Annotated in this window: 40 protein-coding genes and 2 tRNA genes; 16 read left to right on the plus strand and 26 right to left on the minus strand. The window is 43.2% G+C overall.

Features of this window, described 5'->3' with window-relative positions:
• From B2863_RS06175 to B2863_RS06240, 14 genes are all read right to left on the minus strand, one after another.
• Positions 1-1,796, minus strand: a 1,796-nt coding sequence (locus B2863_RS06175) for a Calx-beta domain-containing protein (RefSeq protein ID WP_296208280.1), incomplete at its 3' end; no start/stop codon positions are given.
• 771 nt (positions 1,797-2,567) lie between these two features.
• On the minus strand, positions 2,568-2,981 hold the full coding sequence (locus B2863_RS06180; RefSeq protein WP_296208282.1) for a PaaI family thioesterase: 414 nt from the start codon (positions 2,979-2,981) through the stop codon (positions 2,568-2,570).
• Between the two features lie 148 nt (positions 2,982-3,129).
• Complete coding sequence (locus B2863_RS06185) at positions 3,130-3,672, minus strand: DUF3124 domain-containing protein (RefSeq protein WP_296208285.1); 543 nt, start codon at positions 3,670-3,672, stop codon at positions 3,130-3,132.
• Between the two features lie 44 nt (positions 3,673-3,716).
• Positions 3,717-4,418, minus strand: a complete 702-nt coding sequence (locus tag B2863_RS06190) for a potassium channel family protein (RefSeq protein ID WP_057761091.1) — start codon at positions 4,416-4,418, stop codon at positions 3,717-3,719.
• Between the two features lie 68 nt (positions 4,419-4,486).
• Positions 4,487-6,247, minus strand: a complete 1,761-nt coding sequence (locus B2863_RS06195) for a TrkH family potassium uptake protein (protein ID WP_296208288.1) — start codon at positions 6,245-6,247, stop codon at positions 4,487-4,489.
• A 213-nt stretch (positions 6,248-6,460) separates the two neighbouring features.
• A complete protein-coding gene (locus B2863_RS06200) occupies positions 6,461-7,399 on the minus strand; it encodes a DMT family transporter (RefSeq protein ID WP_296208291.1) in 939 nt (312 codons plus the stop codon).
• A 78-nt stretch (positions 7,400-7,477) separates the two neighbouring features.
• A complete protein-coding gene (locus B2863_RS06205) occupies positions 7,478-8,632 on the minus strand; it encodes a flavin monoamine oxidase family protein (protein WP_296208295.1) in 1,155 nt (384 codons plus the stop codon).
• A gap of 131 nt (positions 8,633-8,763) precedes the next feature.
• The gene (locus tag B2863_RS06210; RefSeq protein ID WP_057761099.1) at positions 8,764-9,186 is read right to left on the minus strand and encodes a hypothetical protein; all 423 of its coding nucleotides are present in this window, start codon (positions 9,184-9,186) and stop codon (positions 8,764-8,766) included.
• A 261-nt stretch (positions 9,187-9,447) separates the two neighbouring features.
• Positions 9,448-9,936 (minus strand): M48 family metallopeptidase, encoded by a 489-nt coding sequence (locus B2863_RS06215; RefSeq protein WP_296208300.1) that lies wholly within the window; start codon positions 9,934-9,936, stop codon positions 9,448-9,450.
• A 221-nt stretch (positions 9,937-10,157) separates the two neighbouring features.
• Positions 10,158-12,203, minus strand: coding sequence for a choline BCCT transporter BetT (gene betT / locus B2863_RS06220; RefSeq protein WP_296208303.1), 2,046 nt, complete (start codon positions 12,201-12,203; stop codon positions 10,158-10,160).
• Positions 12,204-12,495: 292 nt separating this feature from the next.
• Entirely contained in the window at positions 12,496-14,196 is a 1,701-nt protein-coding gene (gene betA / locus B2863_RS06225) for a choline dehydrogenase (RefSeq protein ID WP_296208305.1), read from the minus strand.
• Positions 14,197-14,314: 118 nt separating this feature from the next.
• Complete coding sequence (gene betB / locus B2863_RS06230) at positions 14,315-15,817, minus strand: betaine-aldehyde dehydrogenase (RefSeq protein WP_296208309.1); 1,503 nt, start codon at positions 15,815-15,817, stop codon at positions 14,315-14,317.
• 133 nt (positions 15,818-15,950) lie between these two features.
• Entirely contained in the window at positions 15,951-16,520 is a 570-nt protein-coding gene (locus tag B2863_RS06235; protein ID WP_296208311.1) for a TetR/AcrR family transcriptional regulator, read from the minus strand.
• Position 16,521: 1 nt separating this feature from the next.
• Entirely contained in the window at positions 16,522-16,866 is a 345-nt protein-coding gene (locus tag B2863_RS06240; protein ID WP_057761111.1) for a DMT family transporter, read from the minus strand.
• A gap of 487 nt (positions 16,867-17,353) precedes the next feature.
• Between B2863_RS06240 and B2863_RS06245 the strand changes: the two genes are divergently transcribed.
• The 3 genes from B2863_RS06245 (at position 17,354) to B2863_RS06255 (ending at position 19,003) form a co-directional block, all read left to right on the plus strand.
• Positions 17,354-17,429: transfer RNA gene (locus tag B2863_RS06245), tRNA-Asn, on the plus strand.
• A 190-nt stretch (positions 17,430-17,619) separates the two neighbouring features.
• Entirely contained in the window at positions 17,620-17,949 is a 330-nt protein-coding gene (locus B2863_RS06250) for a hypothetical protein (protein ID WP_057761113.1), read from the plus strand.
• 322 nt (positions 17,950-18,271) lie between these two features.
• Positions 18,272-19,003, plus strand: a complete 732-nt coding sequence (locus B2863_RS06255) for a hypothetical protein (RefSeq protein ID WP_296208313.1) — start codon at positions 18,272-18,274, stop codon at positions 19,001-19,003.
• A 104-nt stretch (positions 19,004-19,107) separates the two neighbouring features.
• Here B2863_RS06255 and B2863_RS06260 read toward each other — a convergent pair.
• The 3 genes from B2863_RS06260 to B2863_RS06270 form a co-directional block, all read right to left on the minus strand.
• Positions 19,108-19,198: transfer RNA gene (locus tag B2863_RS06260), tRNA-Ser, on the minus strand.
• 92 nt (positions 19,199-19,290) lie between these two features.
• The gene (locus B2863_RS06265; RefSeq protein WP_296208590.1) at positions 19,291-20,439 is read right to left on the minus strand and encodes a type I glyceraldehyde-3-phosphate dehydrogenase; all 1,149 of its coding nucleotides are present in this window, start codon (positions 20,437-20,439) and stop codon (positions 19,291-19,293) included.
• A 159-nt stretch (positions 20,440-20,598) separates the two neighbouring features.
• Positions 20,599-22,536, minus strand: coding sequence for an AAA family ATPase (locus tag B2863_RS06270; RefSeq protein ID WP_296208315.1), 1,938 nt, complete (start codon positions 22,534-22,536; stop codon positions 20,599-20,601).
• Between the two features lie 326 nt (positions 22,537-22,862).
• Here B2863_RS06270 and B2863_RS06275 point away from each other — a divergent pair, with 326 nt between their 5' ends.
• The 8 genes from B2863_RS06275 to B2863_RS06310 all read left to right on the plus strand — a co-directional run bounded on the left by B2863_RS06275 (position 22,863) and on the right by B2863_RS06310 (position 33,095).
• Positions 22,863-24,389, plus strand: a complete 1,527-nt coding sequence (locus tag B2863_RS06275) for an aldehyde dehydrogenase family protein (protein ID WP_114700459.1) — start codon at positions 22,863-22,865, stop codon at positions 24,387-24,389.
• Positions 24,390-24,545: 156 nt separating this feature from the next.
• Positions 24,546-24,872 (plus strand): DUF779 domain-containing protein, encoded by a 327-nt coding sequence (locus B2863_RS06280; protein ID WP_296208320.1) that lies wholly within the window; start codon positions 24,546-24,548, stop codon positions 24,870-24,872.
• Positions 24,873-25,062: 190 nt separating this feature from the next.
• Positions 25,063-26,691, plus strand: a complete 1,629-nt coding sequence (locus B2863_RS06285; protein ID WP_201548898.1) for a GMC family oxidoreductase — start codon at positions 25,063-25,065, stop codon at positions 26,689-26,691.
• Between the two features lie 459 nt (positions 26,692-27,150).
• Positions 27,151-28,791: an ABC transporter substrate-binding protein gene (locus tag B2863_RS06290; protein WP_201608115.1), complete on the plus strand. Its 1,641-nt coding sequence runs from the start codon at positions 27,151-27,153 to the stop codon at positions 28,789-28,791.
• Positions 28,792-28,986: 195 nt separating this feature from the next.
• On the plus strand, positions 28,987-30,003 hold the full coding sequence (locus B2863_RS06295; protein WP_296208334.1) for an ABC transporter permease: 1,017 nt from the start codon (positions 28,987-28,989) through the stop codon (positions 30,001-30,003).
• Positions 30,004-30,143: 140 nt separating this feature from the next.
• Positions 30,144-31,058: an ABC transporter permease gene (locus tag B2863_RS06300; protein ID WP_057761128.1), complete on the plus strand. Its 915-nt coding sequence runs from the start codon at positions 30,144-30,146 to the stop codon at positions 31,056-31,058.
• A gap of 1 nt (position 31,059) precedes the next feature.
• Positions 31,060-32,127, plus strand: coding sequence for an ABC transporter ATP-binding protein (locus B2863_RS06305; RefSeq protein WP_296208336.1), 1,068 nt, complete (start codon positions 31,060-31,062; stop codon positions 32,125-32,127).
• Entirely contained in the window at positions 32,124-33,095 is a 972-nt protein-coding gene (locus tag B2863_RS06310) for a peptide ABC transporter ATP-binding protein (RefSeq protein WP_296208340.1), read from the plus strand. Before B2863_RS06305 ends, B2863_RS06310 begins: the two co-directional genes overlap by 4 nt.
• A gap of 42 nt (positions 33,096-33,137) precedes the next feature.
• Here B2863_RS06310 and B2863_RS06315 read toward each other — a convergent pair whose 3' ends face one another.
• The 4 genes from B2863_RS06315 to serS all read right to left on the minus strand — a co-directional run bounded on the left by B2863_RS06315 (position 33,138) and on the right by serS (position 38,624).
• Complete coding sequence (locus B2863_RS06315) at positions 33,138-34,169, minus strand: NERD domain-containing protein (protein ID WP_296208343.1); 1,032 nt, start codon at positions 34,167-34,169, stop codon at positions 33,138-33,140.
• A gap of 60 nt (positions 34,170-34,229) precedes the next feature.
• Positions 34,230-34,772, minus strand: a complete 543-nt coding sequence (locus B2863_RS06320) for a hypothetical protein (RefSeq protein WP_296208345.1) — start codon at positions 34,770-34,772, stop codon at positions 34,230-34,232.
• Positions 34,773-35,044: 272 nt separating this feature from the next.
• Positions 35,045-37,042: a transketolase gene (tkt, locus tag B2863_RS06325; RefSeq protein ID WP_296208347.1), complete on the minus strand. Its 1,998-nt coding sequence runs from the start codon at positions 37,040-37,042 to the stop codon at positions 35,045-35,047.
• A 295-nt stretch (positions 37,043-37,337) separates the two neighbouring features.
• A complete protein-coding gene (gene serS / locus B2863_RS06330; RefSeq protein ID WP_296208350.1) occupies positions 37,338-38,624 on the minus strand; it encodes a serine--tRNA ligase in 1,287 nt (428 codons plus the stop codon).
• Positions 38,625-39,122: 498 nt separating this feature from the next.
• On the opposite strand from serS, the gene B2863_RS06335 reads away from it, so the two are divergent.
• Both B2863_RS06335 and B2863_RS06340 read left to right on the plus strand, forming a co-directional pair.
• Entirely contained in the window at positions 39,123-39,782 is a 660-nt protein-coding gene (locus B2863_RS06335; protein ID WP_296208352.1) for a YcxB family protein, read from the plus strand.
• Positions 39,783-40,048: 266 nt separating this feature from the next.
• Positions 40,049-40,534, plus strand: a complete 486-nt coding sequence (locus B2863_RS06340) for a Dps family protein (protein ID WP_296208355.1) — start codon at positions 40,049-40,051, stop codon at positions 40,532-40,534.
• 122 nt (positions 40,535-40,656) lie between these two features.
• On the opposite strand, the gene B2863_RS06345 is transcribed toward B2863_RS06340, so the two are convergent.
• The 3 genes from B2863_RS06345 to B2863_RS06355 all read right to left on the minus strand — a co-directional run bounded on the left by B2863_RS06345 (position 40,657) and on the right by B2863_RS06355 (position 43,687).
• On the minus strand, positions 40,657-41,361 hold the full coding sequence (locus tag B2863_RS06345; protein WP_296208358.1) for a DUF2057 family protein: 705 nt from the start codon (positions 41,359-41,361) through the stop codon (positions 40,657-40,659).
• An 87-nt stretch (positions 41,362-41,448) separates the two neighbouring features.
• Entirely contained in the window at positions 41,449-42,252 is an 804-nt protein-coding gene (hda, locus tag B2863_RS06350; protein ID WP_102093670.1) for a DnaA regulatory inactivator Hda, read from the minus strand.
• 328 nt (positions 42,253-42,580) lie between these two features.
• Positions 42,581-43,687, minus strand: a complete 1,107-nt coding sequence (locus B2863_RS06355; protein ID WP_160022555.1) for an AI-2E family transporter — start codon at positions 43,685-43,687, stop codon at positions 42,581-42,583.
• A gap of 519 nt (positions 43,688-44,206) precedes the next feature.
• On the opposite strand from B2863_RS06355, the gene purM reads away from it, so the two are divergent.
• Together purM and purN are read left to right on the plus strand one after the other, a co-directional pair.
• Positions 44,207-45,268 carry a phosphoribosylformylglycinamidine cyclo-ligase gene (gene purM, locus B2863_RS06360; protein ID WP_296208362.1) on the plus strand — a complete coding sequence of 354 codons (1,062 nt, stop codon included), beginning with the start codon at positions 44,207-44,209 and terminating at the stop codon, positions 45,266-45,268.
• Positions 45,268-45,960, plus strand: a complete 693-nt coding sequence (purN, locus tag B2863_RS06365) for a phosphoribosylglycinamide formyltransferase (protein WP_296208365.1) — start codon at positions 45,268-45,270, stop codon at positions 45,958-45,960. Before purM ends, purN begins: the two co-directional genes overlap by 1 nt.
• Before the next feature lie 171 nt (positions 45,961-46,131).
• Here purN and B2863_RS06370 read toward each other — a convergent pair whose 3' ends face one another.
• Both B2863_RS06370 and B2863_RS06375 read right to left on the minus strand, forming a co-directional pair.
• Entirely contained in the window at positions 46,132-47,505 is a 1,374-nt protein-coding gene (locus tag B2863_RS06370; RefSeq protein WP_296208367.1) for an NAD-dependent succinate-semialdehyde dehydrogenase, read from the minus strand.
• 403 nt (positions 47,506-47,908) lie between these two features.
• Positions 47,909-48,898 (minus strand): LysR family transcriptional regulator, encoded by a 990-nt coding sequence (locus B2863_RS06375; RefSeq protein ID WP_057761159.1) that lies wholly within the window; start codon positions 48,896-48,898, stop codon positions 47,909-47,911.
• Positions 48,899-49,616: 718 nt separating this feature from the next.
• On the opposite strand from B2863_RS06375, the gene B2863_RS06380 reads away from it, so the two are divergent.
• On the plus strand, positions 49,617-51,148 hold a 1,532-nt coding region (locus B2863_RS06380), incomplete at its 3' end, for an isocitrate lyase (RefSeq protein WP_296208370.1).

Raw genomic sequence — 51,148 nt, forward strand, 5'->3', positions numbered from 1 at the left:
GGCTTATCGCCATCGACTTCATCAGTAACATCATCTGGGTTATTCGGGTTGTTGGTGTTGACGCGTTGGTCTTCATCTAGAATCGCACCAGTGGCAGTGCTGGTACCAACCGTGGCGGCCGTTGGGCTGCTTGTCGGTATGGCAATATTAAGAACCAAGTCTTCTGAGCGCTCATACACCACATCATCAATCACAGTGACCGTAATCGCAGGTGCACTCGTGCTGCCTGCCGGTATGTTGACCGTAGCACCATTTGTCAGGAAGGCTTGGATGTCAGTCAGTTTGTCTAGCGTCACCACCACCCCTGCGGCATTGGTATAGCTGATGCTAGCAATGTCCGCGGCTTCGACGGTGTTGTTACCACCTAAGCTCACGTTAACAGTAGTATCAAGGTTGCTTAAGTTGGTCTGGGTCACGCTAAAGATGAGGCTGTTGTCTACCCCTTCAATCGCTTGCGCGTCGGTCGCCGTAATACTGACCACGGGGATATCATTCCCTACTGTTGGGTCAGCAGGATTAACCGGTGTGGTGCCATCAGTGGTTCCATTGTCATAAATAGTCGTGGTGACACTGTCATTATCCGCACTAATGTTAGCTGTACCAGCAGTGGTACCAGTGATAGTGACCGTAAAGTCCTCGGCACCTTCGTAAATACTTTCATCTACCATTGGTAAGCTGAAATCAACAGAAGTCTGCCCTGCAGGAATCGTGACAGTCTTTATAGTTGGTGCAACGTAGTCATCGCTACCTTCTGTACTGCCATCGCTAATAATATAGCTGATAGTCGTATCGACTGCGCTTGGATTGCTTAAGCTCACAGTATACGTTGCGCTATTAACACTACCATCAGCAGCTGTTTCGCTTAGGTTTACTGTACCTTTGATGCTTACAATTGGCGTGTCATCACCCACTGTTGGGTCATTAGGGTCAACTGGTGTCGTTCCGTCAATGGTGCCATCATCATAAACAGTTGTAGTAACAACGTTTTTAACAGAGTCGATAGTGGCCTTACCCGCACTGACGCTGGTTATAGCAACCATAAAGCTTTGAGCGCCTTCGTAGACGTTATCATTTACAATTGGTATGCTAAAATTAACAGAGGTTTGTCCTGCTGGAATCGTGATGGTTTGCGTCATTGGTGCCGTATAGTCACCGCCATCGGCAGAACCAGGCGTAATGGTGACTGTCACACTGGTATCAACATCACTGGCCTTATCTAGAGTAACGCTATATAACGCAGTGTTTGCGTCATTCGTTGCCGTAGCTTCACTTAAACTTTTAACACCACTGAGACTGACGATGGGCGCAGGTTCAGGACGATCATCACTACCACTGCCACTGATACCCGCAATCAAACCTGCCAATCCAAGTCCTGCAGCAACAGGTACCCACCAAGGTATTGCCGCCGCCACATATTCTTCACCGCCTAACGCCTGTCCTTCTACATCACCGACTTCCAGTTGGGTCACATAATCGTAGGTTTCACCCGTATCTGGAATGTAGTAGTAATAGTCGCCATCTTCTGCAATACCGACTAAGGCACTGTCTGCGCTGTCATAAAAACCTTCTATAATTAAGTCACTGTCTTTGCCGTTTTCTTCAAATGAGACGTGCAGATCATTTTTGATGCGTTTGGTAATAATATGATTGGGCGCTCGACCGATCACCATATCATGGAACTCGTAATTGACTTTCTCCATAGCTTGGATGATGGTTGGTTTTCCATCTTTAGTGACAACTGCCACTTCGGCTACGGTTTGAGTCGCATTATTGGTCTTAACCATGATAGTGTTCATATTCTTACCTTTTATTTCTTATCGTCTATTTTTCAATTTGAATAGTATAGATTTAGATATGTTTGTATTAGGCAGGTTTACATGCCAAAAAGCGATGTATGTATGGAGTATCTTTTAAGAGAAGAGAGATTAAAACCGCATAGTGCTCATTTATTAATATTATGGTCGTATTTGATTTGCTACTACAACTTGTCGTTCAAATTGCTGGCCTACTTTTTTACTTCATTGATTTAATGCCGTAATAACATTTAATGGTGTTTTTTCAAAAAGCTGAAATGTATTTTTTTATAATTTACTGTCAGTATCAGCAAAATTCTTCGATGATTTAGCCATTCTATAAAAGGCTATTTACATATTGATGGCTTTCGTTTCTGGCATTGCCATACTAGCTTGCTAAATAACACTCATCTAAATTAACTATGATGTTATATATACTTCATGCTACCTGTTTTTGAGCATGGACACTAGTAAGACGGAACCATATTATCAACCGTTCATCTATTTTTTCCTAAAGTATTCTCAAATTATTGATCTTATTAGTTAATATCCATATTCAAGAAATACTTATATGCTATATTTTTCGTATTGAGCTAGTATCTTGTTTCATAAAGCCATAAAACAATTAAATCTAATAGCGACAATACGGCAGCCCCCTATCACAAACAACATGCTCATTATTGACTGCCCTTTGAATTTTCAGCTATATAAAAAAGTATCTATGACATATAGATAGTATTAGCAACGTTTTTACTCAACGACGTTATACAATATCTAGGGGTTTTTAGGCGGCACCGAATACGTGCCAACTACGTGAGCCACAATGTCATCAGAGCCTTCTGAATAAAGAGAGACTTCGCCCACTATCAACGTGCGGCCTACTTTCATCAAGGTACATTCGGCGATAATGCGAGCATTTGCTGATGGCTTGCGCAAAAAGTTGATGGTCAAACTCGTCGTCACCGTTAATGGAACGATACCAATTCTTCCGAGTATCGCCACATAGATAGCGACATCAGCGACGGCCATCATGACAGGTCCCGAAACTGTGCCACCGGGACGCAGCTCATTTATACCGATCTCGTGCGATAAAGTCGCGCCATTTTCGTTGACCGTCTCGACGACGCATTTGGTTTGGGGAAACTCCAATGCCATAAAGGCACTGATTTCTTCTTTGGTTGCAGACATAACTCTTCCTTGAATTGAACTGTCCATGTTGATTCGTTTAATACATTTATACGAGCATCGCTAGATAGCAAAGTAAAAGTAGAAACTACTTCCGTCTATGCTACAGTGCTCTTTTCATACTCTAAACTATGTACCGACTATACATATATCAATGTATCACGGGCGTGCCTTCTGTACTAAAGGCAAATCCTTTATTGCTAAAGTTACCGATCATGACTGCTTCTATCACTGGTTTGACGGTTTCATCTACACCTTCGACTTCGATGATAAAGTTAGCGCCAGATCCACCTTTATCCTCTTCTTTTTCGACGATATAGTTGAGCGTGGCCATCGCTGGTAGCTCGATAGGCTTATCTAGATATGATTTGACCAATGCCCCATCCGTATCATAATAATCAATTTTATTGATATACAGTGACTTTTTGAGCGTGGTATTACGTACACTCAGCGTGGCCGATAGCAGCACTTTGCGAGCGTCTCTATCGGTATAGATATCAGAGTAAATCGGCACATAAAAGGTTTGCTTGTAACCAAACTGACTGTGATCCACGTCTGAGGTAATCGCCAACTCTTTAATCGGGTCTTTTTGATGCTCAGACAAAAGAACGTTCGGGTCTTGCGCTGATTGATCACAACCTGACAGTAGTGTCATTATGGCGATCAGTAGGACAGAGATACTTCGCTTATTCATAATCATTTCCCTATACCTTCTGGTATTACTGCAATGGCAAGCTGCTATTTTATTTTCACACCCACACTACGTAAGAACTGATTGATGTGTTTGTTGGCACCATAAATCACTAATACATCGCGCTCTTGCAATACTTGCTCAGGCGTTGCCAAACCTTGAATGCTAGGCTTGCTCTGCGTACGGCCAAAGCTGTCTTCATAATACTCATAGCGCAACGTACTAAGCAATCGGATATTGAACTTTTGCTCTAACTGTAAGTCGTCGACAGTCTTACCAATCAGCACATTTGGAATCTTAATCTCTACCATACTGAAATTATCGCTCAATTCAAACGAATCGACGAAATAGCGTAGTGACAGACGCTTGGCCCAGCGATTGGCCGCCTCTTTTTCAGGATGAATCAAATCATCCACGCCGATGGCTTGTAGAACTTTTTCGTGTAGCGGATTGATACTACGGCTGATTAAACGTTTGGCTTTTAACGTCTTGAACAGCGCCGTTGCCATGACATTGGCCCCTTGATCTTCGCCAATCGCCACGATGACAATATCGGTATCAACAATTGGTAATCCGCTAACCGTATACTCGTCCGTGGCATCCATACACAGCGTATGAGAAATCACTTCTTTGTAAGCTTCAACCCGTTGCATACTACTATCAATAGCAATCACTTCATGCCCTTGACTGGTCAATGCCGAGCCCAATGATGCACCAAAATTCCCTAGTCCTACGATGATGTACTTCATAACTTAAACAACCTTTTTTAGTACTTTTTTGCTATTTATTAAGAACGACTCAGTCTGTTTACGACGGATTAGTTAATCGTAATCTCTTCAGTAGGATAGCGATAATTACGTTGACGCATATTTTTTAGCATTGCAATAAATATCGTCAGCATACTGACGCGGCCAACGAACATAATGACCGAAACCACTATTTTACTAAAATCTGATAAGTCTGCTGTCAGGTTTAAACTTAAGCCCACCGTGCTATACGCTGAGAAGCACTCAAACACCACTTTAATCAAATCAAGCTCTGGCTGATCATAGCTGATGAGCGTCACGCCCGTACCGATGACCAGTAGTGACAACCACATAATAGAAAATGCGCGGCGAACTGAAATCTCAGCAATCTCTCGTTTAAATACCTCTATCTTGGTCTGCCCACGAGCTAGGCTTAATGTATTCAATAGCGCAATCGCAAAGGTGCTGGTCTTGATACCCCCACCTGTCGAGTTTGGTGACGCACCAATCCACATCAGAAATATCGTCAGCATCACCGTTGGAAACGTAAGCTCATCCATGTCAATCACATTAAACCCTGCCGTACGCGGGGTAGCCGCAGTAAAGAACCCTGTTACCAGCTTACCAAGGAAACTGGTATGGTCGGCGAGCACATTATTGTATTCAAATATCATCACGCCAATCAGACCGACCAGCAATAATGCGCCTGTGGTAATCAAAGTAATACGGCTATTAATATTAAGTAACCAAGGCTGATAAATATAGCGTTGGTCATGGCGATTCATCAGCCGCTGAGCACGATAACGTAAATACCTAAGCACATTGACCACGATGGTAAAACCCATACCACCGAAGATAAATGTCATCGCCAGAATCAGCTGTAGCGAATAATTAAAACGTAGCGAATCATCGTACAAGCCAGCACTAAAGGTAGAGAACCCAGCATTACAAAAAGCAGAAATCGCATGAAAGACCGAAAAAAATAGCTGCTCAGACCAATCCATATTGGGTATGTCATAAATACTGATATAAATCAGCGCAGCCGCTACCGCCTCGACAGCAAATGTGACGTACAAGATAGACTTGAGTGTCGACACCACATCACCCATACCGCGCATATAAGACATCTCGCTGATACTTGCTTGCGTCTCATAGCTGACACCGCCCTTAAAGAAATAACTAAAATAGGTCACAAAGGTCAAAATACCCAAACCGCCAATTTGTATCAGCCCCATAATAATAACTTGGCCAAAAGTCGTAAAATAAGTGGCAGTATCCACTACGATAAGCCCTGTCACGCAGACCGCGCTAGTCGCAGTAAAAAGCGCATCAACAAAAGACAACGGCTGCGTTGTCGCATTGGGCATCATCAATAGCAAGGCACCAACCAGCACCACGACTAAAAAGCTTAGAATAAAAAACTGGGCAGGATGTAGAAAGGTACGATTGAGATTGAAATTATGATCGGAGAGTTCGCGGACGAAGGTGACAAACACCGCTATCTTTATCGCGACAAAGCCATCAACGGCAGCAGATAGGCCCGAACGTACTAAGTCCGTAAAATGCGCGGTCAATAAAATGATAATGGCAATGCTAGTCAGCGCGTCAAAGATGGCGACTTTATTAAGCGTTAATGGCTTTTTGGTATAGATATAACGACCAGCGGTCACCATAAAACTAAGGAAGATAATGACCAAATAGAAAATATGGAATACTTGCTGGAGCCACGTTGGTAGTGTAAAACCACTATCTAATAAGGCAATCGCTACCCCGATGACACTAATGAGAATCGTAAAATTGTTTAATAATCGATAACGCGTGGCTGCATTCATAGCCTGAGTCCATGACAACAATAACCACGATACTTATACTCCTTTTTTGTCGTATCCACAAAAAGTGATTTAAGTTAATCGTAACCAATTATTGAGTCATAGTAGCTATTGATAAGCTAGATACTGATAACCAGAGCGAGATAAGAAATGCTCATTAGGAAGTAACGGTTTTAATAACTCTATAGTTTGGCACTATTACATAATGCGCAATTATTAAGCCTCTTCTTTTACTCTTGCTATTTTTACGCCGCCCCATGTCACCAATGCCACGCCAATCGCAATTAAAGTAGCGCCTAAAAATAAACCTTCTGGAGGACTTTCCCCTTGCAAAAAAATAGCGACGGGTACGCCGACAATGGCCCCTACCGCACCTAACAAACTCAGTAACACAGGACCACCTGTCTTTTGCAATAGAAATAATAGTAAAAACTGTCCAGCAAATACGCATGCTTGTATAGCTATCATGCTTAGCGGTAGCCAATTCTCTAAAGGTACAGCAATAGAGAAATCTGACATCATACTAAACAAACCTAGCAGCAGCGCTGCCGCAATCAACATACCTGGAGCGAGTGCGCCAGAAGACGCATTATCAGGCCAGCGTAATGTCCGATATATGTTACCAATAGCAAGTAGCACTGGACCACAAAGCGCAATTAGAATCCAAAACACACTGGAATCTGGCGCAGAGAATTTATGCACGGCTAATGCTCCTGCCCCGATGAGTGCCGCGATGACCCCAAGCGCACGGACAATATAAAATTGCTCTATACGTAGTATCAGTGCACCAAGATAAGTTAGCAATGGCGGTAATGAGAGGATTAAGGCGACGAAACCTGCGCCCACATGAGGAATAGCAGAAAATAATAATAAGTTGGCGGCCGCGACGCTGACAAGCGCCGCGACAAAGTAATACTCTAAGCTACGAGCATTAAGAGGAGGGAGTTCTTTTCTGATGAGCGCTATCACAAATAAAATAACAGCAGCGCCAGTAATCGACCAAAACAAAAACCCTAATGGGGTCAGACCGACATCTATAGCGTACTTTGCCACATTGGTCGAGATACCAGTGAGTGCCCCACCTGCCAGCAGACAAATGAAGGGCACCAGCCAAGTAGTTTTGCGAGAAGTTTTTTGTGTGAGCGAGTCATTCATCGACTATCCTATTGGATGACGAATTTTCTTAGTCATGTTGGATGGCTTTTATAATAGCTTACAACAGCACCCTAATAGCTACTGGCGCAAAATATCAGCAGGTAAGCTTTGTACAGCAACGGTTGCTGCATCAATTGCCCCAGCGACATAACCAGGAAACTGCGCTGACCACTCACTACCACAACCTATTAGACAGTCTTGCCACACGCCTGTTTTTGGCTTGGACGGCGGTGCTACTGCATGCTGACCGTTACCGCTAGCATCAGCAGGCATCGCTGTTAATGGATCTTGTGCCCAGTCTTTGAGATATTCAGCTTTTGGAGTACTTGCCTGCGCACCAAATAGCCGCACTAACTGGGCACGGCAATGTTCTTTTAGCACCGTATCAGAAACGCTCTGACGTACTTGAGCAGGAACACCAAAGAAGCCAAACAATGCCCCATCGTTCTCTAATGTCGAGGCATCATGTATCTCAGTAAGCGGCCCTGTCGCACTGCGCGCGGAACCCGAGAGACCAGTATTACGCCAAAATGGTGACTCATAAACAGCGACGTATTTGGCATGGGGCGCCATCCAAGTGGCTGTCTCGCGCCACTGTTCACTTAAGTCTTGCGGTAGCGCTGGCTGAAATGCTATCCGACCTTCTACCAATCGAGGCGGTAACGCAAGTAGCACATGCTGCGCTCGGAACGCCGTCACATATCCGGTCACATGCCCAGAGCTATCTTCACTCTGTACTTCGATATGTTGAGGCGTCCTGTTTAATTGCCTTATGGTTTGACCAGTCATAATACAACTAGCATCTAAGCGAGCATATAGCGCCTCGATCAAAGCAGCCATACCACCTACTAGACGCATAGAAGGCGCTGCGCTTTTGTAACCTTGCATACGCACAGGTAGCCGATTGGCAGCGCGCTCAACCATCATATCGCCTTCTTCGAACTGCGTAAAACGTGATAAATCTAACGACTCAATAAGTGTGCTTAACTGCGTTTGATAATCCGGCCAGAACCATGACGGCCCTAAATCAAATGCTGCGCTTGATTCTGCTTGATCGATATCAGTACTGTTATTAGTAGCTTGCACATCTGAATATTTAGCAACTGCAATACGACCACCCAAGGTATCACGCGCCTCTAGGAGTCTATACGCTATACCCTTTTGCTCTAATAAGAAGGCAGCATATAATCCACTTAATCCACCACCAACGATTACCACAGGTATGTCTTGCATATCGGATTACCCTATTTATAATCGGTTCAATATAACTTGGATACAAGGAAGCCGAGTGAAAGTATTACAAGTAGTAAGCTAGGCGAGACTGATACCGTACTTAATTTGTAGAGGATTGACTATAATCAAAACTACTCTGCCAACAACTTAGTCAGCATCTCATCAATCTCAACCTTAAACTCTTTGTCTTCAATTTTATTGGCTGTGACTTTAGCATTTTGTAGGCTTTGGATAGCGGCTTCTTTTTCGCCTGTCTCAAGCTGTAGCACCGCCATAGAAAAAGCAATCGATGACATATGATCTTTTGAGTTAATGGCAGTAGCCTTGGCCAGTGCTTTGTCATAAATCACCAGTGCTGCGTCCAAATCTTCTGTGAAGTCAGCGAGCGTTTCCCATTGTTCTGGGTGGTCTTTGTCAGTGCCTTCATTATCGGTACAAATGGCGTTTAGTTCAGCATACAGCGAATCAAATTTTTCCTGATTGCCTCTGCGATCCGCTTCTAATAATTCTTCGGCTAAGGTGTAAATGGCTTTATATATTTTGGTATTGATCATTGTTTACAACCTTTTATGGACTATATCGTATGTGGTTAGGATTATAACGTAATTCTGGCGGCTCAGATGATTGCTACAGAGAAGAACACGATGTTTATATGGCTGTTATTAAGATTACTATGAACCTTATTAAGGTTGCTATTCATACTATAGTCGATTCAATTTAAAAGTAGTACAAGGCAACCGAGTGCAAGTTATATATTAGTATGCTTAGCGAGGATGACGATGTAGCGGATTTATATAGACTTGACTATATTAGGGCTACAACTCGCGCCAGTGCAACCACAGTCGCGTATCCAACTCAAATTGATGATACTCAGGCTCCATATGGCAGCATAACTGATAAAAAGCTTTGTTATGCTCATGCTCTTTGAAATGGGCAAGCTCATGCACCACTATCATGCGCAAAAACTCTGGCGGCGCGTCTTTAAATAGACTGGCTACCGTGATGCTATTGTGCGATTTGAGCTTACTGCCCTGTACGCGCGATTGCGTCGTATGGATACCTAGGGCATGTTTTAAAACTTTCAATTTACTGCTATAGCTGACATTTGATAGCTGACCAATCTTACGCATGGATTGGTTTTTTATCTCATTTATATACTGATAGAGCGCTTTGTCGCTTTGGATTTGATGCTGAGTCGGGTACTTTTTTTCCAGATACTCGCCCAACCTACCATCAGTTATAAGCTGAGCAGCTTGAGTTTGAATCTGTTCTGAGTAATGCGCTATGTACTTTAATTTGGTCACAAATGTATCCTTTGCTAATACGTTGCAGCGTATCAGTCGATCAATTTAATCTTAATGAATTTTACCTTATATTTGCGGTACTTGTTTTGCACTTGTTTGAGATATGCCCTCAATTCAAACGATAGTTATTTATAAATGGTTATTCATAAAAAAAACCCATAAGCTGCGTTCAACTTATGGGGACATTTTCACTAATAGTTTTACTTAAAAAGTGTGCCTGATTAACGCTCTAAATGCAGATACTGCAAATGACGCTCGTACTGATTTAAGATATCAACCAATACCTGCTCTTTTGAGTAGCCAACCAAGTCATACTCTTGCGAGCCTTCGCTCAAGAACACTTCCGCACGGTAGTAGTACTCTGCGTGCTTAGTAGATGTGCTCAATGTAAAGTTAGGACGATGCGCTTTAATCAGATTGACTTCATAAATAAAGTCATCTTCATCGCCGTGACCGACACGCAGTTTTAGACCGTCTACCTGACCACTGTCTTGATCCATGCCTGCATCGATACCTTCGCCGATACTAGCAAGGTTTTTGGTATCTAACGAGGTTTTGAGACCACCTGCTTTAAACTCTTTTTCGACCTCAGACATCGCTGGCATCACGACCGTATGCAAGAATTTTTCAACCTGTGCATGTCCTGGGAAGCTTACAATACGTTGCAAGCGCGCTTTCCAGCTCTTCCCGCTATCCAACACATTTGCTGTGCCGATTGTACTGGCTTTACGCTTGTTGCCTTCTTCTTTTAGCGACTTCCACATAGACATCATATAAAGCACAAGAATAATAGAGAATGGCAATCCTGCAATGACAGAGACAGACTGTAGTGAAGAAAAACCACCTGCAAATAGCAGTCCTAACGTAATAAGACCAGTCGCTGCTGCCCAAAACAGACGTAACCAAACAGGAGCATCGGTATCATTGGTCATACCTCTTGAGCTCAAGTTCGCCAATACTAACGCGCCTGAGTCAGCAGAAGTCACAAAGAAAATAAGACCAATAACCACACCAGCAAATGACAATACTTCACTGTAAGGGAAGTATTCAAACAGTGCAAACATGCCCATTGCCGCATCATTGACCGCGATTTCGCCAAGCTCTGTTGCGCCATTGGCAACCAAGTCTATCGCTGAATTACCAAAGATAGAGAACCATGCAAAAATAAACCCAAGCGGAATAAACATCACGCCAAATACAAACTCGCGCAACGTACGGCCACGGCTAATACGTGCAATAAATAGACCTACAAATGGTGCCCAAGCAACCCACCATGCCCAGAAAAATATCGTCCACCAAGATTTCCACTCGGCACCAGCAGCACCGTCATAAGCATAAACGTCAAAGGTTTTATAAATGATGGTTTGGAAATATTGACCGATATTTTGAGTAAAGGTATTTAATAGATACACCGTATTGCCCATTACCAATATGGCAAGCAACAACAGTATTGACGACAACATGTTGAATTCAGATAGACGACGAACGCCTTTTTCGACACCTGTCATCGCAGAGATAGCAGCAGCCGCAACCACACCTACAATGATGAGCGCCTGAACCGTTTTGCTAGATTCTATACCGAACACATGGGTCAAGCCAGCATTGGCCTGCAATACCCCAATACCCAAACTGGTCGCAATACCCATCAACGTACAGACGACGCCGAAAGTATCAATACCATCGCCTAGCCAGCCTTTAATTAAACGTTCACCAAATATCGGTGTCAGCGGCGAGCGTAGCGCGAGTGGCATATTTTTGCGATAAGCAAAGTAAGCCAGCGCCATACCGATCAGCGCATAAATACCCCAACCATGCAGACCCCAGTGCAAGAAGGTCTGAGCAAGTGCTTCGCGCATGGCCTCAGCACTAGCAGGCTCTAAGCCTGTATGCGGGGTCAAATAATGCATCAAAGGCTCAGAGGCACCAAAGAACAACAGGTCAATACCGATACCCGCTGAGAACAGCATGGCCGCCCACGCTAAAAACGGAAATTGCGCTTTTTCGTGGTCTTGGCCAAGCTTTATATCACCGTACTTAGAAAAACCAACAAACAACGCGAAGATACTATAAGCGGCAACCACCAACATATAATACCAGCCAAACTTGTCTGATACCCAAGTCATGCTCGCGCTCAACAAGGCCTCACTATAATCTGGAAAAGCGATGGTCCAGATTATCAATAAAATAGAAATAATAGCTGAGCCCATAAACACGGTTTTGTTTAGGGTCAGAGGTTTCGTCACATCTTGTGATGGCGAACTGTACATAAAAGACCTCAATAGGTAAATTAAACAGGGTCCGATATTGCTTTGTCCGGCATCGTCTAATAGTAGACTGATGATCTATAACCGTATAACGTGGAACCAACCGCATGACGGACAAAGCAGTACCAATAAATAAAAAGCTAATAAAATTATAAACAAATTCAACCTGAACGGTATTCATTATTCTAATACGTTAGCGCTGATAGAAAAGGCCTCTACTTGGAAAGGCCCTTTTGTTAAAATTTTCTCTTATCGTTATTTATTCAGTATCCTGTATGCAGGCTTATATCGTAGCCTACACTGTCGAGAGATAATCACGCATTGGCTCTGAGCGCAGCGGTGCACCATTGGCCACATAATAATCTGCCGTTGAACGTGGCAACTGTACGCCTCTCATCTTGTCGACGATTTTTTCGGCGAGCATAATAGTCGTAGCATTGAGATTACCACTAATAATGTTTGGCATGATAGACGCATCGACGACTCGCAAGCCATCAATACCATGTACCAGACCTTCGCCATTCACTACCGAATCATTATCTTCACCCATCGCACAGGTACAAGATGGATGATAAGCCGTCTCACTATGATTGCGCACGTACTCATCTAATTGGGCGTCGGTGACCAGATCATCGGTCGGTGCAATCGCGCGACCACGATAAGGGTCCAGTGCTGGCTGATGCATGATCTCACGCGTGATACGCATTGCAGCACGGAACTCTTGCCAGTCTTGATCATGCGACATATAGTTAAACAAGATACTTGGATGTGCTTTCGGATCACGTGATTTTAGCTTAACGCGGCCACGGCTTGGTGAGCGCAGTGAGCCGACGTGTGCTTGGAAGCTATGCGATTTAACAGCACTGCGGCCATCATAGCGTACAGCTAGTGGCAAGAAATGGTACTGAATATTTGGATGGGTAAACTTCTCATCCGTACGGATGAAGCCGCCACCTTCAAATTGGTTAGACGCACCAAGACCTGTGCCATTGAATAACCATTCTGCACCAATCGCAGGCTTATTCCACCATTTATTGGCAGGCGCGATTGACACTGGCAGTTTGCATTCATACTGCATATATAGCTCTAGATGGTCTTGTAAATTATTACCGACACCTGGCAGATCCAATATTTCAGTCACGCCAGCATCTTTTAGCCATTGACCAGGACCGATACCTGAACGTTGCAGTAGTTGCGGTGAGGCAATCGCACCAGATGAGATAATCACTTCGCGAGCGGCATGGAAATTTTTGGACTGGCCTTCGTGCTCGACTTTGACACCGACAGCGCGCTTGCCGTCGAATAAAATCACGTCAGTCAATGCACCCGTCAAAATCGTAATATTGCTACGTGGTTTGGCACGGTCAAGATAGCCGCGAGCCGTTGATGCACGGCGACCATTAGGTGTCACGAATCGATCCATCGGACCAAAACCTTCTTGCTGATAGCCGTTTAGATCTTCGGTACGTGGATAACCCGCTTGTACGCCCGCTTCAATCATAGCTTGGAACAGTGGATTGACTCCTGGCTTTGAGGTGGTCATTTCAACAGGACCGCCCACGCCGTGATAGTCATTTTCGCCAGCATCACAGTTTTCTAGCTTTTTAAAATAAGGCAGGCAATCAGAATACGTCCAGTCTGACAGGCCTTTTATCTTAGACCAATCATCAAAATCTAGCGCATTACCACGGATGTAGCACATACCGTTAATCAGTGATGAGCCACCTAGCCCTTTGCCGCGACCGCAGTCCATGACGCGATTATTCATGTATGGCTCAGGATCTGTCTTATAACCCCAGTTATAAGTCGTCCCTTGTAGCGGCATTGCAAGCGCAGCTGGCATTTGGGTACGGAAGTCAAAACGATAATCGGGACGACCTGCTTCTAATAGCAGTACTCTAATACTGGCATCTTCGGTCAGACGTGTAGCCAGCACATTTCCTGCTGAGCCTGCTCCGACAATAATATAGTCATACTCAGGTGTGGTTGATGTCATAACATACTCCATAATATTGAAAAAACATAAATCGTTTAGGGTCAGTAAGGTGTCCTGAAAAGGCTAAATTAAAGCTAATAAGCAACCTTACTGGCTTCGTTTTTCTCAATAAGATTGATTAAAAGACAGATTCAAACGCACCCAACTCTACTTGGATAGATTTGGTCTGAGTATAGTGTTCGAGCGCTTCGATTCCGTTTTCGCGGCCGATACCAGAATGCTTGTAGCCGCCTACTGGCATTTGTGCTGCCGACTCGCCCCACGTATTCAACCAGCAGATGCCAGCTTCGATCTGAGCGATGACTCGATGTGCGCGTTTTAGATCTGCAGTCACAACCCCAGCTGCCAAGCCGTAATCGGTATCATTGGCACGGCGAATAACTTCTTCTTCGGTCTCGTAAGTCAATATCGACATCACTGGGCCAAAGATTTCTTCGCGTACAATAGTCATATCATCCGTGCAATCAGTGAATACTGTCGGTGCGACAAAAGCGCCGTTTGCAAGATCGTTTGTTGTAACGCGCTCGCCACCTGTTAGCAGACGTGCGCCGCCTTTCTTACCTTGCTCGATATAGCCAAGCACTTTTTCCATATGCGGGAAGCTAACCAGTGGACCCATATTGATGTTCTCATCCATCGGATCGCCTAGCTTAATACGCTCAACACGGGTTAAGATGGCTTGCTCGAACTTCGATTGTAGCGCTTTCGGGACAAATACGCGTGTGCCATTGGTACATACCTGACCAGTACTATAGAAATTGGCCATCATAGCGATGTCAGCAGCAGTATCGATATCTGCGTCATCAAATATGATCAATGGCGATTTACCACCAAGCTCTAAAGTTACGTCTTTTAGAGATGAACTTGCCGCGCTCGACATGACTTTTTTACCAGTTGGTACGCCACCTGTGAACGATACTTTTGCAATATCTGGGTGTTCAGTTAGCGCTTGACCCACTTCATAGTTACCTTGTACGACGTTAAACACACCATCTGGCAATCCAGCTTCTGTAAATATTTCTGCCAGTTTCAATGCCGTCAACGGTGTCACTTCTGATGGCTTAAAAATCATCGCATTACCAGCAGCTAGTGCAGGCGCCGCTTTCCACATCGCGATTTGAATAGGATAATTCCATGCGCCAATACCTGCGACCACGCCTAGTGGCTCACGGCGAGTGTATACAAAACTAGTATCACGTAATGGAATCTGACGACCCTCAATCATCGGTGCCAGCCCTGCATAGTATTCAACGACATCAGCACCAGTGACGATATCGACGTACTTCGTCTCAGAGTAGGCTTTACCTGTGTCTTTGGTCTCAAGTAGTGCCAACACATCATTGCGATCGCGCAATATCTCAACAGCCTTTGATAAAATGCGACCACGCTCGACCGCTGTCATCGCCGCCCAAACTTTTTGACCTTTATGTGCAGCTTTTACGGCCTCGTCAATCTGCTCATTGCTGGTTTGCTGAATCGTTGCCAAGACTTCACCAGTGGCTGGATTGATATCTTCAAAAGTCGTCAGCGACTCATCTACCGCTAGATAGCGCCCGTTGATATAGGCTGTTTGTACTTGGTCTAAATCGATAATATCTGTCAAATTGTTAATATCAGTCATAAATTCTCCTTAGGACGATTGGCAAAAGTAGCTATATAAAAGTACTCAGGCCGAATAGTGTCGTCGTTAGTTAAGTTGCGAAATTTAGTCTTTAAATAGTAAAATAAAAATTATTTTATAAATCAGTGTCGTCTTATAAATCAAAGTCTTGTTGCGTCATTTTTATCAGGCGATCACGTAATGATTGTTTGTCTGCGATATCGATACCTGAAAAGTCTGAGAGCCAAATACCGTCAGCGACAAGGCGAACCATACATAATGTTTCAGTATTATCCGTTGCCGCATGTTTTTTGAGTTGCTCATTTGCCCATTTAGCCCACAACTCACGCAGCTCACTATCACCTAGCATCAGCACATATAAGGTTGCTTGATTATCGTATTCTTCCTGCCCTTGCTCGCCAAGGCTGATAGTGGCATCTATATAAGCGCGGGTAAATGAACCATACTTAACAGGATCGTCAGCCATTGCTGTGTTTACTTCTGCCTCAAACTTAGCCATTGCATCATTGAAGACTTCTAGCACGAGTGCGTTTTTGGTAGAAAAATGATGCATCACACCACCCTTTGTCACCCCAACCGCGTCAGCGACTGCCTGAAACGTCACTTTAGATAGACCTTGCTCCAACGTGATACGTGCTGCCTGATCTAACAACGCACGACGAATAACTTCTGGCTGTTTTTTACGCTTATAAGCATTTTCCATATCAATGCACCACAGAATTAGACAATAAGTTCATCACAACAACACCGCCGACGATCATCGCGATGCCAACCACTGCTGCTGTATCAAGATTTTGCTTGAATAGCACCACACCAGCGAGTGATGTCAGCACAATCCCAAGCCCGCCCCACAGTGCGTACGCAATGCCTAGCGGTATGGTCTTGAGCGTCTGAGCCAACAGATAAAATGAAACCGCATAGAGCGCGCCCATCATTAAAGTTGGCACCAAACGGGTGAACTGTTCTGACTTTACCAAAAAAGTCGTACCCACCACTTCGCATATAATGGCAATAGTCAGATAACCGTAAGCAATCGTAGTAGGACTCATCTTTAGAACACCCGCTTTTGTTCAACGCATGCTATGAAAAAACATAGCAAAGAAACCACATGGTCGGTATTTTATAGAATACTGCTGCCAATGTGAAGGGTTGTCTTGCAACTTTATTGTGTCAAACGGTGTCGCACCACCTTTATATTCAAAAACACAAAGCACCAAGTCCAGTTTTACTTTGCCGAGTTGATATCTATTTCGATACTTTTATCGTTCATCCTATATGCCATATAAAAGTTTCTGAAAATAATTTTTATTTTTAAAGCACATTTATCGTCATTTTCTATTGAGTCCTGCCATGAAATAGCCTATCTGATAAGGGATTGGCATTAATTTTCAATAATTGCGATAATATTTATAATTAAACGCATAATAAGGTTGACAGCCTGTAGTGACTTGGCTAAAATGTGCCCCACATAACGCAAACAAGCTAATTAACTGCTTTAATATAAAGCGTCAATAACTTGCTGTTATGACCAACTATTCTCCAATAGCTCAGTTGGTAGAGCAACGGACTGTTAATCCGTGTGTCCCTGGTTCGAGCCCAGGTTGGAGAGCCATATACTAAAAACCTTCATCATAATTTGATGGAGGTTTTTTTATTGTTGCGTCTTTTATATTTACTTCTAATAATATTAGCACGGCTGTGGTGTTCTTTTAGACATTTTTGTTGTATGGTAAGATTAGTTTTGATTGGGTTCGTTTTTGTTTGAGTGCTTCGCTCTTACTCACTAAAAGTAATGGTTTATTATGATACCTGTACGTATAAAAAATAAGTTTTCTGATCATCCGCAAAAAATCATGCGCCCGATTAGTATTCGTTTGTCTGAAGAAATGATTGGCCTACTAGAAACGACGTCATCAGACTTGGGCTTTAAGCGCATTCAAGGGCTTATTCGTCTTTATATTCGTCAGGGCTTGGATCGTGACCATCAGGATTATACGCTTGCCCATGATGAAGTATTTATCGAAACGCTACGTAAACGCGGCGTTAGCCAGCATATTATCGATGAAGCGATTGTAGTGACGCATAACAACAACATCACTCATCCGCTATCTGAGTTGCAAGACAACGATTAAACAATTAATAATATCGTTGCTAATTAATAGTAACGCTGCTAAATAGTATGAAAATAAAAGAGACCAAGTTTGCTAACGCGAGCTTGGTCTTTTTTGTGGCTGTTATAAAAGTTAAAGCATTATTGATATTTTTCTAACTCTCTTCTTGTTACGTCCTATTTCCATCTTATTCATAGTACGTATTTTTTAAGTACCCTGCGATATTTGCGGCTTTAGTTAGCCATAACTAAACACAACAGATGTTTAAACAAGGTATATTAAGAATATAGTCGCGACTATTTATAAGGTTTCAACATAATAAAGATCTGCAAGGAGGGGTACGATGACGGGCTTACATCAGCGTTTCAACAAAACTTTGTTTTCAACCATGACGGTAGCAATGCTAGTGATTGCGACTGGCTGCTCATCACCGCAGACTGATCCAAGTAAAACAACCATACCGACAGATTCTGACCAATGGCAAAAAAAGTTAGGGCAAACTTTTGAGCAGTTGTCTGAGGCCGATCAACAAGTACTCAGCCGCTATATGCTGCGCATGAAATTGAGCGATGCTTATGAATCAGGAGCCATGCCGCGTACCACTATCAAGCAAGCGCTAATACAACAGCGTGAATACGAGCGGCTGCATCCAAACAACCCAACGGGCAAGAAAAGTCCTATTGTCAAAGGTCAGGCGGCGAATGCTACCGCACAGATGTATCCTGTCGCCCTGCTCCCTGTGAAAACCAGTGATAGCGATAGCTTAAATCAAGTCAAAATGCAGTTTATGCTATCCAATCATGGCAAAGGCGCGATAAAAAGTTTTAAAGGGACGCTAACCATGAAAGATGCCAATCTTACAAAGGGCAAAAACTTTAATGTGCCTTTGACAACGTTTGACCCACCTATCGCACCAGAGCAGTCTGGCAAGATCATTATTGAAAGCAGCATTGAGGATATCAATGTCATGCGCGCTATCAAAAATGCTAGTGGCATCACTATCGAGATTAATAAAGGTACGCTTACCTTAGTAGATGATCAGACAATCGAATTTGAAAATTCGTTAGTGAAGTAGCTGTATAACCTACTATTGAGGATTTTATAGAAGGGACTAATGAATACTTTTATCAATACCATAAAAAAAGCCCCAATCATTGCTGATTGGGGCTTTTTCGAATTTGGCGGAGACGGAGAGATTCGAACTCTCGAAGGGCTATTAACCCTTGTCGGTTTTCAAGACCGGTGCATTCAACCGCTCTGCCACGTCTCCATTGGTGCATCATTATATAGATATCATTTTATAATGCAAGCCCCTAAACTAAAAAAATTCAATTAATTTTCGAATACTTGTAAATTGGTGCATTATCGCTTGCTTGAGGCCAGATGTAAGCACATATCGAGCAGCCTATTGGCATAGCCCCATTCGTTGTCATACCATGCAAAAACCTTATATTGACCACCCACTTGCATAAGCTGCTGACCATCAATGATAAGCGACTCAGTCTGATGAATAAAATCACTAGATACCAATGGCTCATCGGTATAAGCCATAATGTCATGCAAATGTGCCTGACTGGCAGATTTAAGTACCTCTCGCACTGTCTCGACATCGACATCTGGCGTATCAAATACGAAAGTGACATCAATCGCAGCCACGTCGATAGTGGGCACTCGTATCGAATGCCCATTTATCTTGCCGACCATGGCTGGTAGCACTCGTTCTGTCGCAGCGATACTACTGGATGTCGTTGGGATAATGTTATAGCCAGAAGCTCGCGCCCGTCTTGGATCTCGATGTGCTTGATCAAGCACTGTTTGATCGGCAGTGACTGCATGAATCTCGGTCATCATGGCTGACTGCACACCAAACGCCTTATCTAGCGTATCAATCAACGGTACCAATGCCTGCGTGGTACAAGACACACTAGAAATAATCGGTAGCTCAAGCGTGAGCGCATCGGTATTCACGCCCATCACGATACAGGCATCCACATCGTCAAATGGCGCGGCACCGATAATTACTTGCTGCGCGCCAGCATCGATATGTAGCGTCGCTTGCTCATACGAGCGAAAATGCCCAGTACACTCTAAAACCACATCGACACCCAGCGCCTGCCAAGGTAAATTTTTAGGATCAGGCTCTGATAGCATATTGATGCAGTAAGTCAGATTGTTTTTGGTCAGACAGAGCTCAGTCTTGCTCATATCACCTGACTCACTCTCTACAATCTCAGCATTGACCCCTAGTCGACTGAGGCGGCCATGTGTGCTGTCAAACTTCAATAAATGCAGCAAGATATCCGCTGGCGCTAAGTCATTAATTGCCACTACATGAATCGCACGGCCCAACACTTCAAAGCGCTCTAGCAAAGCACGAAGTACATTGCGCCCTATTCGACCAAAGCCATTGATAGCGACTCTCAGTGGCTGTGTGTGCTCACCAGTAGTACGGAACGTCGCCGCTATCGGGTCAGAGGTCAATTGATAAGTAGCGCTCGAAAAATCAGGCATAACATTGGACATAAAGGGTATCGCTATAAATGGGTGTAAAAACTGAGCGTTATCACGTTGAGTGCGCTTTTGATTGCTGAATACTAAGAAATAGCAAAAATAAAGCCTATAAAACTAGAGATAACAAAGTTATAGGCAATAAAATTATAAGCAGCAAAACTATGGTGTGATAAAAATCAATGCGAGGCGAATGGTATTGTAGTCAATGCTTTGCTTGAGATGATCATATATCGGACGCAATTTGATGCTACCGTCATCATTGAAATCATTTGGACTATTAGCGACTTTAATAGCGACATAGGCGTTGCCAACGGCTGTCATTACCTCATCATCTGGACGCAGATGATCGCAGGCAAGGCTTGGATCTTGTGATTTTAGGTCAGCAATATGACGCATGATAGTCGACTGTGACAACTGACGCGCTTGTGATATCTCCGCAATGGTCAAACTCTCTTCTAACAACACTCTGGTCGCAAGTAAAGTACTGTCTGATTTGTCAGAGACCTGATTGCCTAACTTCTGTTTTTTATCGATTTTCGCTTGCTGTTGTTCGCGGCGTTTCTTTTGTAGGGTGGCGTAAGCATCGATTACCGACTTGCTCAATGTCCCACCTGACTTCAGCACGAATTTTTCATGTGCCTGCTGCATACTTTCTTCATCTAGCATCGCATAATTAGCATCCGCTTCTTCAGACAGTACCAAAAACCGCTTATCTGCGCCGCGAGCCAATGGATCGAGTTGCAAGCTCATATCGTTCATACCCAGCAGCTGTAGGCCAGATAGCGACTTGAGGCGTGACAATGCTACATAGCCTTGTCCTAACTCAAAAGTACGCGATAAATCGATTTCAGCCGCATCGAGGGTCATGCCCTGCGATTTATGAATGGTAATCGCCCATGCCAGACAGAGCGGCACTTGTAAGTAACTTGCTAGCACATCACCCGTTTCATCTTCGATAATCCATTCTTCAGGCTCAGCGATAACTTCTCGTCCTGAATTAAGTCGCACGACAGGCATTTTCTGGGTCGTTGGTTTCTTTGACTTTGGTTTTTCTTTGTCTTTCTTAGCAGCGAGCTTTTTACCTTTTGTCGTTTTTTCGCCAGCAGCATCCTCATCAACGTCATCGTTGCTATCGTCTTCGATTAACGCGTCACTACTGTCTTTATCGTCTATTTTGACAGCAGCAAACCCAATCAACTCGCCCATCGTCCCGTTAGAGACACCAAGCTCAGCGTTGTTTTTGATAAACATCACCTTTGCACCGACTTTTAAAATCAGCTCGTCTTGGGTACGTACGGTCTTTTTTAGCGTCTCAACCAGCTTACTATCGCCTGTTGCCGTCGCCTCAAAACGCATCATCTCGCCATCTAGAGACGCCAGTTCTTTGTCATTGATTTTATTGACATTGAGGTTATGGGTATACAGACGCGTACGCTTGATATCGACACTTTGGTCATACGTCGCTTCTAAAGCGGCAATCGCCTCAAAGGTCACTTCCTGACGACGAATTTGGTTAAGAATATCGTCTAAATCGAGTCCGCCATTGGCTGCATCGCTCACTTGACGATGCTGCTCAGACAAGTAGCAAATATGGAACTTGGCATCGAGCCACGCTTCGGACATAAAGGCGAATTTTTCACGATTCGTCTCGCCTTTACTACCAATCGGCGGTAACTGAAAAAAGTCTCCTGCGACTACCACCTGAATACCACCAAACGCTTTGTCATTTTTGCGAATATGCTTGAGCACTTGGCTGACCAAGTTAAGCTGTTTGGCATGTAGCATTGATATCTCATCGATAACCAATACCGCTGTATCTTTCAATCTGTCTGCTAAGAACTGCTTGCGTGACAAGGTAGACAAATCTCGATCAGTCAGCTCATCTTTGATACCGATACCTGACCAACTATGAATCGTCGTGCCGTTCATGTGCGTGGCAGCAATACCCGTACTGGCTGTCACCGCAACAGGGACGCGGCGGGCGCGTAAATAATCGATATATTGATTGAGAGTATAAGTCTTACCTGAACCTGCTGAGCCGGTCAAAAAGACGTTTTGACCTGTTTTTAGGATATCAAGAGCAGAAGATTGACGCATAGATCCAAACCAACCAGTATTATGAAGAAGAAATAGTACAAAAATAAAGCCGCCATGATTAACTCAATAACCATAGCAAGCCAAAGTAGATGTTCACAATTATAACAGCTGCATACCGTTTGCGAACCATTTTAACCGACTCATATCACATAACTTAAAGTTATACGATACAAAATATATCATTATAAAAAGTCATTATCGTTCTGCTAAAAAGCTCAGTACGATAGGATGATAACTTGGTTAGGAAGACCAAGAATATATTTTTAAATGGTCATACGTAAGTGACCATATTTTAAATAACCATAATACACAACAAGGAGTGGTTAATGTTATACGCTTATCCCAATACTGAAAACAGTCCCGTCCAATTCCGCGAAAAATACGATAACTTTATTAATGGTGAGTGGACCCCTCCTGTCGATGGCGAGTACTTTGACAACCCAAGTCCTATCGATGGTAAAACCATTTGCCAAGTCGCCCGTTCAAAAGAAGCAGATATCGAAAAAGCCCTAGATGCTGCGCATGCTGCCAAAGACGCTTGGGGTAAAACTAGTGTCGCTGAACGTGCCAATTTATTATTAAAAATCGCAGATAGCATGGAAGCCAATCTAGAAGCGATCGCTATTGCTGAATGCTACGAAAACGGCAAGCCTGTACGCGAGACCTTGATGGCAGATATTCCACTAGCCATCGATCAATTCCGTTATTTCGCCAGCGCCATCCGCGCACAAGAAGGCGGTATCAGCCAAATTGATGAAGACACTGTTGCTTATCATTTCCATGAACCGCTTGGCGTTGTCGGGCAGATTATCCCATGGAACTTCCCTATTCTAATGGCAGTATGGAAAATCGCCCCGGCTCTAGCCGCTGGTAACTGTATCGTCATGAAGCCTGCTGAGCAAACGCCTGCCTCTATACTATATATGTTAGAAGCGATCGGTATTGCTGACATCTTACCTAAAGGCGTGTTAAACATCGTCAACGGCTTTGGTGTCGAAGCTGGTAAACCACTTGCCTCAAACCCACGTATCAACAAAGTTGCCTTCACTGGTGAGACCACAACAGGTCGCCTCATCATGCAGTACGCCAGCGAAAACATCATTCCAGTGACGCTAGAGCTTGGCGGCAAAAGCCCAAATATCTTCTTTGCCGATGTCATGGACGAAGACGATGATTTCTTGGACAAAGCGGTCGAAGGCTTAGTCATGTTTGCCTTAAACCAAGGTGAAGTCTGTACTTGTCCATCACGTGCGCTCGTACACGAAAGCATCTATGACGAATTTATCAAACGCTGTATCGCTCGTGTCGAAGCGATCAAAATGGGCAATCCACTAGATACTGAGACTATGATTGGCGCGCAAGCCAGCTCAGATCAGTTAGAGAAGATTTTATCTTATCTTGATATCGGTAAAAAAGAAGGGGCGAAAGTCCTAGTCGGTGGCGATCAAGCCAAACACGATGGCGACCTAGCAGATGGCTATTATGTTAAGCCAACTATCTTTGAAGGTACCAACGATATGCGCGTGTTCCAAGAAGAAATCTTTGGACCTGTACTCGCTGTCACCACCTTTAAAGACGACGAAGAAGCCATGCAAATTGCCAACGACACCCTATATGGTCTAGGCGCTGGCGTTTGGACACGTAGCGTACATAAGGCCTATCGTTTCGGACGTGGTATTCAAGCGGGCCGCGTATGGACCAACTGCTATCATCTATATCCATCACATGCGGCATTCGGTGGCTATAAACAATCAGGTATCGGCCGCGAAAACCATCTGATGATGCTCGATCATTATCAGCAAACTAAAAACATGCTGGTTTCGTACAGCCCTAAAAAAATGGGTTTCTTTTAATCTAATCTGTGAATGCATGACAGTACTTAGAAAACAAATGCAATCTGTCGCAAGATAGGTTGCATTTTCACTTTAAGAAGTCGTAAAAAGCCATGTCTTGAATAATAGCTGTTCAGAATAATATGTTTTTCGACACTGATAGCATAGGAGTTGAGTATGAAAATTACAGCAACAGAGTCTTGTAAAGCGTTAATTGAGCTATTGAAATCCAAGCACGGTGAGCTAATGTTTCATCAATCAGGTGGCTGCTGTGATGGTAGCTCGCCCATGTGCTATCCATTAGGAGAGTTCAAAGTAGGTGGTCAGGATGTACTGGTTGGTGAGCTTGCTGGCTGTCCATTTTATATGGGCAAAGCACAGTACAATTTATGGCAGCATACCGATCTCACCATTGATGTCGTCAATGGTCGCGGTGCGAGTTTTTCGTTAGAAATACCTGAAGGCAAACGCTTTATCGTACGCTCAGAAATCTGTTCGATATAAGCTTGTTCAGTGCAAAATTAAGTAGCATTAATTTTATATAACATACCGAATATAACAGTCTTCGCTTGTCCTAAGATATTGACGCAAATAGATACCGCAGAGTCATTTTTATTTTATTATTTCAGCAGAATAATAGTTACTGTAAAGCGTACCCTATTTTAATTAGCATGGATGCTATAAGGAATATGAAATGGAATTTGACACAACATTTGACTATGTCATCGTCGGTGGTGGATCAGCAGGTTGCGTGCTCGCTAGCCGTCTCACTGAAAACCCAGATATCAGTGTCTGTTTATTAGAGTACGGCGGTGATGGCAAAGATCTAGCAGTACGCGTGCCTGCTGGACTGATTCTGATGGTTCCTGGTAAACCGCTTAAATTGAACAATTGGTGCTTTCATACTACTCCGCAAGAGCACCTTAACAACCGTAAAGGTTTTCAGCCGCGTGGACAATGTCTGGGCGGCTCATCAGCTATCAATGCCATGATCTATACGCGCGGTAGTAAGCTAGATTATGAGCGCTGGGTAGAGCAAGGCTGTACTGGCTGGGGATTTGACGATGTATTACCCTACTTTATCAAAGCTGAAAACAACGTTCGTGGTAGCGATGATCTACATGGTGATAGCGGGCCGCTGCATGTTAGCGACCTACTCAGTCCACGAGACATCTCTAAGGCATTCGTAGAAGCTGCGATTGCCAATGGCTTAGATCATAACACCGACTTTAATAGCGAAAAGCAAGACGGTACAGGGTTGTATCAAGTCACTCATTTCCATGGTGAAAAACAAGGCCAACGCTGCTCTGCCGCGGCTGCCTATCTGCATCCTGTCCAAAACCGCTCCAACCTGACGGTTATCACTCATGCGCAGGCTAACCGCGTCATTATCGAAGACAATCAAGCGACAGGCGTCGTCTACGAAAAAGACGGTGTCGAACATACTGTCACGGCGCGTCATGAAGTCCTGTTATCAGGTGGTGCGTTTGGTTCACCCAAAGTTCTGATGCTCTCAGGTATTGGTCCTGCAGAGCATTTGCAGTCTCATGGTATCGATGTGGTGGTAGATGCACCTGAAGTCGGTGGTAATTTGCAGGATCATTTAGACGTCGTCTTTGATTATGAGGTCAATACTACTGATGTCATCGGTATTGGCATGGCATCGATTTCGACATTAACCAAAAGTATTCGGCAGTGGAGAAAAGACGGTACAGGGCTGCTGTCTACCAACTATGCAGAGGCAGGTGCGTTCTTTAGCGTCGGTGACGATCCAAAGGAGTGGCCAAATACCCAGCTGCACTTTGTCATCTCGCGCGTGATAGAGCATGGCCGTGATCTCAGACGCGGCTTCGCTGTCTCTTGTCACAGTTGCTACTTACGGCCTGAAAGTCGAGGTACTGTTAGGTTGGACTCAGCCGACCCTTCTGATGCTGTCTTGATCGATCCAAACTATCTGTCGCATCCAAAAGACGTAGAGTATATGGTAGCTGGTGCCGAGCGTACTCGAGCCATCATGCAAGAGTCCGCACTCGCTAAATACATTACTGAAGACTACCCTGCCCCTTACCTCGAAAAAGACGGCATGCTCGGCTATATCCGTAATAAGTCAGATACCATCTATCACCCAGTAGGCACTTGCCGCATGGGCTCAGATGACAGTTCTGTGGTTGATTTGGAATTGAAGGTACGAGGTGTGAGCGGACTACGAGTCATCGATGCATCAGTGATGCCAACGCTTATTAGCGCCAATACCAATGCGCCAACTATCATGATTGCCGAAAAAATAGCCGATCTCATTAAAGCGAATCATAGCCCTGTTTAATGCTGCATTGGACAAACGGCTTATAGTTGGCTACTTCAAAGAGACATAACTTTATTATTTCTAACTGTTAACAATGAGTAAAATTGTAACTAGTTAGCGATTTAAAAGCGTGTCTCTTTGCTACTTAGAATAAATAAACATAAAGCCGTAGAATCTAGTATTTAATATCTTATTGGTGCTAAATACGGTAAAACCGTGCACTTTTTATCAAAATTAGTCTATTTATCGCTTGCATTACCACAGATTAAGAGAGTATATTCGAACGACTTACTTATATTTTTAGTTTCTATCTATATAATTTAAAGTTATAACAACATTTAATATGTTTTATTTTGTATATATAAAATACTGCATAGATAGATACTTTAGAGGTCACTAAACGCTTTCTCATCGTATTCATGCTCGAGTACGAACATATGGATACATGAGTACCTACCTACCATTACATAGGATGTAATAATGCAAAAATCACTCTTCAAACTTACGATGTTGGCGACGTTTGTCTTAGGTATCAGCGCCTGTAGTGGAGACAACAAAACCACCAACGATTCTGCTGCTAGCTCAGATGCCAAAGCCGCCAAAACATTGCTATATTGCTCAGAAGGTAGCCCTGCTGGATTCGATCCAGCGCAATATACTTCAGGTACGGATTTTGATGCGAGTGCCTTCCCTATTTATAATGGCTTGGTAGAATTCAAAAGAGCGGAAACTGAGATTCAACCAGGACTTGCGGAGAGTTGGGATATTAGCGAAGACGGCAAGACTTATACCTTTAATCTACGCAAAGGGGTTAAGTTCGGTACAACTGACTACTTTACTCCGACTCGCGATTTCAACGCGGATGACATTGTCTTTACGCTAGAACGTATCACTGACCCAGACTTTGAATTTAATAAAGCTTATCCTGCTGAATTCCCATATTCAGTCGGCATGGGACTACCTGATATTATCTCTAATATCGAAAAGGTTGACGACTATACGGTAAAAATTACCCTTAGCGAAACCAATGCGCCGTTCCTACAGAACCTAGCGATGCCTTTTGCTTATATTGGTTCTGCTGAGTACGCAGATCAATTGCTAGCCTCTGGCAATGCTGCTGATATCAATACTAAGCCAGTCGGTACTGGACCTTTCGTCTTTACCTCATATCAAAAAGACGCGCAAATTCGTTATACCAAAAACCCAGACTATTGGAATAAAGACGACATCTATATCGACAACCTAGTGTTTGTCATCACTAAAGACTCAGCAGTTCGTGCACAGAAAGTGCAAGCTGGCGAATGTCATGTGTCAGCCTATCCAAAACCTGCCGAAATCGAATCTGTCAAAAAATCAGGTAAAGCCACCGTTCTCGATCAGCCTGGCTTCAACGTCGGCTATGTCGGTTATAACGTAGAAAAACCTCAACTGAGCGATCTTAAAGTGCGTCAAGCATTAGATATGGCGATCAACAAAGACGCTATTATCAATGCGGTTTATCAGAGCGAAGGCCTCAAAGCAACCAACCCAATGCCGCCAACACAGTGGGGCTATGACGAATCACTTAAAGATGCGCCTTACGATGTCGAAAAAGCAAAAGCACTAATCAAAGAAGCTGGCGCGGATAACCTTTCTATCAATCTATGGTATATGCCAGTTCAGCGTCCGTACAACCCAAATGCCAAGCTAATGGCTGAAATGCTACAAGCAGATTGGGCGAAGATTGGCGTCGATACCAAGCTTGTGACTTATGAATGGGGCGAGTACCTAAAACGCGCTGCTAAAGGTGAACCTGATGTCATTCTAGCAGGCTGGACTGGTGACAATGGTGATCCAGACAACTGGCTCGGTTCGTTATTATCTTGTGACGCGGTCGGTGGAAATAACTACTCGCGCTGGTGTAATAAAGACTTCGATAATTTGGTGACCAATGCCCGTCAGATTAACAATCAAGATGAGCGTGTCAGTGAATATGAACAAGCTCAGCAGATATTCAAAGAGCAGCTTCCTTGGACAACAATGGCACACTCGGTAGTGACCGTATTCACCGCACCAAACGTGGTCGATTATAAAATCAGCCCGCTTGGCTCAATACGCTTCGATGGTGTAAAAGTTGAATAACCTTGACTGATTAATTCCGTTACGACATAAGCAATTTATTCATTTTATTCATTCATATAAGTGCGGCTGGGTCAGATACTCTGCTCCAGCCGCACTTATATGAATGATATGAACAATATGAATTAAGCGCTTTGTCACGGATCTCTTCATCATTGCTAATACTCTAATCATTGAACCACAACTATTGAGCAGCCCATGCTACTTTATATTCTGCGTCGTATTGCCATTTTAATACCCGTCTATCTTGGCCTAACGCTATCCACTTTTACTCTGATTCGTCTCGTACCTGGAGATGCGGTCGAGATTATGATGGGCGAGCGTATGGTCGATCCAGAGCTACATGCTCGTGCCTTAGAAAGGCTAGGATTAGACAAACCACTCGTTGCCCAGTATTGGGATTATTTGACTGGCATCTTAACAGGTGATTTCGGTCAGTCCTTTCGTACTCGTACACCTGTACTACAAGACTTTTTTGCCCACTTTGTTCCTACTCTAGAATTGGCGTTATGCGCTATTGTCATCGCTAGTATCATTGGTGTCAGCTTAGGCATCTTTGCTGCCTTGCGCCGTGGTACATGGATTGATTACACCCTCATGTCAGGCGCGTTGGCAGGTTACTCTATGCCTATCTATTTATTGGGCCCTATCCTGACTGGTATCTTCGCTCATTATTTAGGTCTCCTGCCCGTCGCTGGGGTGATATCTGTCGCACAGTTTTTAGATGTGCAGCCACTGTATGGCTCATGGTTACTTGGTTCACTAAGCTCGGGAGAACCTGGCGCGTTTTGGAACGTGGTCAAACACTTTATATTGCCCTCTATTGCTTTATCGACCATTCCGTTAGCGATGATTGCGCGGATGACACGCTCTGCGATGCTAGAGGTATTAGACGAGGATTACGTGCGTACAGCGCGAGCCAAAGGCCTATCTCCACGCCGAGTGATACTAGTCCACGTGATGCGTAATGCCCTGATTACTGTGGTTACAGTCGTTGGCTTACAAATGGCGACATTACTCGCAGGTGCCATTATTACCGAGACTATCTTTAGTTGGCCAGGCGTTGGTAATTGGCTACTCGATGGGTTTTTCACTCGTGATTACCCTATTGTACAAAATGGTATTTTATTAGTCGCCACCGCTCTGATTTTGGTTAGTTTATTTATTGATATTTTGTATGGTCTGATCAATCCACGTATTCGCCATACTTCTTAATTTAACATTGATAAATACTCACATTATAAATAGTGATGATTAACGCTTACATGGTTCTAAAGGTTTTTAGCAAATTTCTAATAATTGTTAGGAAGGAAGCCCAAACAAACCCAATGCGCTAGCCACTATAGGAAATGCTCATGAAGCCTTCTGTTCTCCCCTCTGATGTCAATCTGATGGCAGCCACACCGCCGTCATCTTGGCAGCTATTTTTATCGACGTTCTGCCGAAACAAAGGCGCCGTGATTGGTTTCATTGTACTGGCATTGATGGTCCTTGTTGCCATACTTGCGCCTGCTATTGCGCCTCATGATCCTTATGAACTGTTCACCGGTCAAGAGCAATTGCCACCTGCTTTTTTAGATGGTGGCAATGCGATGTTTTGGCTAGGCACTGATGATGCAGGCCGAGATACCTTATCTCGAGTGATGTATGGCGCGCGTTATTCGTTGTTTATCGGTCTAAGCGCAACGACTCTGGCGATGTTGGTTGGTATCTCATTAGGTCTAAGTGCGGCGTTTTGGCCAAAGGTCTGGGGCAAGGCAGTTATGTTGGTCAATGATATCCTGATGTCATATCCGAGCTTGCTATTGGCGATTATCATTGCCGCTATCTTAGGGCCTTCTATGACCAATACGATTATTACGATCGCACTGGTCTGTACGCCGCCCTTTATTCGGTTAACTCGTGCGACTGCGATGGTAGAGCTGCAACGTGAGTATTTTATTGCCTCACAAGTGATGGGCGCTGGCGTACTCAGATTGTTGTTTATTACTATTTTGCCCAACTGTATGGCACCGCTTATCGTACAGGCAACGATGATTTTCTCGTCTGCTATTTTAGAAGCGGGTGCGATTGGTTTCCTAGGCTTTGGCGTACAGCCACCTGATGCCGAATGGGGCGCGATGCTAGGTACGGCACGTCAATATATTCAAAGTAATGTTTGGCTAGCAATCTGGCCGGGTGTCGCTATCTTCTTAGCTGCACTATCAATTAACCTGACTGGTGATGGCTTACGCGATGCGCTAGATCCTAAATTAAAGCAGGTGACTTAAGATGACTGAACCATTAATTAATACGCCTATCACTCACACGTCTATGAATGGCGCAGCAACAAAAGACTCACCATTGCTGCTAGATATTGAAAACCTGTCTGTCACTTTTGGACAAGGAGTGCGTGCCTTTCGCGCAGTCGATGATGTATCGCTAAAGATAACCCAAGGTGAGGTCATCGCTGTCGTGGGTGAATCTGGCTCAGGTAAATCGGTCACTATGATGGCGCTAATGGGTTTGTTGCCACCTTCCGCGACCGTACGTGCACAGCGAGTGGCCTTTGACAATAAAGACATGCTCAGTATGTCAGCCAAAGAGAGACGCGGAATCATTGGTAAAGACATCTCTATGATTTTTCAGAATGCGATGTCTTGCCTAAATCCAAGCTTTACGGTTGAAATGCAGCTAGGTGAAGTACTACGCAAACACCTTGGTTTACGAGGCGCAGCAGTACAAACACGCATCTTAGAGCTGCTAGAATTGGTTGAGATGCCTGATGCAAAGAATCGTCTCAAGGTATATCCGCATCAGCTATCAGGTGGTATGAGCCAACGGGTTATGATTGCGATGGCAATTGCTTGTGAGCCAAAACTACTGATCGCTGATGAACCGACTACGGCTCTGGATGTCACAGTACAGGCGCAAATTATGGACTTGCTGAGCCGATTGCAACGCGAAAAACAAATGGCCATGGTGTTAATCACCCACGATTTAGGTCTGGTTGCACAAAACTCGCGTGATGTCGCGGTCATGTATGCTGGACAAGTGGTCGAAACCAGTACCGTGCCAGAGATTTTTCAAAAGCCTGCCCATCCTTATACTGAAGCATTGCTACAAGCCATCCCTGAATTGGCTATTGGTCAAGATAGGCTAAACAGTTTACCAGGGGTCGTGCCAAGTCAATATGACAGGCCGGCTGGTTGCTTGCTGTCTCCGCGTTGCCCTTATAAGGAGCCCGCTTGCGAAGTTCCGCCGCCTATTTTAGATACGCCCAATGGCAAGGTGCGTTGTATTGATTCTAATATTACTTCTCGCCCCTCTCACGCTGCTACCTTGGAGTCACAAGTATGAGTAATAAAGTGGTCCTAAAAGCAGACAATCTACACAAGCATTATCCAGTATCACAAGGTTTGGGCAAAGCAAAGGCTTACGTAAAAGCACTTAATGGTGTCTCATTCGAGCTTGAAGCTGGCAAGACACTGGCCGTCGTTGGTGAGTCAGGCTGCGGCAAATCTACCCTTGCCCGCCAGTTGACACTGATCGAAGCACCTACACATGGTGAGCTATTTATCAACGATGAAGGCACCACTGGCTATAGCAGAAAGGCACTAAAAGAGTTGCGTACTGAAATTCAAATGGTCTTTCAAAATCCTTATGGTAGCTTAAATCCGCGTCATACCATTGGCTATCAATTGACAGAACCATTAGATATCCATACCAAACTGTCTAAAGAAGAAAAGCGCGACAAAATCAACGAGATGATGAGACATGTCGGTCTACGTCCAGAACACGCTGGTCGTTATCCGCATATGTTTTCGGGTGGACAGCGTCAACGTATTGCCCTCGCCCGCGCGATGATGCTCAATCCGAAAATCGTCGTCGCTGATGAACCTACTTCTGCACTCGATGTATCGATTCAGGCGCAAGTTTTAAATCTATTTATGGATTTGCAGGATGAGTATCGTACCGCTTACGTCTTTATCTCGCACAATTTGTCGGTCGTGCGCCACGTCGCTGATGATGTGATGGTCATGTATTTGGGTCAAGCTGTTGAACACGGCCCCAAAGAAGCGATTTATAACGCGCCAAAACATCCGTATACCATCGCGTTACTGGCGGCTGCACCAACGGTTAATGGCCATAAAAATGATTTGACCCTACAAGGTGAGCTACCAAGTCCGCTTAATCCACCAAGTGGCTGCGCCCTACATAAACGCTGCCCCTATGCCAAGCAGCAATGCAGCGAAGTAGAGCCACAACTGCGCGAATGGGAAGGTCGATTGGTGGCTTGTTTACGTTTAGAAGAGATATATGGTTAAGGTGACTAAGGTTAGGATGGCTAAGGTTAAGATGATTAACGACTAATCAATATTCACCACACCGCGGCACTTAGGAAATTGGCTACAACCAAAAAAGGTCTGACCTTGATTCAGGCCTTTTTTTGCCACGCGCTTGATCATCTCACCGTTACACCTTGGACAGGTTGGTATTTGGACAAGATTAGCGGCATTGTCTGTCGCTTCAATTATCGCAGAGGAACTCGCTGCTAATTCAGGCTCTACAACCTCAAACGGCGTAAGAAAAACCTTATCAGCAATATCGTGCGATGTAATTGTATGCTGAGTGTCCATACTATCAATTGGTAAATCGCTAGATTCAATCTCAGTTTGACCAGACCAGCGATGCACTTCTCTACTTTTTAGGATAGTTCTATCAACGGTTTCTTTTATTATAGGCTCAGGTGTAGGCTTGTTAGCCGTGTTAGCAATTGGTTTATCATTAGCGTTACCGCTAGGCTGCTTATTCGTATTCTGGCTTGGATTGCTATGCTTGGCTTTTAGATAGGCTTTATGCTCTCTATTGGTACGCCAAGACTTACTAAATCTATTGCTATTAATCTGCTCAACGATGGACTTAACCTCGTCTTCAGTCAGTATCTTATCCTGCTTTTTCTTCACATAAGACACCATACCACCTGTCAATACATGTTCAGGCAACTCGTCACGCGTTTTCAGCTCACACTCACCGATGAAGGCAATCATCGAATGGAAGTAGCTCAGCTCCAAGCCTAATAAATCTGCGAGCGTCTTAATGTGCAAGTAGTTTTGGCGCAATGGGTTCTGGAATTTGAATGTACTTCCATTTTGGAAAACTTTCGTCCACTGCTTTTGCTTCTCGCTACCATATATCCAGCCTTTATAGTTTTTGGTTTCAATCACAAAGATGCCGTATACAGAAACGATGATATGATCGATTTGGGTACTGCCACCATTAGCTCTTGGCAAGGTAATACCGTTTAATCGGTGATAAACATCTTTTTCAAGCTTTAACCACATGGCGACGTTGATGACGGCTTCACCTAGGAAACCTTTAAAACTGGATTTTAGGGACATAATAGCGATCTTTAGGATGGTTATAGAATGTGCTAAGCGTAATACCAAAACTCTTTAAATTTAATTAATCAGCACTCTCTTATGATGCTTTAAAGGCTTGGCATAAGCAGAAGAACATGATTTGATATGTTTATAAAAACTCTTATAAACCCGATCATATTCTTCATCAAGCTGTTTAAGTACATCTAAAGTACTATCGCTAGGATTAACTTCATGTTCATGCTGTGCATTTATCAGGTTTCCCCCTGCATTTAAAAACAACTCATATTTTTTCTCAAGCTCTGGAAAATATAAAGCTATTAATATTTCTATCCTGCCACCTTCTCTATAAAATTCATCAACGTCTAAAGCTTCATCGCAATTGCTTGAAAAACTTTTGGATTGAACTTCCTGAATAATGGCTGCAAAATCAACCAGTCTAAAAACCACTTCCTCAAACTTTATTCTCAAAAAGGCTTCATACTCCTTCTTGCGTTCAGCTCTCTGAGTAATGAGAATACCGCACAGTCCAAATATTCCGATTATGCAGGCTGCTATCAAGCCTTCACTTAGTTCAATCTGTTTTAGCCATGTAATAGCATTTGCCAGTTCGATACTATCCATCTAATTTTTCCAGTTCTGTAGTCATATAATTTATTTTTATATGAGAGCTGCACAAGAAATAAAACTTAACTTTGTGAGCAATCAATCTATTCTAATTTACCACTAAATCATTATATTGAGGCACAGAATTTAGTACTGATTGCAGCAGTTATTTTACCGATAGCCATATTGATGAAAGCAGACCAAAAGAAAAGCCAAAGATTAAGCCATAAAAAAAGAGCCACCAGATTTCTCCAGTAGCTCTTTCTTAAACGCTAATTAAGTTAGGTTTATTACACCAAACTATTTACCGCTTCAACCACAGCGTCAGTCGTGATACCAAACTCTTTATACAAATCACTAGCTGGAGCAGATTCGCCATAAGTGGTCATACCGATGACTTTGCCATCTAGACCAACGAACTTATACCAGTAATCTACATGCGCGGCTTCTACTGCTACGCGAGCACGAATATTGGTTGGCAATACGGCTTCACGATAGCTAACATCTTGCTCAACGAAAATCTCAGCACATGGCATAGACACCACACGGACGCCAACACCATTTGCGCTCAACGCCTCATACGCTTCCATCGCTAGGCCAACTTCTGAACCAGTAGCGATGATGATCGCTTGTAGCTCGCCTTGTTCTTTCGCAAGCACATAACCACCTTTGGTGATGTTCGCTACTTGCTCGCTATCACGTGCTTGATGTGGCAAGCTCTGACGACTAAAAATCAATGCTGATGGGTTGTTTTCTGATTTTATTGCTTCTACCCAAGCGCTTGCAGATTCGGTAGCATCACACGGACGCCATGTACGTAGGTTTGGCGTGGTACGTAGGCTAGTCAATTGCTCAACTGGCTGATGCGTTGGGCCATCTTCACCAAGACCGATAGAGTCATGCGTATAGACATGGATGACACGCTGCTTCATCAATGCGCCCATGCGTACTGCGTTACGTGCATATTCCATAAACATTAGGAACGTCGCTACGTAAGGGATAAAGCCACCATGCAATGCGATACCATTGGCAATCGCAGTCATACCGAACTCGCGCACGCCGTAATAGATATAGTTGCCATCGCTGTCTTTTTCGATGCCTTTAGCGCCTTTGAATAGCGTCAGGTTTGAACCAGCTAGGTCGGCTGAACCGCCCAATAGTTCTGGCAATAATGGCTGCAAGCTGTTGATAGCATTTTGGCTGGCTTTACGACTAGCGACATCGCCGCCCGCTTCTTGCGTTTGCTGAATATAGGCTTGCGCTTGGCTAGCAAAGTCAGCAGGCAACTCGCCATTTAGACGGCGTGATAGTTCTGCTGCAAGCTCTGGATAGGCTTTTTTGTATGCTTCAAAGTCCGCATCCCAGTTCTTTTGCTGTACATCGCCTTTGGCTTTGGCATCCCACGCTTCATAGATTTCGTCATCTAATTCAAATGGGGCATGTTTCCAAGATAGCGCATCACGGGTCAAGGCGATTTCATCATCACCAAGTGGTGCACCATGACTGGCGGCTAGACCTTGTTTGTTCGGGCTACCAGCACCGATCGTGGTTTTACAAATAATTAGACTTGGCTTAGTAGTCTCTGCAATCGCTTGCTCAGTTGCTTGCGTGATTGCATCCGTATCATGGCCATCGACTTTGATCACTTGCCAGCCGTACGACTCAAAGCGCGCTTCGGTATCATCAGTGAACCAGCCTTCGACATTACCATCGATTGAGATACCGTTATCATCATAGAAGAATACCAACTTACCAAGCGCCAACGTGCCAGCCAGTGAGCAAACTTCATGACTGATACCTTCCATCAAGCAACCATCGCCCAAGAACGCATAAGTATGATGATCGACGACGTTATGACCGTCACGATTGAACTGTGCGGCTAGGGTTTTTTCTGCGATCGCAAAACCAACCGCATTAGCAATGCCTTGTCCTAGTGGACCAGTAGTCGTTTCTACACCAGGCGTGTAACCAAGTTCAGGATGGCCTGGGGTTTTTGAATGCAGCTGACGGAAACCTTTAAGGTCATCAACGCTCACATCATAACCTGATAAATGTAGCAATGAATAAATAAGCATCGAGCCATGACCGTTTGACAGTACAAAGCGATCACGGTTGTGCCAATTAGGATCTGCTGGATTGTGCTTCAAAAATTTGCGCCACAAAACTTCGGCAATATCAGCCATACCCATTGGCGCACCCGGATGTCCAGAGTTGGCTTTTTGAACCGCGTCAAACGACAGTACACGGATGGCATTGGCTAGTTTACGTTCGCTAATTGGAGCTGGCATAGAGTGTCCTAATATTCGAATGAGTCGTATAAAGATAAGAGGAGAGTTTACTCAGAGGATAATCCATCAAAAACGCGACAGGCGTCCTCAATGGATAGGCTATAAAATAAAAATGCAATATTAACATATTTGCTATGAGCCTATCCAAAAATGCGGTGACAAGACCGTTTATATTTAGCAATGACTCACATCAGTTTTGTTAAACGATGAGCAATGACGGACTTTGATTTAAGTTATAAGTAAAAAGCTACGAGTGACCTAAGTGACAAGCAGCTCATTACTGATAGTCAGTTTATTAAACTGAAATAGTCTCAGCACCGCCCATAAACGGACGCAATACTTCTGGAATCGTAATGCTGCCATCAGCGTTTTGATGATTTTCCATCACTGCTAATAGCGTACGACCCACGGCCAAACCTGAACCATTTAAGGTATGAGCTAAGCTGGTTTGCTTACCGTCTTTAACACGCGTACCCATACGGCGCGCTTGGAAATCACCACAGTTAGAGCAGCTAGAGATTTCACGATAGGTGTCTTGGCTCGGTAGCCATACTTCGATGTCATAAGTCTTTTGTGCAGCAAAACCCATATCGCCCGTACATAGCTGTACAGTACGGTATGGCAACTCAAGCTGCTGCAAAATATATTCGGCCTGCCCTGTCATCGCTTCTAATAGGTCATCAGACTGATCGCTAGTACCGACATTGACCATTTCAACTTTTTCAAACTGATGCTGACGAATCAAGCCGCGAGTATCACGCCCGTGTGAGCCCGCTTCACTGCGGAAACATGGCGTATGCGCGGTGAATTTTAGCGGTAGCTCTTTGATATCCAAACGCTCGCCGCGTACCAAGTTGGTCATTGGTACTTCAGCCGTTGGGATCAAATAAAAATCCATCTCATCGTTGTTCGTGTGATTGCTTAGCTTAAACAAATCATCTTCAAACTTAGGCAACTGACCCGTACCTTTTAAGCTATCGCTATTAACGATATAAGGCACATAGGTCTCAAGATAGCCGTACTTCATCGTGTGCGTGTTCAACATAAATTGAATTAGTGCACGATGCAATTGCGCCAATTGCCCTTTAAGCACGTTAAAACGGCTACCAGTCAACTTAGTCGCTGCCTCAAAGTCCAGCATACCAAGCGTCTCACCGATATGCGTATGATCTTGAATTTCAAAATCAAACGTACGCGGCGTGCCCCATTTGCGCACTTCTACGTTATCATCTTCTGACGTACCGACTGGTACATCCGCCGCCGGAATATTCGGAATTTGCAAAGCCGCTTGAGTGATACGCTCTTGTAGCGTACGTAGCTCGTCTTCCGCAGCTTTAATCTCACCGCTAACGCTTTGCATCTCAGCCAATAGCTCACTGGCATCTTCGCCTGATTTTTTTAGGGCACCTACTTGCTTAGCACCAGCATTACGGCGCGATTGCAACTCTTCAGTTTTGACTTGTAGAGACTTACGCTCGTTTTCAATCGTCTGCCAGAACTCCATATCAAGCTCATAACCACGGGTGGCTAGCTGCTGCTGTAGGTCGCTTAAATCGCCGCGTAAGAGTTTCGGATCAATCATAGTAGTTGCCTGTAACACTAAAGGTGAGTAAAAGGTTTAAAAGTATTATTAATAGAGTAATTGCCTAGCGCATCGCTATCACAGTCTTTGTGATAACCGGCTATGACGTTATGTTTTATATCAACATATCTGGTAGACGCTATAATACCAAGACACGGCAGATTTGACCATGTTTTGGATACCTTTGGCTACTTTTCCCTGTTTTTAACTGACGTTCACTAGCTTTTGTTCATTATGCTAATCGCTTATAGCAAATTATTCTGTTTTTAATTTCTCACTTTTACTTTCGTCTAGTCTTAGTAAGCTGAGTATAGAGCGTGAACTACGTCATTAATATGACATCTATCCGTGAACAGTCTTGCTTATATGTTTCATTTAGGAGTACTTTTCGGTAAGATAAGCGCATACCTTTATTCACTTCTAGCCAAGTACAGCATTGCTGCTTCGCTTTGGCAGTTTTAATCCAACGCTTTTAATATAAGTATTTGAGAAACCTTTATGGCCCTGTACCCCTACACGCTCCAACCTGTCGCCTTAAACCTAACTGAGGCTGAATTTCACCAAGCACAGTATGAACTGTTTGCCAGTGCCAGCCCGTCTTTTGGTTTATCAAGCTTTAAAACCAAAGAGTGGATCATCATGGCAGTGGTTGTGGTACTCGCTATTGCAGGACTTATCTTTGTGACAGGCTATTCAACCATTATATTTTGGTTAATGCTGGTTGGTGTGGTGATTTATCTATTGGCACGTACTTTAGGTTTTAAATGGTACGTAAAAAGAGAGTTTGACAAACAAGTGGCTGACCAAGAGATGCCAGATGAAATGCGCCAGATGAAGTTAGGCGTGCAGAAGCATGGTTTAGTCATGGCGATGCCAAGCAACCAACCTGATATGATGAAAAACTCGCAGATGCGCGGTATGCAAATGCGTGCAGGTGCGACTCAGCAAGCAGTTATTCCTTGGACCTCTATCAAGAGTTGGGATGAGACTGATGACTATATCTTTATGATGTTTGAGCTAAAAGGTCAGCAAGGTAGCCAAATCGTACCAAAACGCTTGCAAGCACAGAAGTTTCCTATCGATACGATACGTCAACATTTACAAGAAGTGGTACCTATGAAAGGCTTAAATCCTGAAAACTTGCAGCCACCAGCGTAAATGTAATGAGGTCTCTCTATCGTTTAGAAAAACAATAGAGAGACTTGGTTTTAGTTTTATAAAACCAATCGTAAAATTGTATTTATTAAATTTAACTTATTAATAATAGTTTGCTATTATTATAAGCATCAAAGGAAGAGATAGAGTATATATTAATAGGTACGGATGAAAACTAAAGTATTTTTCGCTGTATTTCAATTTATTAGAGTCTTTATTCTTTTTTATTTATTATCATATAATTACACTCACACTATAAGGACAATACTATGAGTAATTCTAATAATGCTACTAACCAGATCGGTCTAGAAAAAGCAGACATGAGCGAAGTCATCGCCCAATTAAACAATCTACTATCAACATATCACGTGTTTTATTTAAACGTACGTGGCTATCACTGGAATGTAAAAGGTGAGCATTTCTTTACTTTGCATCCACAATTTGAAGAGCTATATACGTCACTACAACTCCAAATTGATGAAATCGCTGAGCGCATTTTAACGTTGGGTGGTACACCACTTCACGCTTACAGCGATTTTACGCAGCATACTAGCATCAGTGAAGACAAAAACGTAAAAGATGGCACAAGCTGTGTCAAGGGTGTGGTCACTGGCTTACAAGCGTTAATTGCAGAACAACGTCAAGTATCAGCGTTAGCTGAAGAGAGCGAAGACCAAGGTTCAGCTGACCTAGTTGATGCTTACGTACAAGAGCAAGAGAAACTTGTCTGGATGTATAACGCGTTTTTGGGTTAATAGTCGTTAGTTTCTGTTCGGCTTAACCTTACTTACTAGCTCTAATAATTATCAAATTCTAAACAATAAAAAAGCACCTAATTAGGTGCTTTTTTATTGTCTATCTTTTAGAAAAGACTGTTTTATTTTTGGATCCATTGACGCATTTTTTCACGTTCAGCAGGCGTTGCTTGTAGCCATACTTGCATAAACGTATCTAACGTACTAGTAGAAGTATTTACGCTAGATGCTTGCTTAACAGTGGTCGTGCCAGTGTTGACGTTGCTAGTAGTGTTTACTACTGGTTGATCTAAAGAGGCGATAGCACGTTGGTTCTGTAACTCTGCATCACCTGCACCGCCGAACACGCCGCCTAGCGCTTTACCAAGGCCTGAAAATAGACCACCTTGGTTACCGGCCATACTTTGCTGGCTAGCAATGACAGTATTGTTCTGTTGCACAGCGAGTGTTGGCTGCTTGGCATATTCTCTAGCAGCTTCATAATCTTCTGGTTGATTAGGCATAGTCAAACGATACGTTTGATTGTCGGCCAATTGTGCCGTCACACTGACATTACCTGAACGCAAATAATCATGCTCATCACGACGCAAGTTATATAAACGGTCATACTTAGCAGTAATAGCATGTTGTCCAGGCTGTAACGTAAAAGTTTTTTGTAGCGGCTGAAAAGCGCTCTGCTGAATTTCCTGCCCATTAATAGCAGTTACTTTTATATGGTCATCAACCTGTAGAGTAACCGCTGCCTGTGACAACATAGAGACCGAGGCAGCCCCTGCCAACAACGTACCTATCGTTAATTTTTTTAGCAAAGAAGCATTCGATTTCATAAGTTATTCCATTAATAGTAAAAGCGAGTTGGACAAAATATTTGTATTCTTACGGTTATTCATTTTTTGCTGCTAAAAGTCTTACTGCTAAAAATCAAGTGGCATCGTATGTTGGTCTTGATCAGGCGTGTCGTTATCCACTTGCGTCTCTTGAGCGATATCCGCCAGCTCCGCGGCTAGCGTCTGCTCATCGATGGTACGCAGAGCATCACTTATGACTGCTTTTGAGATATTACTGCGACCAAGGTTAGAAAACATTGGTTGAATATAATTAAGTACTTCCATCATCGCACCGATACGATGCGGTCCATCAGTTAGTAAGTGATCAATAATTCGATCGTCAAACTGCCATCCGCGCCGACGCAAAATAGACTGTAATAATGCTTGTCTGTCTGCCAAATCATGACCAGTAGGCACTTTAAAGGTCGGTGCCTGTGCCAGACGCGTCATTAAATCTCTTAACTGGAATGGTAAGTCGTCGGCTGGTTTATTAGCGGCAAACAATAACTGGCGTTGCCCTTCTCGGCTACGATTGATCAGGTGAAATAAAGCTTCTTGCCACTGGCTGCTCTGCTCAAGCACTTCCAAATCATCAATGGCGATAAGATCAAAGTTTTCTAACGATGATAGTACGTGAACATCTGTATGAATCAACTCATTAAGGGACAAACAGATAGCCGATTTATCCATTTCGATAAATGACTCGCAAATAGCAGACAGCAAATGGGACTTACCTGTAGCAGGGCTACCAAACAGATATAGTTGACCGATCAGGCCGACATGTAACTGCCGTACTGCATCAATAATCGACATCCAACCGGGACCGGCAAAGTCGCTGAGACTTGCATCATGCTTAATGTCCAGATTGAGACTTAGCTGTGCTTCTGCCATGAATCATCAACTCGTGTTGCGTAGTGCAATGGAAAAATACAATAAAAAAGATAGATTGTTTTGAGCTGTATTCATTACTATCAATACTAGCCGATACAGCTGTAAGTAATGTCCCTATAGCCTTTGCAAAAATAGGTTAATCACTTTGTCGAAAACAAATTTAGCAAAACTGGTACCAAAACGGTTGATACTATCAACACTGCGCCTATATATAACATATTTACAAAATGACTGACAAGTCTTTTACCCATTAAGCCTTATCAATCATTGCGTTCCTGTCTTAATATTGCATATCAATCTTTATCTAGCATGTTCAATAATAAGATAATTATCTTTTTTCAAACAATGCCAGTTGTTTACGACCTTTATAAAAGTCAGTGGTTCGATAATAGCTGTATAAATGGCGGAACAGGACGTTTAAGACAGCGGACACTGGTAAGGCGATTAACATACCGACAAAACCTAATAGACTGGCTCCTGCCAATACAGCAAATATGACCCACAATGGCGATAGACCAATCTTATCACCTAACAGCAATGGTTGTAGAATATAGCCTTCTGCTGCTTGTCCAATCAAGAACGCACCTACGACCAATGACAAATACGTCCAGTCCAATCCGAACTGAAATAAGCACGCGATAATAGCCGCGATAAAACCAATACCAAATCCTAAGTAAGGCACAAAACTGGCAATGCCTGCTACCATACCAATGATAAGCCCAAGCTCTAGCCCAATGAGCTGTAACTGTACAGCATAAATAGCGCCTAGCAACACCATCACCAGCAATTGACCTTTGATAAATGCCATCAATGCCAGATCACACTCTTTAGCTATTTCAGTCACTTTTTGGCAGTAAGCACCTGGTATCGCCATTTTCCAGTTATGCAAACGCTGGTCCCAATTAAATAGAAAATAAAAGGTCAAAATAGGCACCAATACAATAAGACCTGCATTATTGATGAAGTTCATACTTGAGGTCAGTATTTGGCTCATCATGGTGCTAGCATCAGCGAACTTATAATTCGTTTGCATATAATCGACGAGAGTATCGGAAAACTCTTTCGACTCTAATTGGGGCAATTTGATACGAGTATTACTATTGAACCACTCTCGTACGACTTGATTGTACCAATTAAATATCTTTGGCAAATAATCCCACGCCGCTTGCAGCTGATGCCACAATGTCGGTACCAACCACCACAATAATAACGCCATCCCCAGAGTAATCGTCGAGTAGACGATAATAATCGCGACCCAGCGCTTGATGTATTTTGATAAGCGCTTGACTAGAGGATTAAATAGGTAAGCCAACATAAAGGCAAAAACGAAGGGTACGATGACGGGCATCATCAAATACAAGAGAAATACAGCCACAACTAATGCCACGACAATAAATAAACGCCGAAAAAAAGGATCTATTGGTTGGTTCATCATGGCAAATAATCCTATAGTTGGACAGGTTTAAAAAAGTGACAGGTTTGAAAAAGTGACAGAGAGTCAGTCAGTGATAGCGATTTCTAAATGATATAACTATAGCCATCACGATGTGTCACTAGGCGAATTGCTTTTTTCTCATTAGTTTTAGCTAGCTAAACTGAGACGTATCAAAGTCCCTAAAAAGCCTGATTCTTAATAAATTTATGTTTCTTAGTTTTTATTCTATCAATCACATTTGAACTTGTATTAAGGCCATTATTGACAATAAATTTAGCGTTCTATTATCGCAGAGTACAACAAAAAATCAGTCATTTTTTGTTTCTTAACGGCTTATTTGCCACTTAATGCAAATCTTAGTCAAATATTGGCAAGTTGCTTTGCGAGTACGGTCTGTTTTTGGGTATAATGCGCGCACTGTCTTTAAACTTTACTTTTGAACTTTATAACGCTGATTTTTGCGTGCTCAATTACTTTACCTTCTAATCCCAATTATCTATCCCCAACTGTGAGATGACTATGAGTGACAAGCCTTCTTTAAGCTACAAAGATGCCGGTGTTGATATCGATGCAGGCGATGCTTTGGTTCAGCGAATCAAGTCCGTTGCAAAAGCCACTACTCGTCCTGAAGTCGTGGGTGGACTTGGCGGTTTTGGTGCGTTATGCCGTATCCCAACAGGTTATACTTCACCATTATTGGTTTCTGGCACTGATGGCGTCGGCACCAAACTAAAATTGGCGCTACAGCTGAACCGTCATGACACGATTGGTATTGATTTGGTCGCGATGTGCGTCAATGATCTATTGGTTTGCGGCGCAGAGCCATTATTCTTCTTAGACTATTATGCAACTGGTAAGCTGGATGTTGATGTAGCGGCGACTGTCGTGACTGGTATTGGTGATGGTTGTAAACTAGCTAACTGTGCGCTCATCGGTGGGGAAACTGCTGAAATGCCAGGCATGTATCAAGATGATGATTACGATCTAGCTGGATTCTGTGTAGGCGTGGTTGAAGAAGCAGAAGTCGTCACTGGTGAAAATGTTGCAGAAGGCGATGTACTGATTGCACTTGCCTCAAGTGGCGCGCACTCAAACGGCTACTCACTGGTTCGTAAAGTCATCGAAGTGAGCGGTGTGGATGTTACAAGTAGCGACGAGCAACTAGACGGTCAGCCTATTCAAGACGCTCTAATGGCTCCTACCCGTATCTATGTAAAAGCAATCAAAGCATTACAAGATACGCTTGGTAGCTCAGCCTTACATGCGATGTCACACATCACAGGTGGTGGTCTAACGGACAACTTACCACGTGTACTACCTGATAATCTAGCGGCTAGCATCGATACCACTAGCTGGCAGTTCTCAGAGCTATTCACTTGGCTACAGACCCAAGGTAATATCGAGCAGAGCGAAATGTACCGTACCTTTAACTGCGGCGTTGGTTTTGTCATCGTTATGCCAAAAGACAAAGCAGAAGCTGCTATTCAGACTTTAACTGATGCAGGCGAGACAGCTTGGCAACTAGGTGAAATGGTCAAACGCAGCACTGATGAACAGGCAGATGCAGTGGTGTACCGTTAATGTCAGTTGATAACGCAAGCCAGCCTATCAAACCATTGCGTATTGCTGTTCTAGTCTCAGGAAGTGGTAGCAACCTGCAAGTGTTAATCAATGCAATGCAAGCAGGCGCACTACCAATTGAAATAGTTGGTGTCATTAGTAACCGTGAAGACGCTTATGCATTGACACGTGCTAAAGATGCCAATATTCCAGTTGCGGTATTGTCACACGTTGCTAAAGGTAAACGTATGGGCATCAAGACGTTTGAAACCCACGCCAACGAGCAGCTAATAGCATGGCAACCTGATTTAATCGTCTTGGCTGGGTTTATGCGTGTACTAAGTGGCTCATTTATCGATAATGTACCAGCGCCCATGATTAATCTTCACCCTTCTCTACTTCCGGTTTATAAGGGTTTAGATACTCACAAACGAGTCATACAAGCGGGTGAACGTTGTCATGGTTGTAGTATTCATAAAGTGACAGCGGAGCTTGATGCAGGTCAGGTATTGACTCAAGCCGTATTAAATGTCGATATCAACGATACAGTAGAGAGCTTACAGTCACGGGTACAGAAACTTGAACATCAGTTGCTACCTTGGACGATTTTACTACTAGCAAAAAATGTATTGCCACTTGAAGCAAATAATACATCATCGCAAATACAAACTTATTTACCTAAGTTGCCTTTGCAATTGCTGATAGACGGATAAAAATCTCGGCTTATTAAGCTGCTTTTAATACCACTTTATATAGCTCAATAAAAAGCCCAGTTACTCATTATGAGCAACTGGGCTTTTTTATTTGATAACTATTTATTATTTACTATCATTTAAAATCGTAACTAGTTATCTATTTAGCTAATTCGTCTAATTAGTTCATTTTTAGAATACATGAACCGCTTTGATGTTGACAAACTCTTTGATACCGAAGCCACCATGCTCACGGCCATAACCTGAATTTTTCACGCCACCAAATGGCAGTGCAGGATTGGCAAGACCATAACCATTGATATAAACCATACCTGTATCAAATTGCTCACGTGCTAGACGAACAGCTTTCTCTTCATCTTTTGAGAAAATTGCACCACCTAGACCATAGCGACTGTCATTAGCGATGCGCATTGCATCGTCTTCATCTTTGGCACGAATCAATGAAGCGACAGGGCCAAATAGTTCGTCATCGTATGCAGGCTGACCTTTTTCAACGTTCTCTAAGATAGTTGCTGGATAGAAGCTACCTTTACCTTCAGGTACTTTACCGCCAACAGCGATCGTTGCACCTTTAGCCACACTTTGCTCTACTTGCTCATGTAGCTGCTCACGTAGATCTGCACGTGCTAATGGACCGATATCTGAGCTATCATCCATTGGGTCACCCGCTTTAGTACCTTCAAATTTCTCAACGATACGTTTACGGAACTCATTATATACGCTATCGACTACGATAAAGCGTTTGGCCGCTACACAAGTTTCACCGTTATTGATTAAACGTGCTTGAGTACAAGTTTCTACAGCAGTTTCGATATCAGCATCTTCTAATACGATAAATGCATCATTTGAACCTAGCTCTAGTACCGCTTTCTTAATTGCTTTCGCTGCTTGCTGACCAACGATCACGCCTGCTTTGTCACTACCTGTCAATGTCACGCCGCGTACTTTGTCATTGCCAATCAATGCTTCTGACTGGTCATGATCAATGATAATCGTACGGAACAAATCACTTGGTAATTCAGACTCGTGAAGAATTTTTTCAATTAATAAACCAGAGCCTGTTACGTTAGATGCGTGTTTTAACAGGATGCTATTACCCGCCATTAGATTTGCAATGGTGTAACGGAATACTTGATACGCTGGGAAGTTCCAAGGCTGCATGCCGTAGATGATACCGATAGGTTGATACGTCACTAGTCCTTTCTTCATGCTTTCGATATCACGTACATCATCAGCCAAAGAAGCAACGCCGTTTTCAGCAGTGTAATCACAGATAGCTTTGCAAAGATCAATCTCTTGCATGCTTTGGCTATACAACTTACCACGCTCTTCAGTCATCAGTTTAGCCAACTCTTCTTTATACTCCATCAGCTTATCACCGATAGATTTGATGACACGGCCGCGCTCTTCGTGACCTACTGTACGCCATTCTAAAAATGCGTTATGTGAAGCGTCGACAATCTTGTTGACTTCATCGTTGCTCATATAATTGTAGTTACTGATTTCTTCGCCCGTGGTTGGGTTAATAGTAGTAATGTCTGACATAGTTACTGTCCTTATTATTCGAATTTATATTTGGGATTTATAGTCGGGTTTATTGCCACTTGTAGTTATTTTGCTGTGACAGTTTTAATTATTAAATTTACGTCGATAGCACAATCTATTGGTAGCTCGTTTTCTATCTGCCGTTATCTTAACAAGCTATTTGATGAAAAGTTTTACAATATATTGTGAAGTGTGTTGAAGATGTTAATAGTGTGACTGACTTATTAAGTAAAGCTAAATTCAACATATTAACTATTAACCCTTAGGACATAAAAAAACCAGCCTAGTGGCTGGTCTAATAACTATATAGAGTGAAAGCTAAAGAAAAATATTTTTATTAAAAATTAAGATAATCAGGAATATTCTGCTCTAATAAAAGATAGATTCAACTCACACAAACCAATCAAAACAAATGATTAATGACAGGTATCTCTTGAGGCGGATTTTCTTCTTCAGCAACGACTTGTCGTGCCACATGCATAATTAACTGACGTAACCAGCGATGGGCTGGATGATGCTGCAACAGAGGTGACCATGCCATCGTAAGCTCAAACTCAGGAATGAAAAACGGCGGATCTTCCATCATGATACTGTCATTGTTTGCCTGCATTCTTGCTACACGCGTGGGCAAAGTCGCTATCAAATCTTTATTTGCTGCAAGCATAGCAGGCATTTGATAATGTCGAGTAAAGACACTGATTTGGCGTTTTTGACCAAGGCGCTGCAAGGCTTGATCGATAGACCCTAGTCCACCAGATTTTTCTGGATTGACCCCAAAACCCACACCCATACCGGTTTTAGATACCCAGACATGTTGTGCTTTAAGGTAGTTTTTCAGATTAAAACGATTGGCATAAGGACTGTCAGAAGATAATAGGCAGCTAAAAGTATCGCGCCATACTAGAACCTGATGAAAACTTTGAGGTATCTCATTAAAACGGTTAATTGCTAAATCAACTCGTCCCTGCTCCATATCTCGGTAAGAGACGTCTGATGGAGTCAAAAAGTCCAAAATTACATTAGGTGCTTCAGAACGTAGTGCTTTTACCAGCTTAGGCACTAAAGTCGCTTCGGCATAATCCGATGTCATGATACGGAACACACGAGAGGTACTATAAGGGCGGAATTCGGTACGTGGCTCCAACACTTGAGTCAAGTCAGCGAGTATCTCGCGGATACGTGGCTGTAACTCAAGGGCGCGTTCAGTCGGTGTCATACCCTCAGATGAGCGTACCAATAATGGATCATTAAACAGCTTACGCAAACGGCGCAAGATATTACTCATAGCAGGCTGAGTAATCCCAAGCTGCTCGGCTGCGCGAGTAACGTTTTTTTCTCGTAGCAACACATCTAGATGGACTAATAAATTTAAATCAACCCGCTGCAAATTCATATTTGGTTCTCTTGGCTTTTGAATAAACGCCATATTAAGGCTGGCATTTGTAGTGCTGCTACGTTGATTTGTGCGCTGTAACAGCATAATCTCATTATTTTTTACTAATTTCGTTCTGGTTTTTTCTGATAGATGTGCATTATAACTCATTCAACCTATCGTAAGGCCCTGTTATATAAACATTATATCATACAGAAATACCAAAGATAACTATCATAAATTAGATAAATCTTGGTAAGGTGGTTATAGTGAGTTCTATAAAGGATTTGCAGCATAGATGACGAACCTTAGGTTCATAAGCTGTTTTTATCCGATTAAATATTGTCGCTAAGTAATATATTAATGGTTTTTATCAGTCATTAAATACGGTTAATTGACCTCATTATTGTAACATCTCTTGCTACCAATTATGACATCACTGGCTATTAAGTATTCAGATACCTTTTAGATATTTCAGATACCTTTTAGATATATAGTGAGAATCGATAAATATTTATAAATCAGCAATTATTTTCAACTGTTGAGTTCAGCAAACTTCTTGTAATAGCGTAGCGGTTTGTTTAGGGTAAATAGAGCTTCGATAGATAAATGATAGACCAAATTTTGAATATTACTTTTTAGTACAAAGGTTTTAGTAAAGCGGATTTTAGTAAAACGACAGACCCATTATTTTAACAATTAACTTATTTGTTTTTACACCCCACCAAGGAGACTATAGATGTCAACTGCATATAAATCAGCGATCGACTTAGTACGTGAATTAAAGCAAAAGCACGGCAACTGGCAGAACATTAGCGAAGTTGATGCTGCACGTATGATGTCACAAAACCGTTTCAAAACGGGTTTGGATATCGCAAAATATACTGCAAAAATCATGCGTCAAGACATGGAAGATTATGACAATGATACGTCTCAGTACACGCAGTCTTTAGGTGCATGGCATGGTTTTGTTGCACAGCAAACTATGTACGCTAAGAAAAAATATTTCGGTACGACTTCTAAAACTTATATCTACCTTTCAGGTTGGATGGTAGCTGCCCTACGCTCTGAGTTTGGTCCACTACCTGACCAATCTATGCACGAAAAAACATCAGTACCTAAGCTAATCGAAGAAATCTACACCTTCTTGCGTCAAGCAGATGCTAAAGTGTTGAACGACTACTTCCGTGAGCTAAACGCTGCTGAAGAAGCTGGCCAAGATACTTCTGCTATCCTAGAAAAAATCGAAAACTTTGATTCACATGTTGTGCCAATCATCGCTGATATCGATGCAGGTTTCGGTAACGAAGAAGCTACTTACCTATTGACTAAGCAAATGATCGAAGCTGGTGCTTGTGCCATTCAGGTTGAAAACCAAGTATCTGACGCTAAGCAATGTGGTCACCAGGCTGGTAAAGTAACTGTACCGCATGAAGACTTCATCTCTAAGCTAAACGCTATCCGTTATGCATTCCTAGAGCTTGGTGTTGAAGACGGCGTTATCGTTGCTCGTACTGACTCTGAAGGCGCATCACTAACGCAAAAAATTCCAGTATCAAATGAGCCAGGCGATCTTGCTTCTAAATACATCGATTTCATCGAAATGGAAGAAGTAACGCTAGAAAATGCTCAAGAAAACGACAGCCTACTTAAGCACAACGGCAAACTAGTACGCCCAGTTCGTCTACCTAACGGTCTATATCAGTTCCGTGAAGAGACTAACATTGACCGTGTTGTACTTGACTGTGTAACTGCTCTAGAAAACGGCGCTGACCTACTATGGATCGAAACACCGACTCCAGACGTAGAGCACATCAAAATGATGGTTGACCGTATTAAAGAGCAACAGCCTAAAGCCAAGCTTGTATACAACAACAGCCCATCATTCAACTGGACGCTTAACTTCCGTAAGCAAGTTATCGCACAGTGGGAAGAAGAAGGCAAAGACATCTCTGCATACAATAAAGATGACTTAATGAGTGCTGATTATGACGGTACTGAGCTTGATGCTGCCGCTGACGTAGCCGCTAAGAACTTCCAACGTGATGCGTCACGTGAAGCTGGTGTATTCCATCACTTAATCACGCTACCGACTTACCACACGACTGCTCTTAGCGTTCATGAACTTGCTAAAGGCTACTTCGGTGAAGAAGGTATGCTTGCTTATGCAGCTGGCGTACAGCGTAAAGAAATCCGCGAAGGCATCTCTTGTGTTAAGCACCAAGCAATGGCTGGTTCTGACCTTGGCGATGACCACAAAGAAATCTTCTC

This window comes from Psychrobacter sp. UBA3480 (assembly GCF_002377945.1).
GTDB lineage: Bacteria > Pseudomonadota > Gammaproteobacteria > Pseudomonadales > Moraxellaceae > Psychrobacter.

Coding starts and splice junctions, on each gene's coding strand:
- B2863_RS06180 (WP_296208282.1), bottom strand. CDS start 2,981: ATGTCTGCAACCAAAGAAGAAATCAGTGCCTTTATGGCATTGGAGTTT.
- B2863_RS06185 (WP_296208285.1), bottom strand. CDS start 3,672: ATGAATAAGCGAAGTATCTCTGTCCTACTGATCGCCATAATGACACTA.
- B2863_RS06190 (WP_057761091.1), bottom strand. CDS start 4,418: ATGAAGTACATCATCGTAGGACTAGGGAATTTTGGTGCATCATTGGGC.
- B2863_RS06195 (WP_296208288.1), bottom strand. CDS start 6,247: ATGAATGCAGCCACGCGTTATCGATTATTAAACAATTTTACGATTCTC.
- B2863_RS06200 (WP_296208291.1), bottom strand. CDS start 7,399: ATGAATGACTCGCTCACACAAAAAACTTCTCGCAAAACTACTTGGCTG.
- B2863_RS06205 (WP_296208295.1), bottom strand. CDS start 8,632: ATGCAAGACATACCTGTGGTAATCGTTGGTGGTGGATTAAGTGGATTA.
- B2863_RS06210 (WP_057761099.1), bottom strand. CDS start 9,186: ATGATCAATACCAAAATATATAAAGCCATTTACACCTTAGCCGAAGAA.
- betT (WP_296208303.1), bottom strand. CDS start 12,203: ATGTACAGTTCGCCATCACAAGATGTGACGAAACCTCTGACCCTAAAC.
- betA (WP_296208305.1), bottom strand. CDS start 14,196: ATGACATCAACCACACCTGAGTATGACTATATTATTGTCGGAGCAGGC.
- betB (WP_296208309.1), bottom strand. CDS start 15,817: ATGACTGATATTAACAATTTGACAGATATTATCGATTTAGACCAAGTA.
- B2863_RS06235 (WP_296208311.1), bottom strand. CDS start 16,520: ATGGAAAATGCTTATAAGCGTAAAAAACAGCCAGAAGTTATTCGTCGT.
- B2863_RS06240 (WP_057761111.1), bottom strand. CDS start 16,866: ATGAGTCCTACTACGATTGCTTACGGTTATCTGACTATTGCCATTATA.
- B2863_RS06250 (WP_057761113.1), top strand. CDS start 17,620: ATGATACCTGTACGTATAAAAAATAAGTTTTCTGATCATCCGCAAAAA.
- B2863_RS06255 (WP_296208313.1), top strand. CDS start 18,272: ATGACGGGCTTACATCAGCGTTTCAACAAAACTTTGTTTTCAACCATG.
- B2863_RS06265 (WP_296208590.1), bottom strand. CDS start 20,439: ATGCCTGATTTTTCGAGCGCTACTTATCAATTGACCTCTGACCCGATA.
- B2863_RS06270 (WP_296208315.1), bottom strand. CDS start 22,536: ATGCGTCAATCTTCTGCTCTTGATATCCTAAAAACAGGTCAAAACGTC.
- B2863_RS06275 (WP_114700459.1), top strand. CDS start 22,863: ATGTTATACGCTTATCCCAATACTGAAAACAGTCCCGTCCAATTCCGC.
- B2863_RS06280 (WP_296208320.1), top strand. CDS start 24,546: ATGAAAATTACAGCAACAGAGTCTTGTAAAGCGTTAATTGAGCTATTG.
- B2863_RS06285 (WP_201548898.1), top strand. CDS start 25,063: ATGGAATTTGACACAACATTTGACTATGTCATCGTCGGTGGTGGATCA.
- B2863_RS06290 (WP_201608115.1), top strand. CDS start 27,151: ATGCAAAAATCACTCTTCAAACTTACGATGTTGGCGACGTTTGTCTTA.
- B2863_RS06295 (WP_296208334.1), top strand. CDS start 28,987: ATGCTACTTTATATTCTGCGTCGTATTGCCATTTTAATACCCGTCTAT.
- B2863_RS06300 (WP_057761128.1), top strand. CDS start 30,144: ATGAAGCCTTCTGTTCTCCCCTCTGATGTCAATCTGATGGCAGCCACA.
- B2863_RS06305 (WP_296208336.1), top strand. CDS start 31,060: ATGACTGAACCATTAATTAATACGCCTATCACTCACACGTCTATGAAT.
- B2863_RS06310 (WP_296208340.1), top strand. CDS start 32,124: ATGAGTAATAAAGTGGTCCTAAAAGCAGACAATCTACACAAGCATTAT.
- B2863_RS06315 (WP_296208343.1), bottom strand. CDS start 34,169: ATGTCCCTAAAATCCAGTTTTAAAGGTTTCCTAGGTGAAGCCGTCATC.
- B2863_RS06320 (WP_296208345.1), bottom strand. CDS start 34,772: ATGGATAGTATCGAACTGGCAAATGCTATTACATGGCTAAAACAGATT.
- tkt (WP_296208347.1), bottom strand. CDS start 37,042: ATGCCAGCTCCAATTAGCGAACGTAAACTAGCCAATGCCATCCGTGTA.
- serS (WP_296208350.1), bottom strand. CDS start 38,624: ATGATTGATCCGAAACTCTTACGCGGCGATTTAAGCGACCTACAGCAG.
- B2863_RS06335 (WP_296208352.1), top strand. CDS start 39,123: ATGGCCCTGTACCCCTACACGCTCCAACCTGTCGCCTTAAACCTAACT.
- B2863_RS06340 (WP_296208355.1), top strand. CDS start 40,049: ATGAGTAATTCTAATAATGCTACTAACCAGATCGGTCTAGAAAAAGCA.
- B2863_RS06345 (WP_296208358.1), bottom strand. CDS start 41,361: ATGAAATCGAATGCTTCTTTGCTAAAAAAATTAACGATAGGTACGTTG.
- hda (WP_102093670.1), bottom strand. CDS start 42,252: ATGGCAGAAGCACAGCTAAGTCTCAATCTGGACATTAAGCATGATGCA.
- B2863_RS06355 (WP_160022555.1), bottom strand. CDS start 43,687: ATGATGAACCAACCAATAGATCCTTTTTTTCGGCGTTTATTTATTGTC.
- purM (WP_296208362.1), top strand. CDS start 44,207: ATGAGTGACAAGCCTTCTTTAAGCTACAAAGATGCCGGTGTTGATATC.
- purN (WP_296208365.1), top strand. CDS start 45,268: ATGTCAGTTGATAACGCAAGCCAGCCTATCAAACCATTGCGTATTGCT.
- B2863_RS06370 (WP_296208367.1), bottom strand. CDS start 47,505: ATGTCAGACATTACTACTATTAACCCAACCACGGGCGAAGAAATCAGT.
- B2863_RS06375 (WP_057761159.1), bottom strand. CDS start 48,898: ATGAATTTGCAGCGGGTTGATTTAAATTTATTAGTCCATCTAGATGTG.